The organism is Sorangiineae bacterium MSr12523 (genome assembly GCA_037157775.1).
GTDB lineage: Bacteria > Myxococcota_A > Polyangia > Polyangiales > Polyangiaceae > Pendulispora > Pendulispora brunnea.
Window position 1 is genome coordinate 1,728,753 of sequence record CP089982.1, and the last position, 57,671, is coordinate 1,786,423.

52 protein-coding genes (2 of these 52 cut by a window edge) are annotated in these 57,671 nt (G+C 64.1%); 35 read left to right on the top strand and 17 right to left on the bottom strand.

The annotated features are described in order from the left end of the window. From LZC95_06815 to LZC95_06870, 12 genes are all read left to right on the top strand, one after another. Positions 1 to 18, top strand: the 3' portion of a protein-coding gene (locus tag LZC95_06815) for an AMP-binding protein (protein ID WXA96549.1). 1,593 nt of this gene lie to the left of the window's left edge; only the last 18 of its 1,611 coding nucleotides appear in the window; its start codon lies beyond the left edge, outside the window; the stop codon is at positions 16 to 18. 35 nt (positions 19 to 53) lie between these two features. Beyond that, a complete protein-coding gene (locus LZC95_06820; GenBank protein ID WXA96550.1) occupies positions 54 to 1,196 on the top strand; it encodes an MFS transporter in 1,143 nt (380 codons plus the stop codon). Further along, the gene (locus LZC95_06825) at positions 1,178 to 1,957 is read left to right on the top strand and encodes an aldolase (GenBank protein WXA96551.1); all 780 of its coding nucleotides are present in this window, start codon (positions 1,178 to 1,180) and stop codon (positions 1,955 to 1,957) included. Before LZC95_06820 ends, LZC95_06825 begins: the two co-directional genes overlap by 19 nt. A 27-nt stretch (positions 1,958 to 1,984) precedes the next feature. Beyond that, positions 1,985 to 3,376, top strand: coding sequence for a cation:proton antiporter (locus LZC95_06830; GenBank protein ID WXA96552.1), 1,392 nt, complete (start codon positions 1,985 to 1,987; stop codon positions 3,374 to 3,376). Beyond that, positions 3,373 to 3,966 carry an NADPH-dependent FMN reductase gene (gene ssuE / locus LZC95_06835; GenBank protein WXA96553.1) on the top strand — a complete coding sequence of 198 codons (594 nt, stop codon included), beginning with the start codon at positions 3,373 to 3,375 and terminating at the stop codon, positions 3,964 to 3,966. The genes LZC95_06830 and ssuE overlap by 4 nt, the downstream gene beginning before the upstream one ends. 65 nt (positions 3,967 to 4,031) lie before the next feature. After that, a complete protein-coding gene (locus LZC95_06840) occupies positions 4,032 to 5,396 on the top strand; it encodes a hypothetical protein (protein WXA96554.1) in 1,365 nt (454 codons plus the stop codon). Between the two features lie 18 nt (positions 5,397 to 5,414). Beyond that, a complete protein-coding gene (locus LZC95_06845) occupies positions 5,415 to 6,047 on the top strand; it encodes an isochorismatase family protein (GenBank protein ID WXA96555.1) in 633 nt (210 codons plus the stop codon). Between the two features lie 82 nt (positions 6,048 to 6,129). After that, positions 6,130 to 6,915 carry a 2,3-dihydro-2,3-dihydroxybenzoate dehydrogenase gene (locus LZC95_06850; protein ID WXA96556.1) on the top strand — a complete coding sequence of 262 codons (786 nt, stop codon included), beginning with the start codon at positions 6,130 to 6,132 and terminating at the stop codon, positions 6,913 to 6,915. 47 nt (positions 6,916 to 6,962) lie between these two features. Then, positions 6,963 to 7,985, top strand: coding sequence for a 3-deoxy-7-phosphoheptulonate synthase (locus tag LZC95_06855; protein ID WXA96557.1), 1,023 nt, complete (start codon positions 6,963 to 6,965; stop codon positions 7,983 to 7,985). Further along, positions 7,982 to 9,364 carry a chorismate-binding protein gene (locus LZC95_06860; GenBank protein ID WXA96558.1) on the top strand — a complete coding sequence of 461 codons (1,383 nt, stop codon included), beginning with the start codon at positions 7,982 to 7,984 and terminating at the stop codon, positions 9,362 to 9,364. The genes LZC95_06855 and LZC95_06860 overlap by 4 nt, the downstream gene beginning before the upstream one ends. Before the next feature lie 89 nt (positions 9,365 to 9,453). Beyond that, on the top strand, positions 9,454 to 9,855 hold the full coding sequence (locus LZC95_06865; protein ID WXA96559.1) for a glyoxalase/bleomycin resistance/extradiol dioxygenase family protein: 402 nt from the start codon (positions 9,454 to 9,456) through the stop codon (positions 9,853 to 9,855). Then, entirely contained in the window at positions 9,825 to 10,868 is a 1,044-nt protein-coding gene (locus LZC95_06870; protein WXA96560.1) for an SAM-dependent methyltransferase, read from the top strand. The genes LZC95_06865 and LZC95_06870 overlap by 31 nt, the downstream gene beginning before the upstream one ends. Positions 10,869 to 10,879: 11 nt before the next feature. On the opposite strand, the gene LZC95_06875 is transcribed toward LZC95_06870, so the two are convergent. Beyond that, positions 10,880 to 11,467 carry a TetR/AcrR family transcriptional regulator gene (locus LZC95_06875; GenBank protein WXA96561.1) on the bottom strand — a complete coding sequence of 196 codons (588 nt, stop codon included), beginning with the start codon at positions 11,465 to 11,467 and terminating at the stop codon, positions 10,880 to 10,882. A gap of 183 nt (positions 11,468 to 11,650) precedes the next feature. Between LZC95_06875 and LZC95_06880 the strand changes: the two genes are divergently transcribed. Next, positions 11,651 to 12,067: a hypothetical protein gene (locus LZC95_06880; protein WXA96562.1), complete on the top strand. Its 417-nt coding sequence runs from the start codon at positions 11,651 to 11,653 to the stop codon at positions 12,065 to 12,067. Positions 12,068 to 12,141: 74 nt separating this feature from the next. Here the strand turns inward: LZC95_06880 and LZC95_06885 are convergent, their stop codons facing one another. Beyond that, a complete protein-coding gene (locus LZC95_06885) occupies positions 12,142 to 12,786 on the bottom strand; it encodes a LysE family translocator (protein WXA96563.1) in 645 nt (214 codons plus the stop codon). 297 nt (positions 12,787 to 13,083) lie between these two features. On the opposite strand from LZC95_06885, the gene LZC95_06890 reads away from it, so the two are divergent. From LZC95_06890 to LZC95_06905, 4 genes are all read left to right on the top strand, one after another. Then, the gene (locus LZC95_06890; protein ID WXB00304.1) at positions 13,084 to 13,425 is read left to right on the top strand and encodes a hypothetical protein; all 342 of its coding nucleotides are present in this window, start codon (positions 13,084 to 13,086) and stop codon (positions 13,423 to 13,425) included. A 166-nt stretch (positions 13,426 to 13,591) separates the two neighbouring features. Further along, complete coding sequence (locus tag LZC95_06895) at positions 13,592 to 14,449, top strand: hypothetical protein (GenBank protein WXA96564.1); 858 nt, start codon at positions 13,592 to 13,594, stop codon at positions 14,447 to 14,449. A 174-nt stretch (positions 14,450 to 14,623) separates the two neighbouring features. Beyond that, positions 14,624 to 16,075 (top strand): serine/threonine protein kinase, encoded by a 1,452-nt coding sequence (locus LZC95_06900; GenBank protein WXA96565.1) that lies wholly within the window; start codon positions 14,624 to 14,626, stop codon positions 16,073 to 16,075. Between the two features lie 14 nt (positions 16,076 to 16,089). Further along, a complete protein-coding gene (locus LZC95_06905) occupies positions 16,090 to 16,995 on the top strand; it encodes a hypothetical protein (protein WXA96566.1) in 906 nt (301 codons plus the stop codon). Positions 16,996 to 16,998: 3 nt separating this feature from the next. Here the strand turns inward: LZC95_06905 and LZC95_06910 are convergent, their stop codons facing one another. Continuing rightward, positions 16,999 to 17,607 (bottom strand): TetR/AcrR family transcriptional regulator, encoded by a 609-nt coding sequence (locus tag LZC95_06910; GenBank protein ID WXA96567.1) that lies wholly within the window; start codon positions 17,605 to 17,607, stop codon positions 16,999 to 17,001. A 66-nt stretch (positions 17,608 to 17,673) separates the two neighbouring features. On the opposite strand from LZC95_06910, the gene LZC95_06915 reads away from it, so the two are divergent. Together LZC95_06915 and LZC95_06920 are read left to right on the top strand one after the other, a co-directional pair. Next, entirely contained in the window at positions 17,674 to 18,072 is a 399-nt protein-coding gene (locus LZC95_06915) for a nuclear transport factor 2 family protein (protein WXA96568.1), read from the top strand. Positions 18,073 to 18,246: 174 nt separating this feature from the next. Then, entirely contained in the window at positions 18,247 to 19,539 is a 1,293-nt protein-coding gene (locus tag LZC95_06920) for a PQQ-dependent sugar dehydrogenase (protein ID WXA96569.1), read from the top strand. 6 nt (positions 19,540 to 19,545) lie between these two features. Here the strand turns inward: LZC95_06920 and LZC95_06925 are convergent, their stop codons facing one another. Further along, positions 19,546 to 20,115, bottom strand: a complete 570-nt coding sequence (locus LZC95_06925; GenBank protein WXA96570.1) for a GNAT family N-acetyltransferase — start codon at positions 20,113 to 20,115, stop codon at positions 19,546 to 19,548. A 151-nt stretch (positions 20,116 to 20,266) separates the two neighbouring features. Here LZC95_06925 and LZC95_06930 point away from each other — a divergent pair, with 151 nt between their 5' ends. Beyond that, positions 20,267 to 22,171, top strand: a complete 1,905-nt coding sequence (locus LZC95_06930; GenBank protein ID WXA96571.1) for a Xaa-Pro dipeptidyl-peptidase — start codon at positions 20,267 to 20,269, stop codon at positions 22,169 to 22,171. Here the strand turns inward: LZC95_06930 and LZC95_06935 are convergent, their stop codons facing one another. The 5 genes from LZC95_06935 to LZC95_06955 all read right to left on the bottom strand — a co-directional run bounded on the left by LZC95_06935 (position 22,172) and on the right by LZC95_06955 (position 29,261). Beyond that, the gene (locus LZC95_06935; GenBank protein WXA96572.1) at positions 22,172 to 24,217 is read right to left on the bottom strand and encodes an alpha-galactosidase; all 2,046 of its coding nucleotides are present in this window, start codon (positions 24,215 to 24,217) and stop codon (positions 22,172 to 22,174) included. It abuts the gene before it with no gap. 59 nt (positions 24,218 to 24,276) lie between these two features. Then, the gene (locus LZC95_06940; GenBank protein WXA96573.1) at positions 24,277 to 25,383 is read right to left on the bottom strand and encodes a hypothetical protein; all 1,107 of its coding nucleotides are present in this window, start codon (positions 25,381 to 25,383) and stop codon (positions 24,277 to 24,279) included. Positions 25,384 to 25,466: 83 nt separating this feature from the next. Then, the gene (locus LZC95_06945; protein ID WXA96574.1) at positions 25,467 to 26,657 is read right to left on the bottom strand and encodes a M28 family peptidase; all 1,191 of its coding nucleotides are present in this window, start codon (positions 26,655 to 26,657) and stop codon (positions 25,467 to 25,469) included. 181 nt (positions 26,658 to 26,838) lie between these two features. Beyond that, positions 26,839 to 27,819 carry a MoxR family ATPase gene (locus tag LZC95_06950; protein ID WXA96575.1) on the bottom strand — a complete coding sequence of 327 codons (981 nt, stop codon included), beginning with the start codon at positions 27,817 to 27,819 and terminating at the stop codon, positions 26,839 to 26,841. Then, on the bottom strand, positions 27,816 to 29,261 hold the full coding sequence (locus LZC95_06955; GenBank protein ID WXA96576.1) for a DUF4350 domain-containing protein: 1,446 nt from the start codon (positions 29,259 to 29,261) through the stop codon (positions 27,816 to 27,818). The genes LZC95_06950 and LZC95_06955 overlap by 4 nt, the downstream gene beginning before the upstream one ends. Before the next feature lie 113 nt (positions 29,262 to 29,374). Here LZC95_06955 and LZC95_06960 point away from each other — a divergent pair, with 113 nt between their 5' ends. The 5 genes from LZC95_06960 (at position 29,375) to LZC95_06980 (ending at position 39,408) form a co-directional block, all read left to right on the top strand. Next, complete coding sequence (locus tag LZC95_06960; GenBank protein ID WXA96577.1) at positions 29,375 to 29,542, top strand: hypothetical protein; 168 nt, start codon at positions 29,375 to 29,377, stop codon at positions 29,540 to 29,542. A 138-nt stretch (positions 29,543 to 29,680) separates the two neighbouring features. Continuing rightward, the gene (locus LZC95_06965; protein WXA96578.1) at positions 29,681 to 31,501 is read left to right on the top strand and encodes a hypothetical protein; all 1,821 of its coding nucleotides are present in this window, start codon (positions 29,681 to 29,683) and stop codon (positions 31,499 to 31,501) included. Next, on the top strand, positions 31,501 to 34,806 hold the full coding sequence (locus LZC95_06970) for a hypothetical protein (GenBank protein ID WXA96579.1): 3,306 nt from the start codon (positions 31,501 to 31,503) through the stop codon (positions 34,804 to 34,806). Before LZC95_06965 ends, LZC95_06970 begins: the two co-directional genes overlap by 1 nt. A gap of 58 nt (positions 34,807 to 34,864) precedes the next feature. Next, entirely contained in the window at positions 34,865 to 37,525 is a 2,661-nt protein-coding gene (gene mutS / locus LZC95_06975; GenBank protein WXA96580.1) for a DNA mismatch repair protein MutS, read from the top strand. A gap of 62 nt (positions 37,526 to 37,587) precedes the next feature. Then, positions 37,588 to 39,408 carry a phospholipase C, phosphocholine-specific gene (locus LZC95_06980; protein ID WXA96581.1) on the top strand — a complete coding sequence of 607 codons (1,821 nt, stop codon included), beginning with the start codon at positions 37,588 to 37,590 and terminating at the stop codon, positions 39,406 to 39,408. On the opposite strand, the gene LZC95_06985 is transcribed toward LZC95_06980, so the two are convergent. Together LZC95_06985 and LZC95_06990 are read right to left on the bottom strand one after the other, a co-directional pair. Next, positions 39,405 to 39,962 (bottom strand): DNA-3-methyladenine glycosylase I, encoded by a 558-nt coding sequence (locus LZC95_06985; GenBank protein WXB00305.1) that lies wholly within the window; start codon positions 39,960 to 39,962, stop codon positions 39,405 to 39,407. The two genes, LZC95_06980 and LZC95_06985, sit on opposite strands and share 4 nt — an antisense overlap. A 34-nt stretch (positions 39,963 to 39,996) precedes the next feature. After that, the gene (locus tag LZC95_06990; GenBank protein ID WXA96582.1) at positions 39,997 to 41,499 is read right to left on the bottom strand and encodes a serine/threonine-protein kinase; all 1,503 of its coding nucleotides are present in this window, start codon (positions 41,497 to 41,499) and stop codon (positions 39,997 to 39,999) included. A 39-nt stretch (positions 41,500 to 41,538) separates the two neighbouring features. Between LZC95_06990 and gcvP the strand changes: the two genes are divergently transcribed. Then, positions 41,539 to 44,415: an aminomethyl-transferring glycine dehydrogenase gene (gcvP, locus tag LZC95_06995; GenBank protein ID WXA96583.1), complete on the top strand. Its 2,877-nt coding sequence runs from the start codon at positions 41,539 to 41,541 to the stop codon at positions 44,413 to 44,415. Positions 44,416 to 44,578: 163 nt separating this feature from the next. Here gcvP and LZC95_07000 read toward each other — a convergent pair whose 3' ends face one another. Both LZC95_07000 and LZC95_07005 read right to left on the bottom strand, forming a co-directional pair. Continuing rightward, the gene (locus LZC95_07000) at positions 44,579 to 45,313 is read right to left on the bottom strand and encodes a methyltransferase domain-containing protein (GenBank protein WXA96584.1); all 735 of its coding nucleotides are present in this window, start codon (positions 45,311 to 45,313) and stop codon (positions 44,579 to 44,581) included. A gap of 31 nt (positions 45,314 to 45,344) precedes the next feature. Continuing rightward, positions 45,345 to 46,280, bottom strand: coding sequence for a 2-isopropylmalate synthase (locus LZC95_07005; protein WXA96585.1), 936 nt, complete (start codon positions 46,278 to 46,280; stop codon positions 45,345 to 45,347). Positions 46,281 to 46,756: 476 nt separating this feature from the next. Here LZC95_07005 and LZC95_07010 point away from each other — a divergent pair, with 476 nt between their 5' ends. Then, positions 46,757 to 48,175: a pyridoxal-dependent decarboxylase gene (locus LZC95_07010; GenBank protein ID WXA96586.1), complete on the top strand. Its 1,419-nt coding sequence runs from the start codon at positions 46,757 to 46,759 to the stop codon at positions 48,173 to 48,175. Between the two features lie 32 nt (positions 48,176 to 48,207). Here LZC95_07010 and gcvH read toward each other — a convergent pair whose 3' ends face one another. After that, complete coding sequence (gene gcvH, locus LZC95_07015; protein ID WXA96587.1) at positions 48,208 to 48,600, bottom strand: glycine cleavage system protein GcvH; 393 nt, start codon at positions 48,598 to 48,600, stop codon at positions 48,208 to 48,210. After that, a complete protein-coding gene (gene gcvT / locus LZC95_07020; GenBank protein ID WXB00306.1) occupies positions 48,597 to 49,658 on the bottom strand; it encodes a glycine cleavage system aminomethyltransferase GcvT in 1,062 nt (353 codons plus the stop codon). Before gcvT ends, gcvH begins: the two co-directional genes overlap by 4 nt. Before the next feature lie 164 nt (positions 49,659 to 49,822). Here gcvT and LZC95_07025 point away from each other — a divergent pair, with 164 nt between their 5' ends. From LZC95_07025 to metK, 7 genes are all read left to right on the top strand, one after another. Continuing rightward, positions 49,823 to 50,683, top strand: coding sequence for a methyltransferase domain-containing protein (locus LZC95_07025; GenBank protein ID WXA96588.1), 861 nt, complete (start codon positions 49,823 to 49,825; stop codon positions 50,681 to 50,683). A gap of 116 nt (positions 50,684 to 50,799) precedes the next feature. Then, positions 50,800 to 51,348: a hypothetical protein gene (locus LZC95_07030; protein WXA96589.1), complete on the top strand. Its 549-nt coding sequence runs from the start codon at positions 50,800 to 50,802 to the stop codon at positions 51,346 to 51,348. A gap of 39 nt (positions 51,349 to 51,387) precedes the next feature. Further along, positions 51,388 to 51,822 (top strand): hypothetical protein, encoded by a 435-nt coding sequence (locus LZC95_07035; GenBank protein WXA96590.1) that lies wholly within the window; start codon positions 51,388 to 51,390, stop codon positions 51,820 to 51,822. Then, positions 51,794 to 52,801, top strand: a complete 1,008-nt coding sequence (locus LZC95_07040; GenBank protein WXA96591.1) for a hypothetical protein — start codon at positions 51,794 to 51,796, stop codon at positions 52,799 to 52,801. Before LZC95_07035 ends, LZC95_07040 begins: the two co-directional genes overlap by 29 nt. Then, entirely contained in the window at positions 52,798 to 53,340 is a 543-nt protein-coding gene (locus tag LZC95_07045; protein WXA96592.1) for an RNA polymerase sigma factor, read from the top strand. The genes LZC95_07040 and LZC95_07045 overlap by 4 nt, the downstream gene beginning before the upstream one ends. Next, complete coding sequence (locus LZC95_07050) at positions 53,337 to 54,446, top strand: hypothetical protein (GenBank protein WXA96593.1); 1,110 nt, start codon at positions 53,337 to 53,339, stop codon at positions 54,444 to 54,446. The genes LZC95_07045 and LZC95_07050 overlap by 4 nt, the downstream gene beginning before the upstream one ends. A gap of 105 nt (positions 54,447 to 54,551) precedes the next feature. Further along, positions 54,552 to 55,868 carry a methionine adenosyltransferase gene (gene metK / locus LZC95_07055; protein ID WXA96594.1) on the top strand — a complete coding sequence of 439 codons (1,317 nt, stop codon included), beginning with the start codon at positions 54,552 to 54,554 and terminating at the stop codon, positions 55,866 to 55,868. Here the strand turns inward: metK and LZC95_07060 are convergent. Together LZC95_07060 and LZC95_07065 are read right to left on the bottom strand one after the other, a co-directional pair. Continuing rightward, positions 55,859 to 56,806, bottom strand: coding sequence for a hypothetical protein (locus LZC95_07060; protein ID WXA96595.1), 948 nt, complete (start codon positions 56,804 to 56,806; stop codon positions 55,859 to 55,861). The two genes, metK and LZC95_07060, sit on opposite strands and share 10 nt — an antisense overlap. Before the next feature lie 101 nt (positions 56,807 to 56,907). Further along, positions 56,908 to 57,186 (bottom strand): acylphosphatase, encoded by a 279-nt coding sequence (locus LZC95_07065; GenBank protein WXB00307.1) that lies wholly within the window; start codon positions 57,184 to 57,186, stop codon positions 56,908 to 56,910. Positions 57,187 to 57,287: 101 nt separating this feature from the next. Here LZC95_07065 and LZC95_07070 point away from each other — a divergent pair, with 101 nt between their 5' ends. Then, positions 57,288 to 57,671, top strand: the beginning of a protein-coding gene (locus LZC95_07070) for a UDP-3-O-acyl-N-acetylglucosamine deacetylase (protein ID WXA96596.1). The gene runs 411 nt beyond the window's last position; the window shows 384 of its 795 coding nt (coding positions 1–384); its start codon is at positions 57,288 to 57,290; its stop codon lies off the right edge, out of view.

The window sequence follows — 57,671 nt, forward strand, 5'->3', positions numbered from 1 at the left end:
GCGCTGCGTGAACCATGATTCGAATCAATCGACAACCCTCGAGGATGGAGTCGATGGCTGTCATCGCGACGATCTTCGTCGTCACGCTCGCTGTCAACCTCCAGGTACCCCTCTACAAGAGATACGCGGACATTGCCGGATATCAGCAAGGCCTCGTCTCGGTGACCTTTGCGGCCTATGTGGCGGGTCTCATTCCCGTGTTGCTCCTGCTCGGCGGCCTGGGCGACCGTTTTGGGAACAAGACCGCGCTCTTGCTCGGGCTGACGTTCGCGTTCGCGGGGCACGTCGCCATCATCGTCGATCCCACGATCCAAACGCTGTTGAAGACCCGCCTTTTGCAAGGCATTTCGATTGGACTGAGCGTGGGCGCCGGTACATCGTACCTCGCGGAGCTCACCGACAATCCTTCTCGCGCCGCCCGTCTGAGTACGGCGGCCGTGACCCTTGGACTCGGCAGCGGTGGACTCGTCACGAGCGCATGCCTCAACCAGCAGCCCAGCCTGGCGCCGATCAGCTATTACGGAGTGGCCTGCGCGACCCTTGCATGCCTCGGCGCCATGTTGCTTCTAAAGCGACGCCGCGCGAATGGCAGCGGAGGCCTGGTTCGTATACCGCTGATTTCGAAGAACACATTGCCCCTCGGCGTCGCCATCTTCCTTTCGTGGTCGCTGACGGGCATCATTTTAGCGACGATCCCCGCCTGGTTGGCTCTCACCGGGCAAGGCAAGTGGAGTGGGGTCGTCGTATTCATCGCGATTGCCGCGGGAGCTTTGATTCAACTCGGGCCGGAGGTCCGTCATCCGTTTCAATTTTTGCGAATTGGATACGCTCTCAATGCCTCCGCCTTGCTGCTCTTGATCATGGCCATTCACGAGCGCGCGACCGCGCTGCTGTTCGTGGCCTCCGCGCTGTCGGGTCTCAGCAGCTTCGGCTTTACGTACGTCGGAGGCCTCACCGGCACCTTGGCGGCGTGCCGCGATGACCGCGCGCGAGCGGTTTCCGGGTACTATCTGTTCGGCTACTTGGGTTTCGGCTTCCCCTGCATCGCCGTAGGCTACATGGCCGATCGATGGGGCCTCGAAGGGGCCTTGATCGGTTATGCCTCGGCCATCGCCGCGAGCTTCGGCCTCTGGCGCGCACTGCGTCGCATTCTTCGAACCAGCGATGAAGGCACCACATGGATAAGACATTCGTAGAAGACAAAGAGCGGGTCATCCAGCGCGAGAAGCAGAAGATGCAGCGGCACCTCTCCGTCGGCAACTGGACGGTGAAAGAGAAAGTCGCGCTCGCGTCCCGGATTCTTTGCCGCCACGGGCACGAATCCGGTTTGGCCGGGCAGATCACCGCGAGGGAAGCGGAGCGCGGATTCTTCACACAGCGTCTCGGCTGCGGAATGAGCGAGGTCCAAGCCTCGAATTTGCTCTTGGTCGACGAGCAGCTCCGGATCATCGAGGGCACGGGTATGCCCAATCCGGCCAATCGCTTTCACGCGTGGCTTTACCGCGCGCGCAAAGACATCCAGTGCATCGTGCACACGCACCCGCCGTACACGTCGGCGCTGTCGATGCTCGGCGTGCCTTTGGCGGTTTCGCACATGGACAGCTGTGCGCTCTACGAGAATGTCGCGTTTCTCGCTCATTGGCCGGGCGTTCCGGTGGGCGATGAAGAGGGCAAGCTGATCTCCGCCGCCATGGGCGACAAATCCGGACTCCTGTTGGCCCACCACGGAATGGTCGTGGTGGGCCGCAGTGTGGAAGAAGCATGCGTCTTGGCGCTGCAGTTCGAACGGGCGGCGCAGCTGCAGACGATTGCGGCCGGCGCAGGATCGATTCGCGCCATTCAACCCGAATTGGGCCGCGAGGCCCGCGATTGGCTGCTCCATCCCGCCCGGCTCGGGGCGACATTCGGCTATTACGCGCGCCGTGAGCTCGCCGTGGCCCCCCAATGCATCACGTGATGCGAGCCGTATTCGAACGAGGTTCCCGTGCTTACGTCGACTGATCAACCTCATAAGTCGCTGATGCTGGTTTACGGAGGCTTGCTCGCGGTGGCCGCGGCGTGCTTCTTCGCCGTCATCGCCTTTGGCGAGAAGACATTTCTTCCGCATGCCGTCGCACTCAGCGCAGCCCGGCCCGCCGCCGCATCGCACGCGACGCTTCATCTCTTGGGCGCGTTGGTCGCGCTTCTCCTGACGTCCGCCTTGCTGGGCGCGATCTGCCGCCGGATTCACCAGCCACCGGTGATTGGCGAAATTTTGGCCGGAATCTGCCTCGGCCCAAGCCTCTTGGGCCGGTTTGCACCGGCTGTGCAACACGCTCTTTTGCCGCCCGACGTCGCACCGCAGCTCGGGACCTTGTCTCAAATCGGCGTCGTGCTCTTCATGTTCCTCGTCGGCCTGGAGCTCGACACATCGATCATCCGTTCGCACAGCCATTCCACGCTCTCCATCTCGCATGCGAGCATCATCGTGCCTTTCGTGCTCGGCACCGTTGCGGCGATTTGGCTTTATCCAACGTTCGGAACGCCCACGGCCTCCTTTACCGTCTTTACTTTGTTTCTCGGAGTTTCGCTGTCCGTTACCGCATTTCCAGTGCTGGCCCGCATTTTGACGGACAATTCGCTGAACCAATCTCCCATGGGCGTCGTGGCATTGACCTGCGCCGCCGTCGACGATGTCACCGCGTGGTGCCTGCTCGCGCTCGTCGTGGGCGTCGCCAAGGCGAGCGCGTGGGACGCGGCGGTGACGTGTGCGAGCAGCTTGGCGTACATCGCCGTGCTCTTCTGGTTCGTTCGCCCCGCCATCAGCCGTTGGGTGCGCGCGCAGGGCGAACATACGCGATTTGCGCGCACGGCCATCACCGGCGTGTTGCTCGCGCTCTTGGTATCCTCTCTCATCACCGAGCATATCGGGATACACGCGATTTTCGGCGCCTTCCTGCTCGGCGCGATCATCCCCCACGACTCCTGGGTAGCACGCGCCATGAAAAGTCGATTCCACGACCTCGTCGTCGTGCTGTTCATGCCCGCGTTTTACGCCCTGGTCGGCATGCGAACGCAGCTCGCATTGCTCGACGGCGGGTCACAGTGGCTCACGTGCGGGGTGATCATCTTGCTCGCCTGCACGGGCAAGTTCGGTGGCAGTTACTTCGCCGCGCGCATCGCAGGGCTCCAGAAGCGGGATGCGGCATCGATTGGCATCTTGATGAACACCCGCGGGCTGATGGAGCTCGTGGTGCTGCAAGTGGGCTTCGACCTTGGCATCATCTCACCGACCTTGTTCGCCATGATGGTGGTCATGGCCTTGGTCACGACCTTTCTCACGAGCCCACTTCTGCGCCTCACGCGCGGCGTTCCGGCTCGCGGAGCCGCATCATGAGCGAGCCATTTTCAATCGCGATCATCACGGGCAGTCCGGTCCGGCCCTCCCGCGTCGAGGGACTCGCGGAGCTGATGGAGCAACGATTGTTGCGCGAGGGATTTCGCGTGCGCATGCTTCATGTTCGCGATCTGCCTGCCAAGGCATTGCTCCACGCCGAATTCAACGATCCGGCCATCAAAGAGGCGACCCGTCGGGTCGCGCAGGCCGACGGGGTCATTGCCGTGAGTCCCGTATACAAAGCAGCATACAGCGGAATGCTCAAAGCATTCATCGACCTGCTGCCGCAGTTCGCCCTGCGTGACAAGGTGGTCCTGCCGTTGCTCGTAGGTGGCACCACGGCCCACGTCCTCGCGATCGACTACGCGGTGCGTCCGATGCTGCAGTCGCTCGATCCTCGGCTCATCGTCAGTGGGCTGTTCGCGCTCGACAAGTCCATCGAGGTGGGGGAGGGGCCGGTGAAGTTGTGTCCCGAGGTCGCGACGCGGCTCGAGCAAATCACGCAGGCCTTCATCGACGGCCTGCGCGCGCACGGTTCCTTCACGAATGCGGCGGCAGCCGTGGAGGGCTTGACGGCTTTGGCAGGTTGACGCGGTACCAGGACGCTCGAGGCGTAAACGAAATAGGGACGTTTCCAATGAAGGAGAGGAACATCATGGTCTTCATGAATGCCGTAATTTCCAAGCTTGCATCGCCGATTCGCAGCCTTACGATCCGTCAAAGCCGATCGTGTGTACAGGTGCTGGCTGCCATGACCGTGTTGGGCGCCGCGCCCCAGGTGGCCTGCGGCAACGATTCAGGCGAATCATCGGTCGAGGAAAATGCCTCCGCGTCGTCTGTCTCGTCAGGTTCGGCTGGCTCGCGAAATCGATATGCCAATTACTTCATTAGCAGCTTCGGCAGCGATCAGCTGATGTTCTACAACGAGAATAGCGGTAAGTTCCTCGGTGTGCTCTTCGACGTGCCCAAGCCGGTGGCGTCTCAGATTGGGTACGGCGGCGACCTGTTCTTGTCGGCCTCCGGATCGGGTGACGTGTTGCGCTTCGACGGTTTCACCGGTGCATTCAAGGGCACCTTCATCCACGCGGGCGAGGGCGGTCTGACCAGTCCCACCGCACCCAACTTCGGGCCGGACGACTTGGCGTACGTCGGCGACCTGACGACGAATTCCATGCTGCGCTTCGACGCGAATGGCAAGTTCATCGATGTTTTCGCAGACCATGCGACCAGCGGCTTGTTGCTGCCCTTCATGCAGACCTTCGACGATACCTCGATGTACCTCGCCAGCGGAGGCACCAACAGCATTCTTCGTTGGGATCTGAAGACGAAGAAATTCCTCGGCGCATTCGTACCGCCGGGGAGCGGCGGATTGGTCAAGCCGATTGGTCTGGAATTCGGACCAGATGGCCACCTCTACGCGGGCAGCGCGGGGACGAATGCCGTTCTTCGCTACAACGGAAAGACCGGCGAATTCATGGATGCCTTCGTGCCCCCCGACACCGCGGGCATGAGCGATCCGCACGCGATTCGATTTGGCGGCCCGAATAGCAACTTGTACGTCGTGAGCACGGGCAACAATCAAGTGCTGGAGTTCGACCGCGTCACGGGTGCGTTCGTCCGGGTCGTGGCCGACGGTACGGCCGATGGGCTGTCCGCATCGCGCGGGCTCACGTTCACACCGCGGCCGATTTTCAATGTCTATGCCAGCATCGCGAACAATTCCACCGCGGATCTCGACCGCCGCCACAAGTTCCAGCACGTCTTCGTCGACCGCCGGCTCAAGGACTACAGCGATCCGTCGCCCCGGTCGAAGCTATTGTCCATCACTTCCTCGGACAAGAACGTCGACATTTGCGATGCGGTACGCGGCGCAAAGTACGGTGAGCCCGATTACGAGTTCGATTTGGACTTCAGCAACAAAACGGGGGTGAAGCAGCATTATACGATCACGTACATAGCTTCCAATAGTCACCGGCTGACGACGATCGCGACGACCGAGGTCGAAGTGCCGCCGCAGTGACGGACGTCGAGGTGTTTCATGGGAATTCCGAGAATCAAATACTACGATGCGCCGACGAAGGTCGATCTCGTTCGTTCGCCGCTTCCTTGGAAGGTGGAGCCGGACCGCGCGGCCCTGCTCGTTCACGACATGCAGAATTACTTCTTGCGGCCGTACGAGTCGGACGTGTTCGTCAACAAAATGGTGGCGAACATCGACGCCATCCGCCGGATATGCCACGCGCTGGACATCCCCACCTTCTACACGGCGCAATCCGGAGGACAGAGCGCGGGCATGAGGGGTCTCCTGCTGGATTTCTGGGGGGAAGGAATGCCCAAAGGGGCCGCGCAAGCCATCGTCCAAGGTCTGGAGCCCGTCGAAGGGAAAGACCAAGTATTGGAGAAGCATCGCTACAGCGCATTCGTGAAGAGTGATCTTCTCGAGCGACTCGCGCAGCAGCGGCGCAATCAGCTGATCATATGCGGAGTCTACGCGCATATCGGTTGTCAGGTCACGGCCACCGACGCTTTCATGGCGGATATCAAGCCGTTCTTCGTCGCGGATGCTTTGGGAGACTTCTCTTTGGAACGTCACGAGATGGCCTTGCGTTACGTTGCACATTGCTCGGGCAAGGTCGTGACCACCTCGCAAGTCCTGAACGAGCTGGTTTGAACAGGAGAGGAATGCGGGAAGGCGGAACGCTCGGTGTCCGTCTTCCCGCCTCTCGCGAAACGATACTTGAACGAGAGATGCGATGAATTCGACACGCCGAAGATTCGAAGGGAAGACCATTGTCGTGACGGGGGCGGCCCAGGGCATCGGCGAAGCCGTCGCACGTTGGCTCATCGCCGAGGGCGCTTTCGTTTACGCGCTCGATATCAACGAGGACCGACTCGCACGCTTGTCGGCCGGAATGAACAGGGAGCGTCATGTGATGGAGGCCATGGCCGTCGACATCCGCGCGCGCGACGGCGTCGAAGCGGCCGTGCATCGCATGGAGATGCAGCGACCCATCGATGGCCTGGTCAACGTGGCAGGTGTTTTGTACCCGTGCTCCTTCGAGGCCATGACGCCCGAACGTTGGCTCGAGACGTTCAACGTCAATGTTCACGGAACCTTCTTCATATCGCATGAAGTTGCGCGCAAGATGATCGGACGGGGCGGGGGCGTCATCGTCACCGTCGCCTCGAATGCAGCCAGCACGCCCCGCGTGGGCATGTCGGCTTATTGTGCGGCAAAAGCGGCCATCGCCATGCTCACCAAGTGCATGGGCCTCGAGCTTGCAAAGTACGGCATCCGCTGCAACGTGGTATCGCCCGGATCGACCAACACCCCCATGCTGAAGGCGATGGGGGAGCACGGGGAAATGCGCAATCGCAGGCTCATCGAAGGCGATTTGAATACGTATCGCACGGGCATCCCTCTCGGCAGAATTGCCGAGGCGGAAGACGTTGCGTCGGCCGTCGCGTTCCTCCTCTCGGAGGACGCAAGGCACATTACCTTGCACGATCTCGTCGTAGACGGCGGGGCCACACCCTGATCGACGCCACCGCCGCATTTCTCCTCTCGGTAAAGGCTGGAACGAATATGGATAGTCACGAGTCACTGGAACACGACCGATGGCTTCCCGGAGGATGGCGCCATGGCGGCCGCGCCACGGTAGCCGCGACGCTATCTCGGCTGCCGGGCCTGGTGGATGCCGTGGAGGTTCATCGACTGAAGTCGGAATTGGCGGCAGCCGGCGATGGACGCATGTTCGTCCTGCAGCTGGCCAACTCCGAAGAAGAGCGCTTCGAGGACTCGAGCTCGGGCCTGGTGTTCGAGCACACGAAGAATCTCGAATCGGTGGGGAAATATCTCGCGCTGATGCTGGGAAAGCCCGTGCTCCCCGTGGGACTCGTCGCCGGAAACTACTACGCCGGGCCGGACGCGAACCGCGTGCTTCAGGCCTACGAAGCCGCGCTCCTCGCCTTGGAATCGGTTCGCCGCAGTCGCACCAAAAGTTACACCTCGCACGAAGGGGCCAATCTTCATTTCGAAGAAGCGTTGGTGCGCCGGAGCAGTTCCGCCGAGGGGTTCTTCGCGTCGAGTGCGCATTTGCTCGGCCTGGAGACCACGAATCTGGCCGCGAGCAGCAGCGATGTGGAATTCCTTCGGGGCGTGCTCAATCCCATCGACGTGCGAATTGGACCGTGGCTGACGTCCAAAGAGCTCTTATCCCTCTGCGAACGTCTCAATCCCAAGAAAGAACCGGGAAAGATCGTCCTCGCAACGAGAATGGGAAAGGAGCTGACCGCGCTGCGGCGCTTCATTCGCGCACTGCGGGAGGCCGGCGCGCCGGTGGTTTGGATGTGCGATCCGGGATGGGGGAGCACGCCGGCGGAGCAGGCCGGCACCGGCGCGCGAATCCGTGACATCATCGCGGAGGCCGAGCGAACGGCGCGCCTTCACGACGACGAGGGCAGCCGGCTGTCGGGCCTGTGCTTGGAGATCCATCGAGAGCCGTTCATTGGAAGATCGGGCCGTTCGCCGCGGAATTCCCGACTGAGCTTTTTGCAGGCACTCCGTGTCTGCAGCGATTTTGCGCGAGCATACGGTGGTCTGGAATGAAATCCGTCACCTTCGACAATCCGTATCCAGGAATGCCCATTGGCGCCGTAGGGGCCGCGATTGCGCGCGCCTTCGAGAGCCGCTACCCGAAATCCTCGGGCGAATTTTTGAGCCTCTTCAGTTATGCCTCGCCGGAGGGAACCCGTTCGATCGTAGGGGCGGGCAGCGAGTTTCATGTCGAGGCCGTTCGAATGGGCGATACCCTTCGTATTCGATTGAAGCATCGAGCGGCGGTCGAGCGAGAATCGTCGTATCGGCTCCACGGCGGTGATTTCCACGCCGAAGTATTCCGGCACATGGCGGCCTTCGTCGACGAGCTGCGCCCTTTTCTTACGGACCATCACGGACTGCCGCCTTCGACTCCGTTGCTCGGTGGCTGGCGGTGCGGGACCCACCCGGAAAGCGTCGAAGAGCCGCTCGTATTCACCATCCCGCGCATCATTTGCCAGGTGAGCACGGATGCCATTCATTTCCGGTTCTTCGAAAGCGAGGAATGCACCGACATCGATGGAGACATCGTTGCGTTTTCGCAGGACCCGTCGCCGAAGGTCGATTTGAAAGTCGCCAAGCGGAAGGAGATACCCGGCTGCCGAGAGTACGTCGATACGCTGGTCGATCTCATCGCTGAATTGTCGCAGGAGGCGATGGACAAGGTCGTCCTTTGCCGCGAGGTCCGACTTTTTCTCGAGAGTGAAATATCCCCCGTTCAACTGCTCGTGCTGGCCGCATCCAGGACGAATGCGCGCTATGAATACGTGTTCCGATGGGGCGGGGGCGATGCGTGGATTGGTATTTCCCCGGAGATGTTGGTCAAAAAGGAGGGCGAACGGGTCGTCGTCGAACCATTGGCCGGCACGCGCAAAGGTTCCCACGCCACGGGGAAAAGCGGCCGCTATCGCGACGAGCTCCTCAACGACAGCAAGGAGGCCGAGGAACACGAGACCGCGGCGCGAATGTTTTACGAGAACCTGACCACCGTTTGCCGTCCGGAATCGATCGAGCAAACGGAATCACGGGGCATCATCGACCTCGGCTACGTGCAGCATCTCAAAAGCACGATTACCGGGAGCCTCGAGACGGGCATGAATGTATTTCACCTGCTGGCGGCCATTTATCCGCCCGCCACGATATGGGGAAAGCCGATCGCGCTGAGCGGCAGGCGCATTCGAAGTCACGAACGGATCGAGCGCGACTTCTTCACGGGCGGCCTCGGTTTCTTCACGCTGGAAGATGATGCCAACTTCGCCCTGGCCATCCGTACGGCGAGGATGTCTGGCAACGAAGTTCGGGTTTATGCCGGTAGCGGCATCGTCAAGAAGAGCGACCCTTATCGGGAGTGGCTCGAGACGACGAACAAGATGCAGCCATTTCTGGAATAGCGCCCGCCGACACGGAAAGGACCAGCTGAAGGAGAATGCAACGATGCGCGTCGCACGAAGGTGGTAAGGTTCATTCTCGGAGGGCGAATATGAAACTCACGAACTACCTCTTCTTTACGACGAATTGCGAAGATGCGCTGAAGTTCTATACGAAGTGTGGTTTTGGGGCCGTCGCATCCATGGTTCGCCATGGCGAGAATGGAATGCCCCTGCGAACGGAGTCGATGCGAGGGAAAATCATGCATGCCCATTTTACTGGGCCAAACGTGGATTTCTATGCCTCGGACAATGATGACGCCGAGCCGATGAGAGGCTTTGCGATGATCTTCATGTTGGACGATCGCGGCCAAACCGAGGTTCTTTTTCACAAGCTTGCCGAAGGCGGCCAGATCACGACCCCACTCGGGGTGCAGCCTTGGGGCGATTACTACGGTAAACTAACCGATAAATTTGGTGTCCAATGGATGTTGAATTGCACGTCGAAAACGTAAGCCCGATCGCAAAGAACGAATCGTCGGCTGCGGTCTTGCAGCTCATTTCGAACATGTGGGCCGTGCAAGCCGCGGCGACGTTCGCGAGGCTCTCGGGGCCCGATCATCTCGCTGCGGGGCCCAAGTCCGCGCATGCGCTCGCGGCCGATATGGGCGTCGACGCGGACGCGCTCGCGCGGCTCCTGCGCGGCATCGCGCGTGCGGGCATCGTGCAGCGGCAGGGCGAGGCGTGGGCGCTGACCGCGACTGGAAACCTGCTGCGTCGAGATGTGCCGGGATCGATGCGGGCCTTCTTGATCGTGCAAATGGCTCCTGCGCATTGGCTTCCGTGGGGCCAGATGGACCACTCGATTCGCACGGGCGGACCGGCCACGCACCTCACGCTCGGCATGGACTATTGGTCCTATTGCAAGAGCCACCCGGAGGAAGGGCGCGACTTCGCAGCGGCGATGACGAGCCTGTCGACGATGGCCATCGAGGCCGTGCTGGCCGCCGACGACTTTACGGGCGCGCGCTGCGTGGTGGACGTCGGAGGCTCGCACGGTGCACTCCTGGAGGCGATCTTGGCGCGCGTTCCGCATGCGCGGGGCGTGCTCTTCGACCTTCCGCATGTCGTCGAGGGCGCGGGGCCGGCATTGCGCGCAGCGAACCTGGTCGATCGCGTCGAGCTTTGCGCAGGCAGCTTTTTCGAATCCGTTCCGAGCGGCGGCGACACGTACCTTCTGAAGCATATTCTCCACGATTGGAGCGACAACGAATGTGTGACCATCCTCGGTAGGATCCGCGAGGTGCTTCCGAAGGACGGCCGCCTCGTCGTCGTCGATATGGTGCTCGACGAGCAAGGCCCGCCTTCACCGGCCGCGCTCCTCGACCTGAACATGCTCGTCATGCACACCGGTCGCGAGCGCACGCTCTCCGAGTTCGAGGTTCTCTTCCGACGCGCAGGGCTGCGCCTTTTTGCGCGCAAGACGACCGCGTCGCCTTTCGTCCTCCTCGACGTGCGCACGGCTTGAATCGATGCTCGTCATTCGCGTTGTTCGCGCGCGCATGCTAGGACGGCATCCCGCAGCACGCGCGAAATCCGATCCCGCAGCGCCTTGTCGCGCACCGAGCGTGCGACCGTAACGCCGCCCGCGAACAGCGCCATCATGACGATGGCGCGCGCTTCGCGTCCTTCGGCGTTCCCCCCGCGCAGGCCTTTCGCGAGCGTTGCGACGATCGAGAGGAACTCTTTCTCGAAGGCGGCCTTCGTCTTGACGTCGCCTCGCGCGACGTCGCCGCTCAGACTGGGCAGCGCACAGCCATCCGCGAGATCGCACGTGACCCTCTCTGTGAAATAGAAATTGGCCAGCGCTTCGACCCACGCGTCACCGGCTTGCGCCTGACATTGCTCGATGCCGCGGCGCAGGTCTTCGAGACCGTTGCTGAGGGCCGCGCGAAAGGCTTCCGCCTTGGAGCGAAAGTGCCCGTAGAACGCTCCCGAGGTCACACCCGCATCGCGGGCGAGCCCGTCGATGCCCGTAAGGCTGAAGCCTTCCTTGCGGAAGCCCCGCCCCGCCGCGTCCAGGATTCGGAGCCTCGTTCTCTCCTTGTGCTCGGAGCTGTAGCGCATCTTGGCCGTCAGAATAACAGCGTGAGGCGGCGACGCCAGGGGCGCAAGGCTTAAGATCGAGATCGTTATCTATCGACCTTGACGATTGGATAGCGTCCGTTATCTATAGCCAGACAGCTGCGGGTGACGCCCCGAGGGGGGACCCGCCGTACGACCATTTCCTAGCCAAGAGAAGGGGAAGTCATGCCTATCGCAATCCAGCTCACACCGGGGCTGCTGACGGAGGCCGGCCAGCGCTCCGTGTTTTCCCGCATCGCCGAAGTTCTTCTCGACGTTCATGGCCTCAAGGGCAACAAGTTCATGTCGCGCACCGTGATCGGGCACGTCACGACATTGCCGGAGGGGGCGGCCTACGTGGAGGGCAAGCCGCAGTCGCTCGCGCTCATCGAAATCAAGGTGCCGTCGGTCACCTTTCCAAATCGCGAGGTGCAGCAAGCCTTCGTCGAGCGGGTCACCGATGTCATCGACGAGCTCAAGGCCGGGCCCCACCCGCGGAATCGCACCTTCGTCAACGTCACCTACGCTGTCGATGGCACATGGGGCATCGCGGGCAAGGCGTACACGAATGCCGACTTGGGCGAGGGGATCGCCACCGGATAGTGCTGCTTTTCGCACTTCGTGGGGTGCCGTCGGCGCGCGTGTCCAGCGCGATCGATGGCGCCCTCACGAACCGCTCACCGCGACACGGCGAGCTTGATGCCCAGTGCGATGAAGATGGATCCCGCCACCCGATCGAGCCACATGGCGGTCGTCGGCCGGCGGCGGAGTTGCGCGCCAATGGCCCCGGCGAAGTAGCCCAAGGTGCCGAAAAGGACCGCCGCTTGAACGGCAAAAAGGATCCCGAGAAGGCCCGTTTGCAGACTGACGTGGCCACGGGAGGGATCAACGAATTGGGGCAAGAAGCTCAAAAAGAACAATACGACTTTGGGATTGATCGCATTGGCCACGAGGCCGCGGCGGAACACGGTGCCAAGGGACCCGGTTTCGCTCTTGTTGGTCTCGCTCGGGCCGCCCTCGGCCGGGAGGCTCGCACCGCGGCTGCGGATCGCGTTGATGCCGAGCCACACCAGGTAGAGCCCGCCGGTCATTTTCAGGGCGGTGAAAGCAACCGGGGAGGCCGCGATGAGTGCGCTCACGCCAAGAACGGCCAACAGGGTGTGACTGAGGCAGCCCATGGCGCACCCAAAGCCGAACACCATTCCATGACGCCGTCCCCGCGAGGCGCCGAGGCTCAAGACCATCAGGTTGTCTGGGCCCGGCGACAAGGTGATGAGCAGCGCGGCGGCGAGGAAGCCGGTGAATTGGGCGAGGGTCAGCATCGTCGCATGGGTTTCTGCACCGAGATTGTCTTTCGAGCAATGCGAAAATCCTGCGTTGCGATCGCGCTCTTCTCGTGACGAAGTCTGCTATGCGCGAAGGCATGCCTTACAGGTGCATTGGCGACCTCGTTCCACTCAATCTCGGCAGGGGAGAGACACGTCTTAATTACGATTATGCGGCCCCCGCGATTCGCGCCGACGGAATGCACGCCGTGCTCCCGGGACGCCGCTCGCGCCGCATGCGACGATGGATGACGAGCGTGCGACCTTCTTCACGGCGATCTGCACCATGGCAACATTCTCGCTGCGGGTGAGGGGTCATGGACCGCGATCGACCCAAAGGGCATCCTCGGCGAGCGCGCCTCCGACACGATGGCCCTTTTGGGCAATCCCATGCCCGACATCGCGCGTTGGCCCGATCTTCCGCGCATCCTTCGCCGCCGGATGTCCCAGCTCTCCGGAGGACGGCGACGACGAGGGCCACGCCATCGCCGCGACGGTAGCAGCGGCACTCCTACCATGACGACCGAAGGTCCGACGACCGCCGAAGGTCCGACGACCGAACGATTGCCGGGGGCGTGCCACGAGCCGGACCGCCCGTTCGAAGTGCATCGAGAACGATGTCGGTCAACGTATTGACGGTGGCCGCGACGATTCAAATCTGTGCGTCGAAATGCCTCGATATCGTTCGTTAGTAATGATGATATCTATAATATAAAAGATTGCGCTTTCCGACTTACAGGCTTTACAGCGGTCTTCAAGAAGGTAATGCTACCCGCCCATGGGGAGACGTCGGGCCCACCGCATGGTGCTTGCCGGCATCGTTGCGGTCACCGCCACAGCGTGCGGGTTTATCTACGATCCGGACCAGCTAGGATCGTCCGCGTGCACCGACTGTGATGCCTCCCGCAACGACGTGCGGAATTCCGCACACGACACGGATGCCGGGGGATCGGCCCAAGAAGCTTCGGATGGCCCGTTGCGTCGCGGCTGTCCATACCTCGAGCCTGTGGCATTTTGCCGCGACTTCGACGATGGGAAACCATTTGATACCTCCTTCACAAAGAGCACATCGCCAGGTGGCTCTTTGTCGGTCTCCCCTGACTCCTACTCTCCGCCTCGGTCCTTCGTTGCGAGCGTTCCGGCCGCTGGCGTCGGCGCGCCGCAACGCTTGGCGTCGATGTACAAGCAATTCAACGACGTCGTGGCGGGCGGAGGGCCCACGGACATCCGATTTGCTGCCAATATCCAAGTCGAGCAATATGACACTGGCCAACTCGTACCGGTGGTCAACGTCTTCTTTGGCGATGCAGGCTCGGCCGACGAACATTATATTTCCCTGCAGCTCGCAGATGATCGCGCCTACGTTGTCGAGGCTCAAACAAATCCGCGGTTGCAATACGTCTTTCCTTTCGGCCAGGTACCACCGGTCGGACGGGGCGAGTGGCCGCGCATCGATATTCATCTCGACACGATTTCTCGCCGTATTTCGGTAACCCTCGATACGGGGAGTGGGCCTCAAAATGTCGTCGACGGAACCCTCCATCTGGAATCGTGGAACAGACCGCATCCGCCTCTGTTGATCATTGGCGTCGGCAATGTTGACTATGCGGGTAGCGCGTTGCGCGTAGGCTTCGACGATATCGTCTTCGACATGAACTAGTGGCTCGGGGGTGTCGTCTCGACGCCGCAGGCGGACTGCCCACGACATCGAATCCTATCCGAGTCGAAGTGCGATATGAACGCATGCGCCTGCAACGTATTCTGTCGAAGTCCTCTGTACGAACCGCGGAATGCGATAACCTCCCAGTCCGTGATGGCGGGGCAAGTTGGACCGATGGACGAGTCCGCGCGACTTCTTGGGCGCTATGCGCTGTACGGTGAGATCGCCACCGGCGGCATGGCGACGATTCACTTTGGCCGATTGCATGGCGACAGTGGTTTCTCGCGCACGGTGGCGATCAAACGCCTTCACAAGCAGTTTGCGCGGGATCCCGAATTCGTATCGATGTTTCTCGACGAGGCGCGGCTCGCCGCGCTCATACGTCACCCGAACGTGGTCCCCACGCTCGATGTCGTGTCGACGGAGGGAGAGCTCTTCGTCGTCATGGAATACGTGCACGGCGAGTCGCTATCCACCCTCATCAAGGGCGAAACCGCGAAGAAGCAGCGCATTCCGCCGCAGGTCGTGGGGGCCATTCTCTCCGGCACGCTCCAAGGTCTCCATGCAGCCCACGAGGCCCGCGACGAACGCGGCGAGCCCCTTTCCATCGTTCATCGCGACGTGTCGCCCCACAACGTGCTCGTGGGCGTCGACGGTGCCGCCCGCGTGCTCGACTTCGGCATCGCCAAGGCCGCGGGCAGTCTGCACACCACGCGGCAGGGCGAGATCAAAGGGAAGCTCCCGTACATGGCGCCCGAGCAACTCATGGGCGAGCCGGCGACGCGCCTCGCGGACGTTTATGCGGCGTCCGTGTGCCTTTGGGAAGCGCTCACGGGACGCCGTCTTTTCTCGGGAACGAGCGAAGCGGACGTGCTCAACAAAGTGCTCCTCGACGACGTACCACCACCGAGCTGCTACGCGCCCGAGCTCTCCAAGGCCGTCGACGAGGTGGTGCTGCGCGGGCTGTCACGCGATCCGCGCGATCGCTTTCCCTCGGCGTTGCAGATGGCGGTCGCCTTGGAGCGCGCGTTCGGTCGCATCGCGACGACCCATCAAGTGAGCCAATGGATGGATCGCATCGCAGGGCCGCAACTGCAGGAGCGCCATCAGAAGGTCCAGGCGATCGAGCAACAGGGCAATCGCGCAAGCGAAGGGCAGGCGAGTCAGCGCACGCCCAGCCATGGAACCGTGATCGCCGACGAACCGTCGCTCTCCGCAGCCACGCGTGGAATCCCTGTCTCGGAGAGGGAGCCGGCGGACCCTTCCGATCCGTGGCTCACCCTGGTGTCACGAAGGCAGCGCCTGAAGAGAAATCTCCTCTTCGTGCTCGTTGCGGTGCTCGTGCCGGTGTTGATCATCGTAGGAATCACGGCATGGGGTGGGCCAACGCGGCCTGCCGCGGCTCCGGCCAGTGCTCCGCCGCGCCCTGCTTTGCCCAGCGCCGAGACGGTGGCTGCGCCGGCGAGCGCCTCCACCGACGCCGTCCTGGAGTTTCCCGCGACTTCGTCCACCCTCGCGCCGAGCGCCGCCAAGGCCCCTTCCGTTCCGCCGTCGAAGGCGACGTGCAGCCCGCCCTACTACTTCGATTCCGCAGGAAGAAAGCGATACAAGCGCGAATGCTTCTGATCCGACGAGAGCACATGCCCATGCGTGGAGCCCGGCCCCTGCTGCTGGCGACGGCGCTCCTTTCCGTCAGCATCGGTTCGGCCCGTACGCTTCGAGCCGCACCCACGCCGTCCGCGAAGGACGCGTGCATCGATGGCGCCGACGAAGGCCAGTCCCTTCGAGACGAAGGCAAGCTGCGCGAAGCCCGCGCGCGACTCCTGACGTGCGCCAATGCGGCGTGCCCGAGCGCCATCGCCAAGGACTGCGGCACGTGGCTGGCCGACGTCGAATCACGAATGCCCACCGTGATCGTGAGCGCCGTCGACGCCGCCGGCAACGATCTGGTCGACGTGAAGGTATTTCTCGATGGGCAACCGTTCCTCGAGCGCCTCTCGGGCACGGAAGTGAGCATCGACCCGGGCCCGCACCGGCTTCGCTACGAGTACACCACCGATGCCGCTGCACCCCCCATCGAGGAGAACATCGTCATTTACGAGCGCCAGAAAGGACGCGCGCTCGTGGCGAAGTTTCGCGCGGCCGAACCCGAGCCGCCTCCGCAGCCCGCACCCGTCGTCGTGCTGCGCAAGCCATCCCCACCGATTGCCGCTTACGTCGTCGGTGGCGCGGGGCTCATCGCATTGGGAAGCGCCGCATTTTTCGGTCTGCGAGGCCGCGCCGATTACTCCAAATTGGACGACAGCTGCGGTCGAACCCATTCGTGTCCGCAGTCGGACATCGATGCGGTGAAAACGAAGTTCACCATCTCCGATATCTCACTTGGAATTGGCATTGCAGCCATCGGTGTCGCCGCCGTCCTTTACTTCACACATCCCAAAGAGACGGTCGAACAGCGAACCGGCTCCGCGCCGCTCTTGAATCACGCGGTGCTCGTCCCCACGCGTGGCGGCGGGTGGATGGCGGGATACGAGGCGGCATTTTGACGCTCATGCCGTGACCGATTGAAGCACCGCTCGAACCGCCGATTCCAGCGCGGGACGCAATACCTGGGGCGGCGCATGCCCTCGCACGAGATGGCGCCGTACTGCGCCGTACGGAAGATCGATCACCGCCAGAACCACGGTATCGAGCGGTGCGGACGCACCCGCAATGGCTGCACCGAGGCGGCGCATCGCGCGAACCACAGGATCGTTCAGCGTGCGCAATGTCTCGGCGAGATCCGCCGGGGCCTCGCGCATCAAATCCTCCCGGCGGAACAACGAGGCAATTTGAGCGTCCTTCCGACAGTCGCGCGCAAAATCGAAAACCGACAATGCCGCAGCCACCGCGGCCTCCCGCGGATCCTCGTGCGCCGCCAATGCATCGAGAAAGACCCGTTGCGAGCGACGAATGGCGCGGATCCACATCTGCGCCAATAGGCCATCCCGCGAACCGAACCGGTGGTAAATCGACCCCGAGGGCGCCCCTGCCGCGTCTGCAATGGCGCGCGTCGTCGCTCCGCTTACCCCGCGCTCCAGGACGATGTCGCGCGCGGCGTCCAAAATGTCGTCCGCGGCGTGAATGCCATCTCTTCCCACGCCATCGATCGTAGCCACCTTGACGTACTAGAGCAAGTGCTCCAATAAATAGAGCAAGCGCTCTAGAAAGGAGACACCCGCACCATGAACGAGAATCAGGACCCGCTCAGCGTGACCCACCGCCTCTACGAGGCCTTTCGCGAAGGAAACAGCGCCGCTCTCTCCTCCCTCCTCCATCCCGAGTTCACGGGACACGTGAGCGATGGAATGCCCGCGGGCGTGGGCGGTCCCGTGGCGGATCGCCAGGGAATGCTCCGCGTGTGGGGCACCATTGCCGCCCAGTACGACGTGCGGCCCATACCGGAGGAGTTCATTCGCGCGGACGCGTCTCGGATTGTCGTTCTGGGACACTATCGCGGGAGCGGCCATCGCGCGGGCGGTGGCGGGCCCATCCGCGCTGCATTTGCGCATATTCTGGATATTCGCGACAATGCCATCGTCTCGCTGAAGCAAATCACCGATACGGCATCTTGGTCAGTGTAGATGCCGAATCCACAACGCGCGCACCTCCAATACGGACGGTAATCGGCGCGGACGTGCGCCCGGATGCCACTGAAGTCTTTGTTCTGCTTCCATGGACCGATCGCTCGGCGAGCCAACATAGTATAGCCCGATCCCCACCTGACCATATAGCTAGGGGGGGAAGGGGATACAGCCATGCGATTGCTTGTCGTGCCCACGAGCATTTTGCTCGCCCTCGCAGCATGCAGTTCATCGGACTCCAATTTCGCCGATTCCAATGAGGTGACGGAAAGTCCCGTCGATAACGAGGCCGTTCTCGCCAATTGTACCGGCACTTCCCCGTATGACGCGTGGGTGGCAGATCCCAAGCTGTGCGTCTACGTCTATGCGACCGGTCTTGGCGATGCGCGTCAAATTGCGTTTGCGCCAAATGGCGATTTGTTCGTCAACAACGGAAGTGTAACCGTGTTGTGGGACGACAATAAGAACGGCCAAAGTGACTCCAACGAGAAGGGCACCTTTGCGACCGCTTCAGGTCTCAATCATGGCATCGCCTTCTCGCGCGACGCCAAGTTCCTTTACGCTTCGAGCGGATCCACCATTTATCGCTGGGCCTACAATGGCGGTCGAAAGGCCACCGGCTCGGCGCAGGTCGTGGTGAAGAACATCCCGACCGGCGGCCACTCGGCCCGCACCTTGGTGTTCGACTCCAAGGGGCGACTCTACGTGAACGTGGGCTCCAATGCCAACGTCGACACGTCGCAGCAGCTTCTGGACACGCGCGCGCAGGTCCGGCGCTTCGCCATTCCTGCAAGCATTCCGTCCGGCGGCATCGACTATTCCACCGGCGAGGTCGTGGCCAAGGGTTTGCGCAACGAAAATGGTCTCTACATCGACGGGCAAGACCGCCTTTGGGGCGTCGAAAATGGTCGCGACAACCTCAGCGATCCGGATTTTGGCGGCGACATCCACAACGAGAACCCGGCCGAGAAGATCAATCTGATCGACGGTACGGGGTCGAAGTTCTACGGTTATCCCTACTGCTACACGGAATTCAAGATCCCCGGCGGTAAGGGACCCGGCACCCTGTGGGCGGACCAAACGTTTTCCCACAACCACAACGACGCATGGTGCCAAAACCCGGCGAACGTGCACCCGCCGGCGTTTGCCATGCAAGGACATTGGGCGCCGCTCGGCCTCATTCAGTACACGGGCAACTCGCTCCCCTATGCAAACGATCTGCTCATCGCCGTGCACGGATCGTGGAATCGCTCGCCGGCCACCGGGCGGCTCATTGCGCAAGCGCACTTCGAAAACGGCAAAATCGTTTCGGTGAACCCCATCGTGGGCCAGAAGAACGCGTCGGGTGGCCTGCAACAGGGCACCTGGGACGCACGCCCGGTCGACGTGCGCCAGGGCCCCGATGGTGCCGTTTACTTCTCCGACGACGAAGGCGGCCGAGTCTTCAAGGTAGGCTACCGCCAGTAGGAAATATCAACGAACCTTCTCGCCCGAGGATGTCCACTCTCGGGCGAGGAGGCCATAGAGAAGTGAGTCGCACCATTCCCCTTTGAGAAACCAGTTCTCTCGGATGTGACCTTCACGCTTCATTCCTAGCTTTTCCGCGAGCCGCTGGGAGGCGATGTTCCGCGGATCCGTGTCGGCGAAGACACGATGCAATTGCTGGTTGCCAAAGCCGAAATCGAGCAGCTTTCGCATGGCCTCGACGGCGTAACCCTGACCCCAGGCGGCCCGTCGGAAGCAATACCAAATTTCCGCTTCGCGGTGCGCGGGGCGGCGGACGTTGAGTCCCACCTTGCCAATGACGGTTTGGTCGCTCCGCGTCACGACGGCGAGTTCGAACAGCGTGCGCGGATTGCTCGCCAGCGTGTCGGCGCGGGCCTTACGGATGCGTTCCAGCGTTTCGTCCAGCGAGAGTGCGGCGTCGAAGCCTTGGTAGCGAATGACCTCGGGATCTCGTTCGTAGACGTTCACGTCGACATGGTCGGCGTCTTCGAATTCGCGAAGGACGAGGCGAGGGGTTTCTAGGGTAAGCGGATACATGGTGGCGTGGACGATAGCACGTCATGCTTGGCGTCCATGGCTCCTGACGCAAAGCAACATTTTCGAAACATGGAAACGTGTGCATCACAAAAGTGATTCGCCTCGGAAAATAGGAAATCGCACTGCGCAAAGTTGGCATAGGGTGCCGCGCATGACATTTCGAACTTCGGCGAAGAACTTCGCCTTTGGTCTTGCTGGCGTCGTGGGCGCGGTCGGATGCAGTTCGAATTCGGGGGAGGACAATCCACTCTCGAAAACGAGCGCCTTACTGCAAAGTCCCGCAATCGTGGTGGAAAACAATGAGACTCAACCGGTTTACTCGTACGAAGCCGCGATTCGCGAGGTCATTTACGTCGAGGCGCCCATCGACAGCGACGCCGACGGAAAACCGGACCTCATCGCCCTCGACGTGATGCGCCCGAAGGAGACCGACGAAGGTCTCAAGGCGGCGACGGTCATGGAGGCGAGTCCTTATTATAGCGATGCCGCGGCCGCATTCGGCGCGAACAAGTCGCTCGATGGGCGGCAGATCCCGGGCATTGCACCGCGCGGGTTCGGTCGCTGGTACGACGAGTTCTTCGTCCCGCGCGGTTACGCCGTGGTCGAAGTGGAAATGCAGGGCACCGCCCGCTCCAAAGGCTGCCCCACCACCGGCGGAAAAGAGGATACGGCGTCCATCAAAGCCTCCATCGATTGGCTGAATGGGCGCGTCAAAGGCTACCACGCCGACGGCACCGAGGCGGTGGCTTCGTGGAGCACCGGCTCGGTGGGCATGCTCGGTGTCTCCTACAATGGCACCTTGCCGATTGCCGTGGCCTCGACCGGTGTCGAAGGCTTGAAGACCATCGTGCCCATTGCGGCCATTTCGAGCTGGTACGACTATGCGCGCGATCAGGGAATCGGCTACGGCGGTGGCTGGGACAAGCGGTACCCGGAGTGGCTCGCGAATTACGTGATTAGCTCCTCGCAGAAGTCGGTGTGCGCCGCCGCGGTCACCCGGCTGGGCGACAATGCGGGTGATGACACCTTCGATTACACGCCCTTCTGGGAAGAGCGCGATTACCGAAAGGACATCGACAAGGTGAAGGCGGCCGTCTTCGCCGTTCACGGTCTGGAAGACTGGAACGTGAAGACACGCCATTTTGGCAAATTCTGGTCGCTCATTCAGGAGCGAAACATCCCGCGCAAGGTGTGGCTGCATGCCAACGCGCACGTCGATCCGGTGAGCATCCGCGCGGACGAGTGGAAAAAGGCCATGCACCACTGGATGGATCATTGGCTCTACGGCATCGAGAACGGCGTTCTCGAGGAGCCGATGGCCACCATCCAGCGCCCCAACGGCACCTGGGAAACGCACGCGGGCTGGCCGGAGCCGGGAACCCACGACGTCTCGCTCTATTTCGGCCCCGCGGGCAATGGGTTGACCGGCACCCTGCAGTCGGCGCCGGATACGTCGGCGACGAAGCAATCGCTGACCAGCAGCTCGTCGCAAACCGAGAGCACCATCGTGACCAAGCCCGAGGAGTCCCGCGCCTACCGCCTTGCGTATGCCGGGCCGGTTTTGGCGAATCCGGTGCGCATCTCCGGCACCGTGCGCGTGCGCGCGTCGCTGCAATCGAATACCGCGAGCACCCCGGTCACGGCGCTCTTGGTCGACTATGGGGAATCCACCAGCGCCGCACCGCTCGATTTCTCCTACGGTGAACTCATGGCCATGCCGTGCAGTCTGGCCGATCTCGTGAACAAGACCGGATGCGCCGCCCCCAAGCAGGACGTGATGGTCACCACCAGTGCGCGCATCGTCTCCAAAGGTGCCATCGATCTGAAAAACCGGGAATCCGTCGCCACACCGAGCCCCGTCACCCCGGGCCAGAGTTACCAAGTCGAGTGGGAGATGCACCCGAAGGACTGGATCTTCCCCTCGGGCCATCGCATCGGCCTCGTGATCACCGCAAACGACTACCAATACGTCAACGTCGATACCCAAGCGGGCAAGCTCGACATCGCCTTGCAGTCCAGCAGCGTCACCCTGCCCGTGGCCAGCGGCCTCGAATAGTCATTGGAATGCATTCATGAGCGCGGCCTCATCGCGTGTTCCCATGCGGACGAACAGTGGCAATGTATCCAGGTCCGCAGGGTAGTCGCGAAGATCGGTGGGGCCGCGTAGCGTGCGGCGTTGGGTGACGTCGAACCAGGTGCCCTCGGGCAGGTGCACGTGGCGCGCCTTCGCGTCGGCCACCACGGGGGCGGCCAGCAGCGAATCACCGAGCAGCCACTCATCGGTGATCTCGTATGCCGCCGCGTCGTGCGGAAACTCGAAGAAGAGCGGCTTCATCATGGGCTCGCCCTCCGCAATGGCGCGGTCTTTCTGCCGCAGAATGTACGGCAAAAGCCTCCCGTGCAGCTGCACCGCCTCCCGGTATAGGCGCACCGTCTCCTCGTCGTAGCCCCGCGGCGAGGTCGACGAATAGAGCACCGGCATCGCCGCGGCGACTTGCGCCCATCGCACGAGCACCTGCTTGCTCGGCGGCGGCTGGTCCAACGAGCCGCCAATCATGTCCGTCGCCAAAAAGGGATACCCCACCGTGGCCAGTGCGAGATTCTGCGTCACCGACGAACGCAGGGAATCCCACCCGGTCCCTTTGTCGATCTGCCGAATGACGAACCCATCGCGCTGCGCACCGGTCCAATGCGTGCGGATGCCCATTCCCTGCAAATCGAAGCCCCGCGCCATGTCCGCGCCCAGCCGCTGGTAATCGCGCATGGTCAAATCCGGCGTATACGGCGCACACCGTTCATCGAAAAAGCGCGTATCGAATTTGAACCCGTCCACGCCCAAGTTCCGCTCGAGCGCGTGAAGCTCCCCGAGGTACCAAGCGCGCGCCTCGGGATTCGCCAGATCGACGATGCCCGCCTTGCCGTTCCACCACGTCACCGTGCACGGCACGTTCGCGTCGTCCTTCGACTTCAGCAGGTAACCGCGGTTCGTGGCCAATTGATAATTGTCCGCGTCGAGGTTGATCCACAAAGTGACCCACAGTCCAAAGTGGTACCCCATGGCGTGAATCCGGTCGGACATCACCTTGGGCTCGGGGAATTTCTCGTTGAAGGTGAAGTCGCCATAATGGCTCATCCAGCCGTCATCGAGGCTCACCGTGTGGCTGGGAATATCCGCCTCGTGGATCTTCTGTGCCCAATCGAGAAAATCCTTCTGCGTCACGTCCGCGTAGAACTGCCCCCACGAGTTCCATACGGTTTTCTCGTATTGGACATCCGTGGCGTCGCTTTCCGCGGGCTTGCCCGCCAAGGCGACATAATTGCCAAATACGTCGCGCGGCGTGTGCCCGACGAAGACGCTGGCATCGAGGCTCTCCGTATCGTGCACGGCAAAGCCGGCGACCTTGTCCTGGTAGGCGCCCATCGACACCGTCATCAACTGCGTCGTGTGCATGACGAAGCCCGCCGACGACTGCGTGAACCAAAACGGCTCCACCATGTTGTACGAGGCCGGCGCAAAGGCGGTATCCAGAGGCCGCCCGCCGAGTTCCCCGGGGCGATCCAGCGGCCACGCCTGCTCGGTGTAGGGACCGCCGTTTCGCGTCTTCGTCTCACCGTGGCCGTACCAATGGCCCGACGCCGGCATGTCGTAATGCAGGGCCACCCAGTCCAATTTGGCCTGCGTTTCCCCGAGAACATGTGCCGTGAGCCGGTAGCCGTCGTCCTCCGGCGCGAGCCGCACGCGCACGCGGCGGCCCGGATCCGTCGTATCCACCTCGATCGACACGGCGCCGTCCTGCCACGTCACGTCGCGGACGTTCGTCGTTCCGACCAGGCCCGATGCCGTATCGAAGTCGATGGCGGCCGGCTCCGCCGCCGTCGTTTGCAGCACGGTTTTCCCGTGCTGCCGCGTCACCAGGCGAAACGGCGACCGCTGAATGGCCACCTCGAACGCGGGGGCCGCCCGCGAAGCACCCACCGACAGCAGGCTTTCCGTCGCCGTGCTCTCCAGCGACGTCGCACGCGACGACGTCGTCGCGGCCACGGCACACCCCGCGAGCACCATCCCCACCGTTGCCAGTACCGGCTTGAGTCGTCGCATCATGGGCCTTTCGTTTACTTTCGTTTGTTTCCTTTCTCTTGTGAAGACCCAAAACGAAACGGCTACTCCAGCACCACGAAATCGGCGGCGTCGGTCATGCCGTTGGTGAGGCGCGTCACGAACACTGGCGCCGTCGTGGCATCCTTGAAGATGGCGATGCCCGTTTTGTCGCGCACGAAAAGGTGGCCATCACCCGTGAGTTGCGCCTTGTCGTAGTACACGCTGGACCGCAAATCGTGCCGCGCCACGGCATCGGGGGCGCGCAGGCCCGACAAGGCGTGCGCATCGTGGAAGAGGCACACTTTCTCGGTCAATTCGTCGTTGACGCGCGCCTGGTGAATCACCACCAGCGTGTCATCGTGCACGGTCAAATAGCGGATTTCGCCGTGCACGCCGCCTTCGTCGCAAAGGCCCGTGAGCTGCACGTCCGGCGCCTTGGGGCCGGTCACCGTCGAAATGTCGTTCCAGATGACCACCGGGTTGGAATACGAGCTGCCGAAAAGCCGCCCGCCCGCGAGCTTCAAATGCCACGCGCTCACGTCGGCCAGCCGGTAATCGCTTCCCGCGTCGCCGGTTCGCGAGGATGCGTGGGTCCACGCGAGAAGCCCCGCACCTTGAATCTGCCCGCCATAAAGTGTGTCGCTCGCCTCGTCGTAGGCCATGCCCTCGAGGCCTTGCCATGGGTGCGAGAAGCTCGCGCTCGGAGCCGCGGCGTTGCGCGGAAGAACGCGGATACGGCTGCCGCTCTGGATCCAAAGGCTCCCGCGTCCGTCGACCTGGAGAGAAAGCGCGCTCAACGTTCCGCCGAACGCGCTCGTCGGCACCGCGCTCGCGGGCGTCGCACCATCGCCAAGCGTGGAGGCTCCCTCGAACCGGTACACGGCGGACGCGCCGCTCGAGGTGACGAGCAACGTATCCGCATCGAGCGCGACCCCGCTCGCCGGCCCGTCGATCCCGGCCAATGCGGCGTCCGGCGCGACGTCGGCGGTGATGCCCGTGGCATCGTCCCAGATGCGGACTCCGTTCCCGCCCGCCACGATCAACCGCGCCCCGCTCGCCGCCTCCAGGGCCAAGCCGCCGGTCGAGTCCTGGCTCGAAGCATGTCCACCCGCGTCCGCGCATCCCGCGAACACCACGAAAATAAGCCCCCACGACCTTCGTCCCATCATCGCGTGCCACCTCGCATGGGAGGAGGACGCGGGCCGACCGCCTCGGTTGCAGGCGATCGGCCTCTTTCGTCAGGATGGCGCGATCAGCGGTTCGCGGCCAGCTTGAGCAAGTTGTTCAGCAAGTCGCGCACGCGGGTCAGTTTTCGGCCGCCGTTCTCCGAGACGATCTTCGACACGTCGTCCGTGGTGCGGTGGTAATCGGCATTCAGATTGCCGCCGCCCGAGGGATTGCTCAGCCCCTCGAAGACGAAGAGCACGTCCTCGCCCTTGTCGTAGAACGAGGCGCCGTCCTGACGTCGTGCGTACGAGTTGATATCCTTGTTGATGCGGTCGAACGGATCCGAAAGCGCATTGTTCGCCTGCGTCAAAAGCCCGGACAGGTAGCTCGTCGAGCCATTCGATTTGGTGTCGATGATGCTGATGCGCTGATCGTCCCAGCGCCCCACCATATCCATGTTCACGACGCCGACGATCTGAGACAGCCCAATGCCGGAAATCGGATGATCGACGAAGTATTTCGATCCGACGAGGCCATCTTCCTCGCCCGCCGTCCAGAAGAAGAGAATCGAGCGATTCAACTGCCCACTGGCTTTCGCCTGCGCGAGAAGTGGAACCAGCGCCGCGAGAACGGCACTGCCCGAGCCATTGTCGTCGGCCCCATTGTACACGGCGCCGCCCGAGCTCACCCCGAGGTGATCGAGATGCGCCATGGCCACGATGACCTCGTTTTTCTTGGCGCCCGTGCCTTCGAGCTTCGCCAGCACGTTGTGCGTATTGCCCGCGAGCACCGCATCGGGCTGTGCGGCCAATGCGCGCGCTTCCTCCGACGGCGACTTCGGATCGATGTAGAAGCCGTGCTCGAATTGCGACACGCCGTACGACTGCGCGTCGGTGTCGTGGACGTGTTCTTTCGCCGAATCCGAGGCCAACGCGCCCAATTGGAACGATTGCGCATACGCGCCATTCGAGTCGCCCGGGTTGGGGCCGACCAAACCATGCCTCTTGGCGAGATCCGTGACGTACGTCGCCGCCTTGTCGAAATCCGCCGAGGGGGCATTGCGTCCGCGAAGCGCGTCGCTCGCGAGGTAATTCAGGTGCGTCATTGGATCGGAATCGTCGGCGAGAAGCGCTTCTTCCGAATTCGCTGTTTCGCCAACCTGCGACGGAGCTTGGAGCTCCGCGTTACCGAATGCGCTTTCGCGCGAACTCGCGTCACTGCAAGCCCATAGCGCCAAACCGATCAGCGAGGTGAGAACCACCGCGTGTTGTCTCATTGGAAACCTCCAAGAAAGGAGAGAGTTGGCTTTTTGTCTGGACGACGAGTGGGCTTCGCCGATTGAACAGTCGCGCAATTATCGAGAATGTTCGCGCACGGTCCATCGAAATGGTCCCATGGCGTTACATTCGGTCGTACCCGAGCTTTCGGTCGAGCTTCAATCGACGACGAAATCCGCGTTATACGGCTCGAACGCCGCGGCGATATCCCACCTTCGACAAAGCCTCGTCGATGACATGTTGACGCATTTTCGGCTCATGCTCGGCATCGGCCGTGAGCACGAGGCGGTGCGCCAACACATTGGGCGCCACTGCGCGCACATCGTCGGGCGTGACGAACGCGCGCCCATTGAGCAGCGCGTAGGCCTTCGAAGCTTGCACGAGACCGAGCGTGGCGCGCGGGCTGGCACCCAAGGCTACGCGCGGATGTGTGCGCGTGAAGCCGGTGATGCCCACGGCATAGTCGAACAAATCGTCCTCGACGTGGATGCGCGCGCACGTGGCCTGCAGCGCCGACACGTCCTCCGGATTGAGCACGGAGTGCACCGTGGGGGCATCCACGCCGTAGGTGCGAACCATCTGCGATTCCTCGCGCGGCTGCGGATAGCCCATGGCGACGCGCACCAAGAAGCGGTCGATCTGTGCCTCGGGCAGCGGGTACGTGCCCTCCAGATCGATCGGGTTCTGTGTGGCCAGCACCAAGAAGGGGCGCGGCAGCTCGAAGCGATCGCCCTCGATGGTGACCTGCCCCTCCTGCATCGCCTCGAGCAGCGCGGACTGCGTCTTCGCCGGGGCGCGGTTGATCTCGTCGGCCAAAACGACGTTGGCGAACACCGGACCCGCGCGCAAGGTGAAGGTGCCATCCTTGGGCGAGAGCACGTACGTACCGGTGATGTCCGCCGGCAAAAGGTCCGGGGTGAACTGAATGCGTCGCGCGGAGCAACCCAGCGCGGTGGCAAACGCTTTGACCAGCGTAGTCTTCGCCACGCCGGGAACGCCTTCGAGCAGCACGTGCCCCTTGGCGAGGAGCGCCACGAGCATCGCATCGAGCGAGCGCGATGTGCCGATGTAAGCGCGCGCGACTTCGCGACGAAGCTCCTCGATCCGCTCCTTGGCGGGTGCGATCTCGTTCGTGGTGGCGACGACATTGGCGGCCGTCACAGGAGCACCGAGCCTTCGGCCTCGCGTGAAGATGTGCCGTTCATGTTCGTTCTGGCGCGCGTGCGGGCACGTTCGAGAAGACTGCGGATCGTCTGGGCGGCCGTCATTACGTCGTTGTCGGTTATCTTACTCATGGCCGAGGCGCTACGGGATAGTACCAATGTTTCGACCTGGGCCATGCGGTGGAGCAACTGCCTCAGTTCCTTGATGGATTCGGGCGGGAGAAGCTTCGCTTCGGCGAGCTGCTCCAGCAGAACGTCATGGGCGGGCACCTGATCGAGGTGGAGCAGGCCGCACGTCTCCTCTTCCAGGGCGCTTTTTAGCTCGAGCATCGCCAGCGCGCGCGACGTCTGTGGTGCAGAGAGCATCGCAGCGCGTCCCGCAACACCGCCTTGCGCGATGAGCGGGATGGGTCTCGTGAACCGCGGCACCAGCGGCCGATGGATCCGTCCTGCGTTGGCGCCGACCCAGATGACCACGCCAAGACCGACGAGGACCGCCACCGCGTACAGAGCCCAGGGCGGAAACCCTTCGTGCCGGACGGTGGCAAGTGCATCTTCCAGCCCCCTCAGCCGCCCGCCGAGGTCGGTGAAGAGCGAGTCGTCTGCACCAAATGCCCCGTCTTGCGCAAAGTCGCCCGCGGCGATGTACACGTGTCCGCCGCGCTTTCCCCAGGTGTCATCTTCGCCCGCATACCGCACCAGTGCGCGCGCGAAGCCGCGGTTGTCCGCGTAACGCAGCATCGAGTTCATCACGATGGACGGATCGCCGACCACGAGCAGCCGGCCTTGGCCCACCGCGCCAGCGACGGCCACGAGCACATCGGGTTCGCCCTGACCGCGCACCTTGAGGATCGGCGAGAGATCGGGGTGCTTCACACCGGTCGGGTGATTCGTCACGACCCTTCGCACCTCCGCGACCACCGGGTGCGGTCCGGCCGGTTCCGCGATGGGCAGCTCGGGATCGTTGCGAACGCTGTCGGCGGGGTGGCGTGGCGTTGCCACGCGCTCCATACCGAAATGCCGCAGAAGAGCATCGGCGCGCCCGTAGTCGTCGAGCAAAATGACGCGGCCGCCCGCGCGCATGAAGCGAGCGAGCGATCCCACGTCGAGGGTCTTCTCGGGATGGAGAAGAACGAGGCTGTCCTCGGGACGTAAGTGCGTGAGATCGATGCGTTCCGTCGCCATGATGCGCGCATCGCCAAGCTCGTGACGCGCGAGCTGGACGAACTCGGCCGCGCCTTCCCAGTCCGTGCCCGTGATGTCGAACGGATGAGCGCCGCTCTCACCTGGTGCCGCGTACGCCACACGCGCCAAGAGCAGGGCAAAAACCGCGAGAATGAGCCACGTCAACGCGAAAAATCGTGCGCGCTGGACGGCGTGCGATCGCGGTCCTAGCTTCCGTGGGTGCGAAATGATGCCCGCATTGGCGCGGCTCGTCATGAGTGACCAGATTATCTCAGGTTGGCGTTCTCTTGACCATGGCACCCAGGTTGCTAACAATTTACTCGAGGAGTCCTCGCAAAGCTGGTTCGTCTGAAACAGGAGGAGGTCCGATGCTCCCCCCTTTCATCATCGAGCAAATTCGCAAACGGGAAGAGGAAGAACGAGCACGCTACGAGCAACCACAGCTCGAGCTACCCGTCATGCCTCCGCGCCCACGCCCGCGCTACGATGTACCGGACGATGAAGCCAATCGCGGGGTGATCATCCTCGACATCTGAAGCCAAGATGTGAGACCCCGGATCGGACAGGTCTGAAAGGCCGGGGCGCGCGCGGAAGAGGATGCTTCGACCGTCCGCTCGCGGAAGAGATTAATCCTGTGCGCAGGAAGCGCGGGCCGTACTAGGCTCCCGGCCGAAATGCTGCGCCGTCTTATGGGGGCGGCCGCTGTTACCCTCTGCGCCTGCTATTCCGGCGGAGGAAATGGCAGTGATCCTCCCTCCAACCAACTGTACTTTCCTGTAGGGCTTGCCGTATCGACCGGGGGAAACGTGCTTTATGCCGTCAACTCGGACTTCGACCTCCAGTGGAGCGGAGGCACCCTTCAGTCTTACGACTTGTTCAAGCTTCGGCATGACATCGGAGTCATGCTCAACTGGGACCCCGGGCCGGACCAGCGGAACTTTCCGGGCCTCCCGTACGTCGAGGACCACAAGCCGGCGTTTTTCTGCAAGCCGGATGGCACCTTCCCGGGTGGTCCCGAGGTCGACCAGAACAACAACCGCATCCCGGTGGGTCGCATCTGCGCGCCGCCCATGCACTCCGAGGCGTATTTCCACGACTCGGTGACCATCGGCGCATTCGCCACGGATCTGCAGCTGTCGCGCGGCACGCTCGATGGCAGCCCGACGGGCGGGCGGCGGCTGTTCATGCCGATGCGCAGCGATGCGTCGCTGACATGGGTCGACATTGCCGCGGACGATCCGGCAATCGCACCCCCGGATCTGGCGCCCGGCGACTCGTCCTTTCCGCCGTTCGCACTTCGATGCAACGGTGGCGCGACCGGTCACGGGGCGCGTTGTGACGCGGGCCACAGCGCCGGCAATAACCCGAACGAGCTCGGAAATAACCGGAAGATCACGATGCCCGGTGAGCCGTTCGGCATGGCGCAGACGGAGGATGGTACCGCCATCGTCGTCACCCACCAGAACGACACGCGGACGAGCCTTTTTGGCACCGGACTTCATCCAGTGGGAACCGGCGATGGTTGTCCGCTGCCGGTGCCGGTGGCAAATCCGCAGAACCCCACCGCGCCCGCCCTGCAGTTCGTGGCGGAGAACATCACGATCGGCGGCAACGGCATCGCGTCCATTCCGCACGATGTGGATGCGTACGCAGGGAACTGCGACAAGATGCCTCGTCCTGCGTTCTGGCAGACGAGCCGGTTTCTCCCGAGGCTCGATCGCGTTCGCTACTACGCGGACGACGGTCAGAGCGGCTGGGATCCGACGAGCAAGATCCCCCCTTCCGCGCCGCAGTATCGTCCATACCTGCAGGGTGAGGCCACCGTTTCGATCTTCACCAACCCCTCGGGTATCGATTCACGCGGCATCGCCATCGACAACACGCAGCGCATCGCGTGCAAGGCGCAGCCGGGGGCCGACAAGACGAAGTGCGCGCAGCTTCCGGCGCGGGCGTTCATCGCGAATCGACAGCCCGCGACGGTGCTCATTGGGCAAGTGGGCGCGGTGACGACGGAGGGCGGGTACAACCCCGACGACATCTCGATTTACGCGAACATCCCGCTCACCGTGGGGGCCTCGCGCGTGTACTTGGCGCCCATCGTCGATCGCCAAGGGAACTACGCGCTTCGCCTGTTCATCGTCTGCTTCGACTCGGCGACCATCTTCGTCTACGACCCGCAGACGGAGCAGATCGAAAACGTCATCCGCGTGGGCACTGGGCCCTTTGCCATGGCGTTCGACCCGTTCGACATCAACGACGTGGCCCTTCGCAAGCCCGTCCCCGTCGACGACCGTCAGAAGGACCCTATTTTTGCGGCATCCCCGCTTCGTCGTTACAGCTTTGCGTATGTCGCGAGCTTCACCAATTCCTTCGTTCAAGTGATCGACCTCGATAATTCACGGCCCAAGGCCCCGAACGGGCAACCGCTCAACGCGACCTTCGAAACCGTCGTCTACACGTTGGGAACGCCAACGGCACCGAAAGGTTCGAACTGATGTCGCGCAAGGTAGCTTTCGTTGGTTTCGGGGTGGCTCTCATGGCGGGCTTGCTCGCCATGTCCGTCGCCAGCTGCACGCAGAACTCCAACCAGGTCAACGTGCGTTCCTTCGAGCTCGCGCGTCAGGTCGACTTCGTCTGCATGCGCGTCTACGGTCGCTTGGCCACCGACGATCCGAACACCCTGCGCGCAATTCCCGCGCAGCCGACGGTGCCGGGCAATTGCCCGCCCGTTCCGACCAACGTCGACGGAACGTTCATCAACTGGCACCTCTTCGCGCTGGTGACGCAGTTCACGCGCGGCGAGGTCGCGGTGGTCGATCTCACCGCCGGCACGGTCGTCGACATCGATCGGCAGACGCCGGGCATCAACTTCCTGCCCGTGGGTGCACAGCCCACGGACGTCGTCGTCTCGCCCGATGGGAAGATGACCTTCGTCGCGGCGGCGGAGCCCAACAAGCCGGCCATCTATGGCATCGCGAACCGCGAGATCTTGGGCGATTCGCAGCAGTCGCAGGGCCTGCCCGCCGAAGGCACGCGTCCCATTCCGAAGCTCACCACCTGGCCCGTCTGCGCGTTGCCGCAGAAGCCGGGCGCCATCTCCATCGTCCCGCGAAACACGAACAACGATGGTGGCACCGATGTAGGACCGCCGGAGTCGCAGTACGAGATTGCCGTCGTTCTGCCGGGTGAAGCGGGCAAATCGGCCAAGCTGATCACCCTGGATCCCAAGCCGTTCCTGCGCGGCGCCGATCCGGCCACGCCGCCGGGTGACTCGGGCGCTCTGCTCGACGAGCGGCTCGAGCCGACGCCGGGGCCGCGCCTCGAACCGGGCGCGCTCCAGGAATGCCCCATCACCAGCGCCATCGAGTTGTCGGGCGACGTGCCCGATACGTGGAAGCCCGGCCCGCAGTGGGACGACGGCATCCGCAATGCGGCCGGCGATGCGGGAAATGCGCTGCCCCCGGCGTTGGGGTGCGCGGCGCCGGCGCCGGGTGGTGGAGGCGGTGGCGGTGCACAGGATGCGGGTGACGCCGGTGATGCAGGGCCGGCGGCAGATGCCGGTCCCGATCTTCCGATTCCCTCGGTCTCGCAGGGCGATCCATTTGGCGCGTACGCCGCGCGCGATGGGCAGACGCTCTACGTGGCCGACGGCGCATTGCCGATCATCCACGTGATGGATCTCTCCACACCGGGTAGTCCCAAGGAGTTGCCTCCGCTGGTGGCCACCAGCCAGGTCAATCCCCTGCGCGAAGTCTCGGTGGGGCAGATTGCCGTGAGCCCGCCGACGCGCGAGTTCAAGAAGTACCTCTACGCGGTCGATCGCAAAGAGGGGAGCATCATGGTGTACGACGTCACCGATCCGGCGACGTCGCCGCGCGTTCCCCTTTCTCGTCCGCATCCGGAGGTGAATCCCTTCCAGACGCCCGACCGCCTTTCCTTCGGCGTGCCGGTGGCCGCGCTGACCTTCGTGCGCCACGATTTTTCGCCGCGCAATCCGAACGACGGGACGTTGATGACCGCCGGCGTGCGCGGTGCGTTGTGCAACCCCAATTCGAATGCGAGCTCCACGCCGGGCGCGGCGGACTTCGATCCGGGAACGCTGTTCCGCGAGGATGCGCAGAATCAAGATCCGGCGTTGCTCCTCGGGCCTTCGCGCTTGCGCGGCATCTTTGCCTTCGTGACGTTGACCAACGGCCGCATGATCGCGGTCGACGTCGATGATTGGGATTCGCCTTGCCGGCGCCCGCTGAACATGAGCATCGCGAACAGCTCCGTCACGCCACCGCTGGCAGCGACGGGCGGGCGGGGTGCTTACGAGGCACCCCAGGGCGTGCGGGGCCAGAGCAACGAGCTCTACTTCCCGATGACCGCGCCAAACCGTGCGCGATCTCAGTACCGGATTCGCTACACGACCACCGACACCACGATCTCGGACTCGCTGGGCTCGGGGCACGTGCCGACGTTGGAGGCGCGCCCGCAGCTGCTCGTGAACGGGAACACCCTGCAGACGGTGGGGCCCGAGGGACGGGCCAATCCGCTCCTCGTTCCGACGAGCACGGGCTATCCCGATCCGCGCTTCTTCGATCCGGTGACTCGCCAGGAAGTGCAGCCCGACATTCCGGGAATTCGCTTCTCGTACGAGCAGCCGGAGGTGCACTTCGATCAAGACTGGGCCACGTTTTACGAGGGTGTCCTTCCGGGCATGGACGGCTTCCAAGGCATCCTGACGAAGAACGGCGACTACGAGACGATGACGTTGTCGCAGCCCGCGGCTTCCTTTTGCCGTAAGGGCGTGGAAGATGCCCGCTTGGGCGCCCAACGCGCAGCGCTGCTCGGGCCGGCGATGTCTCAAGCGGGCCTGCTCACGCCCGCCGCGCCGCTCGAGCAGCACCTCGGTGACTACGTGCAGATCACGGACGACATTCTGGACGTCTCGGATCCGTACTGGGCGCAGGCCAATTCGTGCTGGGAAGGTGACTTGGCGCAGCCCGCTGGTGCACCGCAAGCGCCTGCGTCGGTTGCCACCGCGCGACACGATGCGTGCGTGGCGAACTTCCGCAACTTCTCCGACGAGATCACGCCCAGCGCATACCGCGATTTCCCGATCTTGGAGGCGTACGACGACCACCTCGTGTTGGGCGCGTACTCCTATCCGCCGGGGTCTTCGTTGTCCGGGCCCGACATCGGACGCCGCCTCATCGAGCGCAACGCGAGCTTCAACCGGGTCCCCTTGCGGACGATGCAGTGCTGCTTCCACAACCAGGCGCACTTCCGCGTGCGCACCGGCGGCGAGTGGCTCGCACTTGGTAGCAGCGTTGGATATTTGCACCACATCATCAAGGACGCGAACAACGCCTGCGTGCAGTCGTGCGCCACCCGCGACCAGCTCCTCAACGCGCGCATTCCCGCCCTGCCGTATCCCTGCCGGGGCACGCAAAACGGCCAGTGCACCAACCTGCGCGAGGACCTCACGTCGGTGCCGCTCCTCGACCGGAATAGTCCGCTGGTGATGCGCAATCCCGCGCTGAGCTTTGGCATCTACAACGGCACGCGGACCGGCAACGACAACGCCGGGCCGTTCGACGCCCCACCGCCGCGCGACGCGCGATGGGGGTTCACCACGCGGGGCGGGTACGTCAACTACACGCTCAACCTGGCGAGCACGACGACTTCGGTCAGCCCGCAGTCGATGCGCTTCGTCGAAGCATTCCAGCAGCTGGCGGTGGTGGATGGCGCGGCGCAGGGCCTCATGTTGTTCGATTTGAACAACGTGACCTTGGCGCATTCGCCCTACTTCTGACCGACTTCCGACCTACCTCGGATCGGGGTTTACGGCAGCCGTTGGCACGCGTATGTCGATGTCGATGGCTAAGCAGCAGGATCCGGCCGCCACGCCGTTGATGCGGCAATACCTGACGGCGAAAGAGAAGCACAAAGACGCACTCTTGCTCTTTCGCCTCGGGGACTTTTACGAGCTCTTCTTCGAGGATGCCGTGGTGGCCGCGCGGACCCTCGAGCTCACGCTGACCAGCCGCAACAAAGGGGCCGAGGACGAGATCCCGATGGCGGGCGTGCCCTACCACGCGGCGGGCACGTACATCCAGCGGCTGCTCGACCAGGGATTCAAGGTCGCCATCTGCGAGCAGATGGCCGACCCCTCGAAGGTCAAAGGCATCGTGCCCCGCGAGGTCGTGCGCGTGGTGACGCCGGCCATCGTCTACGACGACAGCTCGCTGGATGCGCGCACCAACCTTTACCTCGTGGCCGTCGAGGAGTCGGGCGGGCGATTCGGCATCGCGGCGATGGACATTTCCACCGGTGAGCTCTCCGCGTGCGAAGCGCAGGATCCCGAAGGCGCGGTCGGCGAATTGGTGCGCCTCGACGCGCGCGAGCTTCTCATCGGCTCGGGCGCGGAAGCCGTGGCGGATGCATTCGCGCTGCTCCGTCCTCGGGCGGTCATTCGTCGTCAGGCGAGCGCGCTGGACGATGCAATGGCGACGTCGACGCTCGATGCCGTCCTGGGGAAGGGGGAGGCGGAAGCCTCGGGAGCTTCGGCGCCTGCACGGCGTGCGGCTGCGCGTTGCCTCGGCGTTGCGCGCGAGTGCGAGGCCGGGCAGAAGCCGCAGGTCGCCCGCCTCGCCGTGTACGAATTGAGTGAGACGCTCTTGCTCGATGACTCCACGCAGGCGCACCTCGAGCTGGTGCGCACGATGGATGGCGACGTGCGCGGTTCCTTGCTCGCGCAGATCGACGAGACGAAGACCGGCCCGGGCGCGCGCCTGCTCCGGCGCCGCCTGCTCGCGCCGCGCACGCAGGTGGCGGAGATCCGCCGGCGGCACGATGCCGTGGAGCTCTTCGTCACGCAGCCCGGGCTTCGCAGTGAGGTGCGCACGCTTCTCGCGCGCGTCTCGGACATCGAGCGGCTGGCCATGAAGCTCGCCGTCGGCCGCGCGAACCCGCGCGATCTCGTGGCCCTGGGCCGTTCGCTGGAGGCGCTGCCGGCGTTGGGGCATGCGCTCTCGTCGTGCCCCGACATGAGCGCGCGCGAGGCGCTGGGCATCGAGAAGGACGCGCCTTGGATCGATGCCTGCGAGGACATCTGCAGCAAGATTTCACGCGCCATCGACCCGGATGCTCCCGTGCGCGCGAGCGACGGCGGGGTGATCCGCACCGGCTACGACAAGGCGCTCGACGAAGTGCGCACCCTGGCCAAGGATGGCCAGCGGCTCATCGTGGAGCTCGAGTCGCGCCTTCGCGAAGATGTGCAGATCCCCAGCCTCAAACTGCGCTTCACGCGCGTGTTCGGCTGGTACGTCGAGGTGACGCGCTCGCACACGAGCAAGGCGCCGAAATCGTGGCGGCGCAAGCAAACCGTGGCCAACGCCGAGCGATTCACCTGCGACGAACTCGACGAGCTGGCCGACAAGCTCGCGCATGCCGAAGAGCGCTGCATGGCGCGGGAGACCGAGCTTCTGGCCAAGGTGCTGCGCTTCCTATCGGGCCACGTCGAGCGCCTGCGCGCCGTTGCCGGGCGCTTGGCCGAGTGGGACGTGGCCAGCTCGCTGGCGGAGGTCGCCCACCGCGACGACTACGCGCGCCCCGAGATGGACGACTCGCTTCGCCTGGTCATCGAGGACGGCCGCCACCCCGTCGTCGAAAAGCTCGCCGCGGCGGGCCGTTTCGTGCCCAACGACGTGGCGCTGGATGCCTCGGGCGAGCGCCTCTGGCTGGTCACCGGACCGAACATGGCCGGCAAGTCGACGTTGATGCGCCAGGTGGCCCTCATCGTCATCCTCGCGCAGGCCGGCTCGTTCGTGCCCGCGCGGAGCGCGCAGATCGGCGTCGTCGATCGCGTGCTCACGCGCGTTGGTGCGAGCGACAACCTGGCCAAGGGCGACAGCACCTTCATGGTGGAAATGAAGGAAACCGCCAACGTGCTGCGCCGCGCGACCCGCCGTTCCCTCGTGGTCCTCGACGAAATCGGCCGCGGCACCAGCACCTACGATGGCCTGTCCATCGCGTGGGCCGTCGCCGAGCACCTGCACGACGTCATCGGCTGCCGCGCCATGTTCGCCACGCACTACCACGAGCTCACCGAGCTATGCGCCACACGGCAGGGCAGTGTGAACTTCAGCGTCTCCGCCCGCGAGCACGAGGGCACGCTCATCTTCCTCCACAAATTGCAGCGAGGCGCCGCCTCCCGCAGCTACGGCGTGGCCTGCGCGCGCCTCGCAGGCATCCCCGAGATCGTGCTCGCACGCGCCCGCACCTTGCTCGCCGACCTGGAACGCGGTGCTCCGCTTCCGAGTGGCGCCCACGCGTCGTTGCGACGACGCGATCGCACACCGCGATCGCAATTGGGGCTCTTCGACCCGGGGCCCGATGCCCGCGAAGAGACGCCGGAGGCCAAGGCTGTCCGTGAATTGGCCGAAACATTGCGCAGCCTCGATGCGGATCGCCTGACCCCATTGGAAGCGCTTCAACTCATTGCAACGTGGAAAAAGCAAATCACGCCATGACACGCAATCGTTGAAATGTTGCCTTGAGAACGAGATGGGCACCATGTCTCATGGCGCCCATCGTGTTCCGCCCGTCCCGACGTCAGATCCTCGTAGGCGGCGCGGCCGGCGCCGCCTCCTCGCTGCTTCCTCCTTCTTTGCACCGGGCACTCGCCGTGCCCGCACGACCCGGTGGTCTCAAAGCCATCGAGCACGTGGTCGTGCTCATGCAGGAAAATAGGTCTTTCGACCAGTATTTCGGCACCTTGCGCGGGGTGCGCGGGTTCTCCGATCCCAACGCCATTCGCTTGCCGGATGGCGGTTCGGTGTTCGCGCAGCGCACGCCCGAGGGCAAAATCGTCGGGCCATTCTTGTCGCGCAAAGCCGCCCAGGCCAGCGGGAAAGCCGATACGGCGGTGCAATACATCGGCACGCTCGATCACGATTGGGCGGGCGGCCACCACGCATGGTCCCGCGGGTGGCTCGACCAATGGATCCCGGCCAAGACGGAATCGACGATGGCCTATTACGATCGGCGCGATATCGCATTTCATTGCGAGCTCGCCGACGTATTCACGGTGTGTGACGCCTACCACTGCTCCGTGCAGGGCGCGACGAACCCGAATCGCATGTACCTGATGACGGGCACCGTCGGCTACGAGCCTGGCTCCAACGTGCGCCGCGCGATCTCCAACGACGCCTACGACGAGGAAACCCACGCGGGCTACGACTGGACGACCTACCCCGAGCGCCTCCAGCACGCGGGCGTGAGCTGGCAGGTCTACCAGGAGTGGGACAACTTCACCGACAACGCGCTCGAGTTCTTCGTTCGCTTCAAGGCCATCGCGCGAAAAGCGCTGTCGAAGACCGTGTCCTACCGCACCATGACGGCCTTCTACGAAGCCGTGCAAAAGGCTCCGAACGAGCACGCGCGGCAGACGCTCTTGGCGCAGCTCGAGGAAGGTGTGGGGACACTGAGGCGCGAAGAGCGAAGCCTCTTCGAGCGTGCCCTGCGACGGCATCCCTCGGGAAAGCTGCTCGATCGCTTCGAGTCCGACGTGGCGAGGGGCCGGCTGCCCAAGGTCTCGTACATCGTCACGAACGCCGCCGATTCCGAGCACCCCAGCGTGTCCTCGCCCGCGGCCGGTGCGCAGTTCATTTACCGGCTGCTCGACATCTTGGCATCCCGCCCCGACGTGTGGTCGCGCACGGTGTTTCTTCTCACCTACGACGAGAACGACGGATTCTTCGACCATGTGCCGCCGCCCGTGCCCGAGGAAGCGTCGGCGGAGCAGCCCGCGCCCGGTCCGGAGATCTACGACCGACTGCCCATTGGGCTGGGATTTCGCGTTCCCACCATCGTCATCTCACCGTGGAGCGCCGGCGGGTACGTGTGCTCCGAGGTCTTTGACCACACGTCCGTGGTGCGCTTTTTGGAGAAGTGGACCGGCATCGTCGAGCCGAACATCAGCGAGTGGCGCCGCACGGTCTGCGGTGATCTTCTCTCGTGCTTCGACTTCGAGGCAGCTGCCCCGCGGCCGCCGGTGCGAGCACCCGAGCCGCTTCCGCCCGCGGTTCCTCGCTGGCATCCTGCGCCGCCCGTCGTGGCGGAAATCCCGCAGCAGGAGCCAGGAGAACGCCCCGCGCGCCCGCTGCCGTACGCGCCCGAGGCGCGGTGCGAGGTCGACGCGGAAAACCGCCGCCTCACGATTCACCTTCGCAACCGAGGCACGGAAAGCGCGCACTTCGTCATTTACCCGTACGCGGCCGCCACCGAGTGGCCCCTCCACGTGGACGTGCGCGTGGGCAAAACGCGCATTTTTCCCATCACGGGCAACGAGTACGATCTCGTGGTCGACGGCCCGGCGGGATTCCGTCGCGAGTTCCGCGGGCGTATTCCCTAGACCTTTCGCGCTCGGAAGCAATCGCGCACGTGGTCGTCGACCAGGCCGCACGCCTGCATGAACGCGTACATGATGGTCGACCCCACGAAACGGAATCCGCGCTTTTTGAGCTCCTTGCTCATGGCATCCGACTCGGCAGTGGTCGCGGGCACGTCTTTCAACGTGCGGCGCCTTTTCACGATGGGTTCTCCGTCGACGAAGCTCCAGATGAACCGATCGAAGGACCCCTCGGCCTCCTGCACCTCGAGGAACGCGCGCGCGTTGCCGATGGTCGCGTCGATTTTGAGGCGGTTGCGCACGATGCCCTCGTTGGCCAGCAGTGCGGCGCGCTTTTTGGCGTCGTACTTCACGATCTTCTTCGGGTCGAAGCCGTCGAAGGCTTTTCGGTACGCCTCGCGCTTTCGCAAGATGGTGATCCACGAGAGCCCCGCCTGGGCGCCCTCCAGGATGAGCATCTCGAAGAGCTTTCGATCGTCGTGCTGGGGCACGCCCCATTCTTCGTCGTGGTAGCGGATGTAGAGAGGATCCGTCGTCGCCCATCCGCAGCGGGTCACAGTCCGGGTCGGCATCGTTTCGGATCCCTAGGGTCTACCGCGCGCGCACGGTAGAGCGGTACGCCTGAAGGCGCGAGATATCGAGGTGCGTGGCCGACTCGACGTGGAAGTCGATGTTCGACGCGGGCAGGCCCAGGTCGACGAGCGCGGGCGGGTCCTCTTCGGCGCGGAGGGCTTCCTCGGCCACGGAGCGGAAGGCAAGGCGCTTCGCCTCCGTGTCGAAGACGACGCGCACCCGTTCGAGGCGCGTTCCCCCGAGCGACAGATGCAAGCGCAGCGCGGTCATCATGGCGTTGGCGCACGCCTCGACGCTGATGCGCGCGGCGCCCGTGCCCAGGGCAGGGAAGGCGAGGGAGCGCAGCCCGAGCTCGTCGGCCAGGAGAAATGCGCGCTGGGTGGCGCGGCCGACGCAGGAGATCTCGTTCCAGCCGCTCACCGCGTGCAGAACGCGGCGCGCGCGAAGGTTGCCCGCGCCCGTGGGTACACACGTGCCCAAGGCCTGCTCGCCGTTGCGCATCGCTTCATCCTCGATGCCATCGCCGCCGCGCCGTCGGAGCGCATCGCCCACGCCCGTGCGCATGCGCATATGGTAGTTGCCCGAAGAGACGATGCCGTCGACCTCCGCCTCGGAGAGATCGCCCACCTCCAGGCTGATGGTGCAATCGAGAAGCCGGAACGTGAATTCGCCTTGGCACACCAGCGGCGCCGCCTGGATCGAGGAGCGCAACGCGTGCTCGATCATGGCGAAGTGCCGCCCCGCCGTGGCTGCATGCGGAAGGCGCTCTGCCGGATCTTTGCGCAGCATGGCCGCCAGCAAATGCTGGAAATATCCTTCCTGAGGGTGCTCCGGCGCAGGGAACGTCACCGTCACGTTGGGATCGAGCAATTGGTGCAATCCTGGAAAAGGCGGTGTGCCATATCGCAAGAGGTACGCGGTCGCGCCTGCGCCGAAGACGTCCGTGCGCCGGTCCACGGGCTCGCCGCGCAGCTGCTCGGGGGCCATGAACGAGGGCGTCCCGCAGATCTCCATGGGCTGCCCGCTGGAAATACCCGCCGCGATCCCGAAGTCGCCCAAGCGGATGCCGGTCTCGGGCGAGCCGAAAACATTGGATGGCTTCACATCGCGATGGATGACCCCGCTCTGGTGTGCGGAGTGGAGCGCCCGGCACGTCTCTTTCAGCACATGACAGATGAACCAAAGAGGAAGCGTCACTCCGAGCGTCTTGCGGCGCCAGGCATCGAGCTCCTCGATGTCGATGCCATCGACGTATTCTTGAACGACGTAGGGAGTTCCCTCGTGGATTCCAGCGTTCAAGGCACGAACGATGCGCGGTTCGGGGATGCGCGCCATCGAACGCGCCTCGTTCAGGACCCGTCGGCTCGCTTCCTCCATGGAAAACGAGGTTTTGCAGAGGGTCTTGATCATCACCGGGATGGACAAGACCTCGTCTTTGGCGAGCCAGACTTCGCTCATGCCGCCTTCGCCGAGGAGCCCCCAAATTTCATAATCTCGAATGCGGGTGCCGGGAGCGGGCATAGGCGGAGACTATCTGATATAGAGCGCAACCACGTAGCCATGTCTCAACCCTGGAAACACCCCGATCGGTTCGTTTTGCGCCATGTCGGCCCCGATGCCGACGAGATCGCCGAGATGCTTCGCTCGCTCCGGCTTTCGTCGCTCGAAGAGCTCGTCGACGAGACGGTGCCCGCGAGCATTCGCCTCGCCCGCCCGCTCGATCTTCCGGCGCCTCTCGCCGAAAGCGAGTTGGCTGCGCAGGCGCACGAGCTCAGTCAGCGGAACGAGATTTTCCGCTCGTACCTGGGCATGGGTTATTCGGATTGCGTGACGCCCCGAGTCATCCAGCGCAACATCCTGGAGAACCCCGGCTGGTACACGCAGTACACGCCCTACCAAGCCGAAATTGCGCAGGGCCGCCTGGAGGCGCTGCTCAACTACCAGACGATGGTGAGCGACCTCACGGGTCTGCCCATCGCCAACGCGTCGCTGCTCGACGAGGCCACTGCGGCGGCCGAGTCGATGCACATGGCGCACGCGCTGCAGACCGGTGAGGAGAAGGACGTGTTCTTCGCCTCCGAGGCGTGTCATCCGCAGACGCTCGATGTGCTGCGCACGCGGGCTGAAGCCATCGGCATCAAGCTGGTCATCGGCGATCATGCGAAGGTCGACTTCGCGTCGCTCGGGGCCTTCGGCGCGCTGGTGCAGTACCCGGCGACCGACGGCGCCCTCTTCGACTACCGCGCCTTCGGCGAGAAGGTGCATGCGGCGGGCGGCTTGTTCGTCGTCGCGGCCGACATTCTCTCCCTGGCGCTTCTCACGCCGCCCGGTGAGTTCGGCGCGGACGTGGCGATCGGCAGCACGCAGCGCTTCGGCGTTCCGCTCGGATACGGCGGACCGCACGCCGCGTACTTGGCCACGAAGAACGAGTTCGTGCGCAAGCTGCCCGGCCGCATCATCGGCGTCGCGCAGGACTCGCGCGGCAAGCCGGCGCTGCGCATGGCGCTGCAGACGCGCGAGCAGCACATTCGCCGCGAGAAGGCGACGAGCAACATCTGCACCGCGCAGGCGCTCCTCGCGGTCATCGCCGGCATGTACGCGGTCTATCACGGCCCCCGCGGCATCCGCGGCATCGCCGAAATGGTGCACACGGCGGCGAACTCGCTTGCCGGCGGGCTGCGCGCCCTCGGCGTGCGCCTCGTGAACGATGCGTGGTTCGACACCCTGCACGTGCGCGGTTCCGAAGCCGACGTGAAGAAGTGGCTCGCCGCCGCGGAATCGCGCCGCATCAACCTGCGCCGCATCGACGCCGAGAACATCGGCATCAGCGTCGACGAGACGACCACGCCCGCGGACGTGGCCAGCCTGCTCGGCGTCTTTGGCGGCGACGGCAACGCTGCCTTGAAAGGGGCGGCCTTGGCCTCGCCCATCCCGGCCGCGCTGCAGCGAACCTCGCCGTACCTCACGCACGCGATCTTCAACAAGTACCACTCCGAGACGGAGATGCTGCGCTACATGCGCCTTCTCGAGAGCCGTGACCTGTCGCTCACGCACTCGATGATCCCGCTCGGCTCGTGCACGATGAAGTTGAACGCGACGGCGGAGATGATGCCCATCACGCTGCCCGGCTTCAATCGGCTGCACCCGTTCGTTCCGTTCACGCAGTCGCGCGGCTACCAGCAAATCTTCGACGAGCTGGAAAGCTTCCTCGCCGAGATGACCGGCTTCTCTGCGGTCAGCCTGCAGCCCAACGCCGGTGCGCAGGGCGAATACGCGGGCCTTCTCGCGATCCGCAAGTACCACGAGAGCCGCGGCGATGCGCACCGCACCGTGTGCATCATCCCGTCGTCCGCGCACGGCACGAACCCCGCGTCCGCCGTCATGGCAGGGCTCGAGGTCGTCGTGGTCAAGTGCGACGAGCAGGGCAACATCAACGTGGCCGATCTCGAGGAGAAGGCCCAGAAGCACCGCGACAAGCTCGCGGCGCTCATGGTCACCTATCCCTCGACCCACGGCGTCTTCGAGGAGCAGATCAAGAAGATCTGCTCCGTCATCCACGAGAACGGCGGCCAGGTCTACATGGATGGCGCCAACCTCAATGCGCAGCTTGGCCTTTGCCGCCCCGGCGACATCGGCGCCGACGTGTGCCACGTCAACCTGCACAAGACGTTCTGCATCCCGCACGGCGGCGGCGGTCCGGGCATGGGCCCCATCGCGGTGGCCGCGCACCTCGCGCCGTTCTTGCCGCACTACCCGACGACGGTCGCAAAGAACGAGCGCCTCTCCAACGAGTTCGGCGTGGGCCCCGTATCCGCGGCGCCCTGGGGCAGCGCGAGCATCCTGATCATCAGCTGGGCGTACATCAAGATGATGGGCGGCGAAGGCCTCACCCACGCGACCAAGGTCGCCATCTTGAATGCGAATTACATCGCCGAGCGCCTTGGCGCGCACTTCCCCATCGTGTACCGCGGCGCGCGCGGCCGCGTGGCACACGAGTGCATCCTCGACGTTCGCCCCTTCAAGAAGACGGCGGGCATCGAGGTCGACGATGTGGCCAAGCGCCTCATGGACTACGGTTTCCACGCGCCGACCATGTCGTTCCCCATCGCGGGCACCCTCATGGTCGAGCCGACGGAAAGCGAGTCCAAGGCCGAGTTGGATCGCTTCTGCGACGCGATGATCTCCATCCGCGAAGAGATCCGCCAGATCGAAGAGGGTCGCCTCTCGCGCGAGGACAACCCCCTGAAGAACGCCCCTCACACCGCCGACATGGTCATCGCCAACGAGTGGAAGCACGCCTACGGCCGCGAACTCGGTGCATTCCCCGCACCGTCGACCCGCGAGCGCAAGTTCTGGCCGCCCGTGGGCCGATTGAACAACGCCCTCGGCGATCGCAATCTGATCTGCACCTGCCCGCCCCTCGAAGACTACGAGTGACGGCACCCATTCGCGGCTAGAAGATTTTTCACAGGGAGGCGGGGAGACGGGGAGTTTTTGGGGGGGTATTCAGTGGCCAAAGAGGGCTCATTGAAAATCCAAAAAATCTCCCCGCCTCCCCGCCTCCCTGTTCAATCCCCATTCATCTAGCCGCATCGCTCCGCTATTTCTGCCCGAGGTAAATCGCGTACGGCGGGTGCTTGCGCTCGAGTTGCAGGCGGGAGGCTTCGGGCCCGCGAAACGTCGACGACAACGTTGGGGTCGCGACGCGAACGTTGCGAAAGCCCGCTTCCTCGAGAACCTCGCGCACCATGTTTTTCGGCCAGTAGAAGTCGTGCACGACCACCGGCGGCCCTCCCGGTGTGGATAGGCGAATCTCGAGCGGATCGCCCGGTGCGTACGTGCGTCCCGCTTCGCCGACGCGCGCGAAGTCGAACGGCACGCCCACCGAATCGGGATTGTGATCGACAATCGCGTACACGGCCCCAGGCCGCAACAGCCGGTGCACCTCGCGCACGATGCTGCGAATGCGCTCCGCGTCGGGGATGACCACGAATACGAAACACGTGAGGGCCGCATCCACGCTGCCCGCGCGAATGTCGAGCCGCTGGTCCTCGGCAATGAGCTGGTACGTAATCCGCGGATGCGCGCGCTTCTTCCCTGCAATGGCCAGCATGCCCGGCGAAACGTCGACGGCAATCACCGACACATCGTAGTCGCGCGCGATGAGCGCAGATACCTTGCCGGCCCCGCATCCATAATCGAGCACGACGTGGCAGTCGCGCCGTGCGAGACCCAATTCCTCGAACACGATGGGATACGCCAACACGCGCTCGCGTACAGGTTCGTATTCATCGTAGCGCTGGGCGATGTCCAGCAGTTTCCAATCCGTGGTCATGCTCCGTACCTCGCCCGGCAGAGTACTTTATTTATGATTGGGGCCAGGCGAGGACCTGCGAGCAAAGTTCGGTGTATCGGCTCAACGGTGACAAATCCCGATCGTGCAGGCCCAGTAATCTCATGTTCCGGAGCAGCGCCTCCATGGGCACGTTCCCCACCCGCTCGCCGATGCCCAGTGCGGTGGCATGCACACGATCGGCGCCACACTCCATTGCCCAAAGTGCATTGGCCAGGGCCAGACCCCGGTCATTGTGGCCGTGCCAATCGATTCCGATGTGCGAGGCGCCAAACCGGGCGAGCACTTCCTTGGTGAACCGAAGCAGCCTGCGCACCCCGGCCGCCGTGGCATGACCCACCGTGTCGGCCAAGCAAAGACGCTTTGCGCCATGGTCGATGGCCGACTGAAAAAGCGTGGTCAGCGCATGCGGGTGCGAGCGCGTCGTATCCTCGGTCACGTAAACCACGTCGAGCCCGGCCTTCACGGCCACGTCGATGGCCTCGGCGCTCTGCCGGGCAATGAGCGGCACGTCCCAGCCCTCCACGTATTGCCGAATGGGGCTCGAGCCGATGAACGCATACACCTCCACGGGCACCCCAGCGCGCTGCGACAGTTCCAGAATGGGCGTGATGTCCCCCACCAAGGTCCGTCCCGCGCACGCCAGGCGGATGTTCACCTTGGTGCGGGCCACCTCCTTGCAGAGGAGCAGGCAATCTTCGAACGCACGCGGGGAGACGCTCGGGATTCCAATGTTGGCGATGTCGATGCCGAGCTCGCTCATCGCCACGAGGAGCTTTAGCTTGTTCTCGAACCGCGGCTCGGTCACGGACGGGCTCTGCAGCCCATCCCGCAAGGTCTCGTCGAGCACGGAAATGCGGGTCGAGGCGAATCGTCCCGTTCCTTCCGCGCGATTCCAATCGAACTCCGAGCTCGCTATGTGTGTGCGTTCCTTACGTTGGTCATCCATTGCGTGTCGGGCGCCATCCTTTCACCGAGCCGCAGCCGCGTCGAGCGAATGCCGCAACGCGGCTTCGAGCCGCCCTTCCGGCACGCTCCCGGATTAATGATGGGTATTCCGTATTTACCAATTTCGCTTTTCGGTTGAGATATCGCGTCATGCGATCCAAGTCCTTTTGGAAAAATATGGAAAGTGTGGAACTCGCATTGAACGAGCTCGCCTAGTGAATTACATTCGAAGCTCTGGCAAAACGGGTCGAGGCCGCAGCCACATCGCCATGGTCGTTCGTGTTCGATCGGCCGAGCGCTCGGATGTAAATGCGGCCTGGCGTAGATTCTGTGCGGATCCTGCATCGTCCTTCGCAAAGACGAATTGCGGGAGATAACCAATTTAGAATGATCTGAAATTGAAATGCGACTTCGAGGTTGCGGTCACCGGGCCCACTGCACCGATGGCCGCGATTTCGTTTGCAGAAGGGGGACGGTATGACGCCCGAACAATTTCGCACGATCGGCTATCGCTTGGTTGATTGGATCGCCGAGTACCGCGCGAACCTGCCATCCCGGTGCGTGATGTCGAACGAAAGACCGGGGGCCATCCGGGAAAAGCTGGCATCGTTTCCACCGTACTCCGGCGATGAGTTCGACGCGGTGCTGGCCGACTTCGAAAGGGTCATCGTTCCCGGCATCACGCATTGGAATCACCCGAGTTTTTTCGCGAGTGCACCGAGCAGCACGAGTTTGGCCGCTGTTTTGGGCGAGCTTTTGGCGTCGGGCCTCGGCGTGTCGTGCACCACGTGGCATGCGAGTCCAGCGGGAACCGAGTTGGAGGAGCTGGTCATGGACTGGTTCCGGCAAATGCTGGGGCTTTCCGATGCCTTTCACGGGGTCATCCACGATTCGTCATCGACGGCGGCCTTGGTGGCCGCGTTGTGTGCTCGTGAGCGTGCCACCGACGACCAGCGGCTTGGTGCCGGGCTGCACGCCTCGTCGCCCCTCACCGCGTACACGTCCGACCAGGCGCACGGCTGCGTGGAGAAAGCTCTTTTGCTCGCAGGCATCGGGCGCCAGCACATTCGATTCATCGAAACGGACGAGCGCTATGCCATGCGCGCCGACCTTCTGCGCACCCGCATCGAGGACGACATTCGCGCCGGCATGCTTCCTTGTGTCGTCGTTGCGACGATCGGCACGCACGACACCGCCGGGGTCGATCCCCTCGTTCCCATTGGTCGGGTCGCATCGCGTTATGGCGTGTGGCTTCACATCGATGCTGCGACGGCCGGCGCGGCCATGGTTGCGCCGGAGTGCCGCCCGCATTGGACGGGCATCGAGTCGGCCGACTCCCTCGCCGTCGACCTGCATCGCTGGCTCGGCGCCGGAATGGATTGCACCGCGTACTACGTGCGCGATACCGACCGGCTCCAACGCGTCATGTCCACGAGCCACCACGGCACGATGGACGACGAGACCACGAGCTACCGGCACTGGGGCATTCCGAGCGACCGCCGGTTTCGTGCTTTGAAATGCTGGTTCTTGCTTCGCGAGCAAGGAACCAATGGCCTCATCGAACGCGTGCGGCGCGACATTCAGCACGCCAAATGGCTCGAGGCCCAAGTGCGCAAAGCCGACGGCTGGGAGGTCGCCGCCCCCGTCCTCTTTCAGACGGTTTGCGTGCGCCACATTCCCCACGGACTGAGCTCGGCCGAGATCACCTCGGCGGAGATCGACCAGCACAACCTGCGCTGGGTCGAGCGGGTGAACGAAAGCGGAAAAGCCTATTTGACCTCCACCCTCATCGACGGCCGCCGCGTGGCCCGCATCTCCATCGGCGCCGAGGCGACGGAGCTTTCCCACATTCGAGACTTGTGGGCCCTCATGCAGCAATGCGCCGGTGCGCGCTGAACGAGCGCGCACCGGGCTATTCGCATTCCCAACTATGCGCTCTTCGTGTGCTCCTCGTACGCGGCGGCGTCGAGCAGCCCGTCCAGAGACTTGGGGTCCGACACGGCAATGCGCACGAGCCATGCCTTGTAGGGATCCTCATTAATGAGCTCGCCCTTTTGAGCGACCTCCTCGTTCACCTTGGTGATCTTGCCCTTCACCGGTGCGAAGAGATCGCTCACACTCTTCACGCTTTCGATGGACCCGAACGCTTTGCCTTCTTCGACCTCGGCTCCTACTTTGGCGTCGATGTTCACGAGGGTGATGTCGCCGAGTTGATCGACGGCAAACTTCGTGATTCCCACCACGATTTCACCGCCCTCGATCTTCGCCCACTCGTGGTCTTTGGTGTACTTGAGGCCCTCGGGAATGGTCACATCGCTCATTTGGATACAGCCCCTTTGTTCGCTTTGTAAAACGGTGTTTTGACGACGGTCGCTTCGATGTTCCGCCCCCGGCAATCGACCAGGAACTGGGTTCCGATGGTCGTTAGGTTGGCAGGCAGATAGCCGAGACCGATGTTCTTGCCAACGGTCGGCCCAGGGCTTCCGCTCGTGCAGACGCCCACCTCGTTACCTTCGAGATCGCGGAGCGGGTAACCGTGCCGGGCTACGCCGCGTCCGGTCACCTCGAAACCGACCAGTTTTCGCGGGAGCGGCGCGGCCTTCACCTTTTCTAGCGCCTCACGCCCCACGAAGTCGCCCTTGCCGAGCTTGACCACCCAACCGAGCCCCGCCTCGAGCGGATTCGTCGTCTCGTCGATGTCGTTGCCATAAAGCGAAAGCCGCGCCTCGAGCCGGAGCGTATCGCGCGCGCCCAGGCCCACGGGCTTGAGGCCGAGCGGACCGCCCAGCTCCACGAGGTGCCGCCACAGCGCGGGGGCATCGTTCCACGCGCAGAAGATCTCGACGCCGTCCTCGCCGGTGTATCCGGTGCGCGCCACGGTGCAGGCCACGTTGGCCACCACAGCATCGCGGAAGTGAAAGCTCTTCAGCTCGGACAGCTTGGCCGCATCGCTGCCTGCGAGGGCCAGCACCTCGAAGGCCTTCGGGCCTTGCAGTGCAATGAGCGCCGTGGAGTCGCTGCGGTCCTCGAACTCGCAGTGGTCTTCGGCGGCCTTGCGGAAGACTTCGACCATCTTGTCGCGGTTCGAGGCGTTGCACACCGTCAGATAGCGCTCGTCGCCAGCGCGGTAGACGATGAGGTCATCCAGAATGGTCCCGCTGGCGTTGCAACATGCGGTGTAGAGCGCCTGCCCGACCGCGAGTTGGCTCACGTCGTTGGTGACCAGGTAGTTGACCACCTGCCCGGCGTGCGGGCCGCGCATCTCGAGCTCACCCATGTGCGAAACGTCGAACAAACCGCACGCGTTGCGAACGGCTTGATGCTCGTCGACGATTCCGCTGTACTGGATGGGCATCGTCCAGCCGGCGAAGGGGACCATGCGGCCGCCGTGCTTGACGTGTTCCTCGTAGAGGGAGGTGCGCCGATCTTCGGTGGCGCTGGGTTTGGGGGAATCGGGGGGCGAAACGGGAGAAGCGGGAGGATTCATCGCGCGAGCAGGGTACACCCCTTTCTCGCGGCAAGCGCTCGGCTTATGCTTCTCCCATGGCGACCCCGTGGGATCGCGCTGCGCGCGGCTATGTCGAAGAGTGGGTACCGCGATTTACGCCGTATCACCTCGATTTGATTCAAGAGGCGAAAGTGGAACCGGGGCACCGCGTGCTGATTGCATGCTGCGGCCCAGGCTCGGAGGTTCTTGCGGCGGCCCGCGCCGTAGGTGAGACCGGTAGGGTCCGTGCCACCGACAAAAGTGCCGAAATGGTGAAGATCTGCTGCGAGCAGGCGGACGCGGCGGGTTTGGAGAACATTTACTGCGAGGAGGCCGACGCGAAGGATGCGAGCGGCGGCCCGTTCGATCTGGTGGTCTGCGCCTTCGGGCTCTGGCAACTCGACGACCGGGTAGGGGCGCTCACGGCCTGGGGTCGTTCGCTCTCCAGCTCCGGCAAGGTCGCGGTGATGACCTGGGGCCCCACGGAGGAGGACGATCCCTTCGAGCGGGTGAGCCTCTGCCTGCAGCACCTCGAGCCGGACTTCGTTCCGCCGGCCCCGCGCATCCTCGCCCAGCGCGACTCCATGGCGCAGATGTTCGAGGAGGCGCAGCTCACGATGGTGCGCCACACGGTCTACCGCCACACGCTCGCGTTCAAGCGCGCGGAGGACTTCTTCAACGCCCTTCGCGAGACGTATCCGTGGAACGAGATCTGGGATCAGTTGGGCGACGCACGCATGTCGCGTGTGGCTGCACGATTCTACGGTCTCGTAGGCGGGCCGGATGCGCCGCTGTCGTGGGACCCTGCGGCCACCTTGGCCATTGCAGGTCTTCCGGGCTCGGAGATCGAGGTAGCCTCGCGCCGCTCGAGCGTGCACGTACCGATCAGCAAAGGCTCCACGCCCACGCTGAAGTGAATGTGCGGGGCGCGCCATTCGAGGCATGGCGCGCCAACTGAAATAAAGAATTAGCACGCGTCGATTTTCTGATCCCGACGCTCCGACGCCCGCATTCACGAGGCGAAGGAGACGTTATGCGCAAGACCTATCGACTCGTGCTTCTCGCCGGCATGCTCGCACTCGCCGCGTGCGCCGGCGCGACGGACAAAGACGGCGAAAACGGCGATGACGACAACAAAGGCCAGCTCGGAAAGGAGTCGAACGACAACGACGACTACGATGGCGGATCGGCTCCCGACGCGAGCACGGGCTGCGGTGAAGACGGTGGCGTGGGTGAGGCGGACGGTGGTGTCATTTGGGACGGCGGGTATCCGCCTCCGGATGCCAGCGCAGACGCCGGGCATCCCATCGACGCCGGCCCTCGTCCTGACGGAGGTCCACGTCCTGATGGCGGGCCACGTCCCGATGCCGGGCCACGTCCCGATGCCGGTACCGATGCGGGGCCGGGGCCATATCCCGATGCCAGTGTCGACGCGGGACCGGCGGTCGATTCAGGTACGGGTGGCGGTTGCGACGGAGGCTCGCCGCCGGAAGAGGATGGAGGATTCCCGGGCCAAGATGCGGGCATACCGGACGAAGATGGCGGGTCTCCCGAACCCGTGGACGCGGGGTATCCCCAATGATAGACGCGGGGCCTCCGTGAGGGACGATCTCCACCGAGAATGAGGAAGGCAGCTGTACTTTTCGCCTTCATTGCGTACGGCGCCGCCGGGTGCCTCGGCGGAGTTACGACCTTGGGAGGCCTCGATGAGCCAGTCGATTCCGGTGCTCCAGACGCGCGGGCCGATGGACCGGCCAGCGACGGCTCGGCGCTCGATGGTGACGTCGACGACGGCAGCGTCGATGGTGGGCCCTTCGATGCATCGTTCGATGCGCCGTTCGATCGGGATGCGCTCGTAGAGCCCGACGCCGATACCGATGGCGGGCCTTCCGACGCCGCCACGGACGGCGGGCCTTCCGACGCGGGCCCTCCCGATGCAGCCTTCGATACGGGCCCTCCCGATGCGGGCGCCCTCGACGCGGGCAGCAGCTCCGATGGGGCTTCGTTCGACTCGCTGGACTCGCTCAATGAAAGCGACATCGATGTCGCGTGGTGACGCGTGTCGCGGCTCCGCGATCGTGCTCGCGGCAGCAGCCGTGCTGCTGCACGCGCGCGGTGCATCGGCCGCCCCGCGCGATCTCTCCGTGCAACTCGATCCCGCGATCACCACGTGCCCCGATGCCGCCGGCATCCGGCAGCGGCTCCTCTCCGTGGTTCCCGACGCCGGTGAATCCACCGACGTGGCCGTGGCCTTCGTACGCCGCGCCCGCGGCTACGAAGCCACCATCCGCCTTTCCGGCGCAACCGTCGGCACGCGCGTTATCAAGCACGACAAGACGTCGTGCGACGCCATGATCAACGCCGTCGGCGTCGCGCTCTCCTTGATGCTCGATCCACTCGAGCGGAAGAAAGAAGAACCACCGCCGCCACCTCCACCTTCGTCCAAGCAGGAACCACCTCCCAAAGACAGCCCACCGCCGCCGCCCGAATCACCTCCAACCGTCGCACTCGACGTGGGCGCAGGCATCACGCGCGGCCTTCTTGGAGACGTCGCGCCGGTGTTCGGCGTGACGGCGCGGTGGCTCCAACCTTCACCGTGGTCTTTCGGCCTCGGTGCCTTTCATCAACCGCTCTTTCGCAAGATTGCGTCCGTCGGACAGACGAACGCGGGCAACGTCGGTCTCGCCGTCACGGGGGTGCTCACGGAAGGTTGCTTCACGGGACTCGGCAGTCATGCGTCGATGGCTTTGGATGTGTGTGCGAATCTTCGAATGTCCCTCGTGTGGGGTTCGGCCTCCGGGTACCCACGTGAAGGGCACGAGCTGCGTCCGCTCGTGACATTGGGTCCCGGTCTCTTATGGAGTCAGCGCTTTGCTTTGGGCGACGGCCGCTTTGGCGTGGGCTTGTGGGCCCGAGCCTCGGCCGACGTCCCTGTCGTTCGGGCAAGCTACGACGTCGAGGGGGCCGGGATCGTCTACAATGGTGCGAGTACCTTTTTCGCGCTCTCGCTGGGCGCATCGTTCTCACTGCCATGAAGCAGCAATTCCGCGCCGTCTACGACGAGCATTTCGCGTTCGTGTGGCGCTCGCTGCGGCGGCTGGGCGTGCTCGAGAACGATGTCGCGGATGCGGTTCAGGAGGTTTTCATGGTGGTGCATCGACGCCTGGACGATTTCGAAGGCCACGCCAAGCTTACGACGTGGCTCTTCGCAATCTGCATGCGCGTCGCCCAGCGCCGCCGCAACGTCGTGTGGGACAAGCGCCACGTTCTCTCGGACGACGGGCCGCTGAAGGAGACCGCCGACGTGCGTGAGGATGCGTCCACGATCTTGGAACGCCGGCAACGCCTCGCCCTGCTCGAATCGATCCTCGACGAGCTTCCGATGGATCAGCGCGCCGTTTTCACCCTGTTCGAGCTCGACGGCATGAGCGGCGAAGAGATCGCCTCCTTGCTCGACATTCCCGTTGGGACCGTCCACTCGCGCCTGCGCATCGCGCGCGAGCGATTCCGACAATCGCTCGATCGCCGGGTGGCGCGGGAGCGCTTTGCCATGGGAGGGGGACGCGGCGCATGAAACCGCGCGATCCGCGTCGTTGGCTGGACCAGTCCGGCCCCGAGACGGAGATGGAGCGCGCGCTCCTCGACGTCGGCCGCGAGATGGAGCCGCCTCCGCAGGCAAAGGACGCCGTTTGGGCCGCCATCGTCGGGGCGGGTGTCGCCGGCGGTGCGATCGGTGCCACGGCCGCGACCACCGCCACGGCCGCCGCAGGCACGGGGACCGCGACAGGTGCGAGCGCGGGTGCGGGTGCAGGCACGGCCGCCGCAACGAGCGCGACAGGCGCGACAGGCGCGGCCGCGGTGGGAACCGGGGCTGCCATTGCCGGAGGCGCCGCCACGACGACGAAGGTGGCCACGGCGACATTCGGCGCGGGCACGCTTCTCAAGGTGACCACGGCCATCGGCGTGTTGGGCGTGACGGCATCCATCGCCACGAGCCCGAGTGAACCCTCGCGCGTTCCCCCTCGCGATGTGGCAAGTGCATCCGCATCGTCGTCCGTCCTCGTGACGCCTTCCGGGGCGCGACCTGCTCCATCGTCGCGGCCCATCGAGTTTGCCCCGCAGCCTTCGTTTCGATCCCAGGAACCCGCGATCGCGCCGCCGAGCGAGCCCCGCGCGCCATCTCTTCCCGCTCCGGCTCCCGGTCCCGAAAAGCGCCCAGCGCTGATTAATCCGCCACCCGTTGTCACCTCTTCGAATGACATGGTTGCCTTACCGCCGGCCGTCTCGACGTTGCCCGAGGAGGCGCGCGTTCCCTCGGGCGCGGGATCCGTGAGGGAAGCGGTGGAGTCCGAGCCCGACGTGCTCGATCAATTGGCCGACGAAGCGGCCCTCGTGAGCGCAGCTCGGCGCGAACTCCGCCAGGGACGCGCGCGCAGTGCACGCACGCTGCTCGAGCGCGGAGCGGCCACGTTCGCGGGCGGTACATTGGAAGAAGAGCGCCAGGTGCTCTACGTCGAGTCGCTCGTCAAAACGGGAAGCTTGGCTCGGGCGAAGCTCGAAGCGGCGAACTTCCTACGTGCACACCCGACCAGCCCCCATGCTGACAGGCTTCGTGCATTGATCGGAGCAGGAGCACCAGGAGAGGCAGCGGGACCAGCAGGAGAGGCGGAGCGGCGGTAGCCAGAGCCCGAGTCCCGCGCTATGGTACGGCACTTTCGCGGCCCCAGCGCCGCTTCCAAGGCGAGCTCAGCTCGTTGCATCGGAGAAAGAGGAGCCTTTTACCGCATGGCACGCTACCAGTTCACTTCCGAATCCGTCACCGAAGGCCATCCCGACAAAGTCTGCGATGCCATCTCCGACACCATTCTCGACGCTCTTCTGGCCGAGGACCCCAGCTCCCGCGTAGCGTGCGAAGCGCTCGCCAAGACCGGGATGGTCATCGTCGCGGGTGAAGTCACCACGCGCGCGTGGGTCGACATCCCCACGCTGGTGCGCAAGACGGTGCTCGACATCGGCTACAACGACTCGTCGCTCGGCTTCGACGGCAACACGTGCGCGGTCCTCACCGCCCTCGAGAAGCAGAGCCCCGACATTTCCCAGGGCGTCACCGAAGGCGAAGGCCTCCACAAGGAGCAGGGCGCCGGCGACCAGGGTCTCATGTTCGGTTACGCGACCGACGAGACGCCGAACCTCATGCCCGCCCCCATCGACTACGCGCACCAGCTCGCGCTGCAGCTCGCGACCGTCCGCAAGCAGAAGAAGGTCGACTTCCTCCGCCCCGACGGCAAGACGCAGGTCACCCTCGAGTACGAGAACGACGTGCCGGTTCGTGTCGATGCCATCGTCGTCAGCACGCAGCACAGCGAGACGGTGAAGTACAAGGCGCTGCGCGAAGCCATCATCGAGCTCGTGATCAACAAGGTGATCCCGAAGAAGCTCATCGACCGCAACACGAAGTTCCACGTCAATCCGACGGGCCGCTTCGTCATCGGCGGACCGCAGGGCGATTGCGGTCTCACGGGCCGCAAGATCATCGTCGACACCTACGGCGGCATGGGCCGTCACGGTGGCGGCGCCTTCTCGGGCAAGGACCCGTCGAAGGTCGATCGCTCGGCGTGCTACTACGCGCGCTACGTCGCCAAGAACGTCGTCGCCTCCGGCGTCGCACGTCGTTGCGAGGTGCAGGTTGCCTACGCCATCGGCGTGGCGAAGCCCGTCGGCGTCCACGTGAACACCTTCGGCACGGGCAAGGTCGACGAGGAGAAGCTCGCCAAGTACATCCTCGAGAACTTCGACATGCGCCCGAAGGCGCTCATCGAAGAGCTCGACCTCCTCAAGCCGGTCTACAAGAAGACGGCCGCCTACGGTCACTTCGGCCGCAAGGGCTTCAGCTGGGAAGAGACGAACCGCGCGGAGCAAATCGCGTCGGATCTCCTCGGCACCACGCCGAAGGCCAAGGGCAAGGTCGTCGAGAAGCGCGCCAACGGCAGCGCGAACGGCCACGCCAACGGCAACGGCGTCAAGGCCGCCCCCAAGAAGGGTGGCAAGGGCGGCGCCCGCGGCGGCAAGAAGGGCAAGAAGGACGTCAGCGCTCAGGCCTGACGTTTCGCCCTTCGCAAGAACAACAAAGCCGCGGTGGCGAGTGCGATGACTGCCGCGGCGCTTGCGACGAACCAGCGAAGCCGGCGCGCCCTCGATTGGGCTTCCTCGTCGAGGCGCGCCAAATCCGCTTTGGCGTGCGCATTCTCCGGATCGAGCTCGATCGCGCGCGTGAGCGCCGCCCGGTCGACGAGGCCTCGTCCCGCGAGTTGGTGCGCCTCGAGCCACGTGATGGCGCTGGAGATGCGATCCCGCTCGCTCCCGCCAGGCGCGAGCCGCTCGGCCTTGCGGTAGTAGTCGAGTGCCCGCGCAGGATCGCTCGACTCGAGAGCCTGTGCATATTGCACGTAAATGGGGACGGCTTCCCCGCGCCGCTCGAAGGACGGCGCCCGCGCGAAGACCTGATCGAGCTGCGATACGGCCGCCTCGGGTTCGGCCTTGGCCTTGGCCAACGCTTCGTCGAACAGCGTGTACAGATCGCGCAGCCTCACGTGGTCCATCAGCCGAAAGAGCTCGCGCTCGAGCTCCGCAGTGCTCCACGTTTCGGGCGGGGGCGCGCTCTTCAAGTTGGTGTACGTCTCGCGCAGCTTGGGAAGTGCCGCGTCGCCGTACTCCGCGATGGCCTCGCGCGAGGCCTCACGGATCGGCGTGCGATCCGAATTGGCGAACGCGAACACCGCGCCCAAGGCATCGAGATCGCGCGTCTTTCCGTAGGCGCGGAGCACCTCGGCCAGCAGCGCGCCGTCTTTCGTGGTGACGGCCTCGCCCGGGACCTTCTTGTTCATCGCCTCGAGCACCGCGATGGCCCACTTGCGGACCTCCAGGGGATTCGACCGGCCCTTCGCCTCGATCAGCGCGGGCACGGCGACCTCGCCCATCTCCTGCAAGCGCCGCCCGGCTTCCTCCCGCGCCGACGGATCCCCGCTCACGGCGGCTGCCACGATCTTGCGCGCCCCCTCCGTGGTCTCCTGGCTTAGCGCGCTGCCCGAGACGGCGGAGCTCGCGAGGAGCGAAACGAGAAAGGCCGCGAGGCTGACGGCTCTTATTGCTCGATGCGGAAGTCGAAAAACTCGCCGGTGTAGCTCTTCCAGCGCACATCCACACTGTCGACGCGTGCGGCCGACGGACCATGCTGGGCCCAACCGATGATCTCCTTGATGGCGTCTTCCTCACCCTCGGCACGGATCTCAACCGCGCCATCGTTGCGGTTTTTCACCCAACCCGTGATGCCGAGGCGACGGGCCTCGCGTTGTGCCGAAGCTCGAAAAAAAACTCCCGTGACTCGCCCTTTGACGACGAGATGAACTCCCTTGTTGGCCATGGTTTCTCGAGGGCCGATTATCAACGCTTGTTCGCCTGGCGCCAATCCCACTTCTGCCTTACGGACCGTTAACTATGGTCGGCGGAGTAGCGGTCGGTCGAGTGACCAGTTTGCTTCGAGGTCGAGGCCTCTTCGGCGGTCGACCCGCTGCCGTGACCTTGCGCCTCGAAAGCGGACCCCTGCGCCTCGACGGGGTTCCGCTTTCCGAATACGCGTACGTCCCATCGCCCCGCACCACGGCGATCGTCGCGAAACAGGCTAGACAAGCGCGAAAAATAGGCACGGTGGAGCACCTCTTGGCGGCGTTTGGTGGCCTCGGGGTTCACCAAGGTGTGGCCATCGAGCTCGAGGGCGACGAGCTTCCCATCCTGGATGGCGCCGCAGCCCAATGGTGTGCCGCCCTCGCTGAGCTCGGCGCAGCTCGCTCGGCGCCGCCCTGCCGCATCGCCCGCGCTGGCGAGGTCCGTGTAGGCACAAGCATCTAC

Bases quoted from the DNA above. Each gene is read 5' to 3' on its own strand.
- LZC95_06935 (WXA96572.1), bottom strand. From the start codon at position 24,217: ATGATGCGACGACTCAAGCCGGTACTGGCAACGGTGGGGATGGTGCTC.
- LZC95_07005 (WXA96585.1), bottom strand. From the start codon at position 46,280: ATGGATGACCAACGTAAGGAACGCACACACATAGCGAGCTCGGAGTTC.
- LZC95_07050 (WXA96593.1), top strand. From the start codon at position 53,337: ATGAAACCGCGCGATCCGCGTCGTTGGCTGGACCAGTCCGGCCCCGAG.
- LZC95_06930 (WXA96571.1), top strand. From the start codon at position 20,267: ATGACATTTCGAACTTCGGCGAAGAACTTCGCCTTTGGTCTTGCTGGC.
- LZC95_06820 (WXA96550.1), top strand. From the start codon at position 54: ATGGCTGTCATCGCGACGATCTTCGTCGTCACGCTCGCTGTCAACCTC.
- LZC95_06900 (WXA96565.1), top strand. From the start codon at position 14,624: ATGGACGAGTCCGCGCGACTTCTTGGGCGCTATGCGCTGTACGGTGAG.
- LZC95_06955 (WXA96576.1), bottom strand. From the start codon at position 29,261: ATGACGAGCCGCGCCAATGCGGGCATCATTTCGCACCCACGGAAGCTA.
- LZC95_07035 (WXA96590.1), top strand. From the start codon at position 51,388: ATGAGGAAGGCAGCTGTACTTTTCGCCTTCATTGCGTACGGCGCCGCC.
- gcvP (WXA96583.1), top strand. From the start codon at position 41,539: ATGTCTCAACCCTGGAAACACCCCGATCGGTTCGTTTTGCGCCATGTC.
- LZC95_06875 (WXA96561.1), bottom strand. From the start codon at position 11,467: ATGCGCTACAGCTCCGAGCACAAGGAGAGAACGAGGCTCCGAATCCTG.
- LZC95_06915 (WXA96568.1), top strand. From the start codon at position 17,674: ATGAACGAGAATCAGGACCCGCTCAGCGTGACCCACCGCCTCTACGAG.
- LZC95_06840 (WXA96554.1), top strand. From the start codon at position 4,032: ATGGTCTTCATGAATGCCGTAATTTCCAAGCTTGCATCGCCGATTCGC.
- LZC95_07040 (WXA96591.1), top strand. From the start codon at position 51,794: ATGAAAGCGACATCGATGTCGCGTGGTGACGCGTGTCGCGGCTCCGCG.
- LZC95_07030 (WXA96589.1), top strand. From the start codon at position 50,800: ATGCGCAAGACCTATCGACTCGTGCTTCTCGCCGGCATGCTCGCACTC.
- metK (WXA96594.1), top strand. From the start codon at position 54,552: ATGGCACGCTACCAGTTCACTTCCGAATCCGTCACCGAAGGCCATCCC.
- LZC95_07065 (WXB00307.1), bottom strand. From the start codon at position 57,186: ATGGCCAACAAGGGAGTTCATCTCGTCGTCAAAGGGCGAGTCACGGGA.
- LZC95_06880 (WXA96562.1), top strand. From the start codon at position 11,651: ATGCCTATCGCAATCCAGCTCACACCGGGGCTGCTGACGGAGGCCGGC.
- LZC95_06940 (WXA96573.1), bottom strand. From the start codon at position 25,383: ATGATGGGACGAAGGTCGTGGGGGCTTATTTTCGTGGTGTTCGCGGGA.
- LZC95_06855 (WXA96557.1), top strand. From the start codon at position 6,963: ATGGATAGTCACGAGTCACTGGAACACGACCGATGGCTTCCCGGAGGA.
- LZC95_06865 (WXA96559.1), top strand. From the start codon at position 9,454: ATGAAACTCACGAACTACCTCTTCTTTACGACGAATTGCGAAGATGCG.
- LZC95_06895 (WXA96564.1), top strand. From the start codon at position 13,592: ATGGTGCTTGCCGGCATCGTTGCGGTCACCGCCACAGCGTGCGGGTTT.
- LZC95_06850 (WXA96556.1), top strand. From the start codon at position 6,130: ATGAATTCGACACGCCGAAGATTCGAAGGGAAGACCATTGTCGTGACG.
- LZC95_07010 (WXA96586.1), top strand. From the start codon at position 46,757: ATGACGCCCGAACAATTTCGCACGATCGGCTATCGCTTGGTTGATTGG.
- mutS (WXA96580.1), top strand. From the start codon at position 34,865: ATGTCGATGGCTAAGCAGCAGGATCCGGCCGCCACGCCGTTGATGCGG.
- LZC95_06825 (WXA96551.1), top strand. From the start codon at position 1,178: ATGGATAAGACATTCGTAGAAGACAAAGAGCGGGTCATCCAGCGCGAG.
- LZC95_07000 (WXA96584.1), bottom strand. From the start codon at position 45,313: ATGACCACGGATTGGAAACTGCTGGACATCGCCCAGCGCTACGATGAA.
- LZC95_07025 (WXA96588.1), top strand. From the start codon at position 49,823: ATGGCGACCCCGTGGGATCGCGCTGCGCGCGGCTATGTCGAAGAGTGG.
- ssuE (WXA96553.1), top strand. From the start codon at position 3,373: ATGAGCGAGCCATTTTCAATCGCGATCATCACGGGCAGTCCGGTCCGG.
- LZC95_06870 (WXA96560.1), top strand. From the start codon at position 9,825: ATGGATGTTGAATTGCACGTCGAAAACGTAAGCCCGATCGCAAAGAAC.
- LZC95_06845 (WXA96555.1), top strand. From the start codon at position 5,415: ATGGGAATTCCGAGAATCAAATACTACGATGCGCCGACGAAGGTCGAT.
- gcvH (WXA96587.1), bottom strand. From the start codon at position 48,600: ATGAGCGATGTGACCATTCCCGAGGGCCTCAAGTACACCAAAGACCAC.
- LZC95_06970 (WXA96579.1), top strand. From the start codon at position 31,501: ATGTCGCGCAAGGTAGCTTTCGTTGGTTTCGGGGTGGCTCTCATGGCG.
- LZC95_06885 (WXA96563.1), bottom strand. From the start codon at position 12,786: ATGCTGACCCTCGCCCAATTCACCGGCTTCCTCGCCGCCGCGCTGCTC.
- LZC95_06960 (WXA96577.1), top strand. From the start codon at position 29,375: ATGCTCCCCCCTTTCATCATCGAGCAAATTCGCAAACGGGAAGAGGAA.
- LZC95_06905 (WXA96566.1), top strand. From the start codon at position 16,090: ATGCCCATGCGTGGAGCCCGGCCCCTGCTGCTGGCGACGGCGCTCCTT.
- LZC95_06860 (WXA96558.1), top strand. From the start codon at position 7,982: ATGAAATCCGTCACCTTCGACAATCCGTATCCAGGAATGCCCATTGGC.
- LZC95_06990 (WXA96582.1), bottom strand. From the start codon at position 41,499: ATGCCCGCTCCCGGCACCCGCATTCGAGATTATGAAATTTGGGGGCTC.
- LZC95_06945 (WXA96574.1), bottom strand. From the start codon at position 26,657: ATGAGACAACACGCGGTGGTTCTCACCTCGCTGATCGGTTTGGCGCTA.
- LZC95_06925 (WXA96570.1), bottom strand. From the start codon at position 20,115: ATGTATCCGCTTACCCTAGAAACCCCTCGCCTCGTCCTTCGCGAATTC.
- LZC95_06965 (WXA96578.1), top strand. From the start codon at position 29,681: ATGCTGCGCCGTCTTATGGGGGCGGCCGCTGTTACCCTCTGCGCCTGC.
- LZC95_07045 (WXA96592.1), top strand. From the start codon at position 52,798: ATGAAGCAGCAATTCCGCGCCGTCTACGACGAGCATTTCGCGTTCGTG.
- LZC95_06920 (WXA96569.1), top strand. From the start codon at position 18,247: ATGCGATTGCTTGTCGTGCCCACGAGCATTTTGCTCGCCCTCGCAGCA.
- gcvT (WXB00306.1), bottom strand. From the start codon at position 49,658: ATGGTCCCCTTCGCCGGCTGGACGATGCCCATCCAGTACAGCGGAATC.